The sequence below is a fragment of the Janthinobacterium sp. GW456P genome, assembly GCF_002127655.1.
Classification (GTDB): domain Bacteria; phylum Pseudomonadota; class Gammaproteobacteria; order Burkholderiales; family Burkholderiaceae_D; genus Janthinobacterium.
Map to the genome: position 1 here is coordinate 56503 of NZ_NEHB01000019.1, position 50026 is coordinate 106528.

Annotated in this window: 40 protein-coding genes (1 of these 40 cut by a window edge); 17 read left to right on the forward strand and 23 right to left on the reverse strand. The window is 65.7% G+C overall.

Annotated features, from left to right (window positions below):
- The 9 genes from CBW66_RS18100 to ppnN all read right to left on the reverse strand — a co-directional run.
- Positions 1 to 237 carry the start of a D-glycerate dehydrogenase gene (locus CBW66_RS18100; RefSeq protein WP_086139696.1) on the reverse strand. The gene continues 723 nt to the left of window position 1, outside the view, so 237 of the gene's 960 nt are visible here — the first part of the coding sequence; it begins with the start codon at positions 235 to 237; the stop codon falls past the left edge of the window.
- Positions 238 to 256: 19 nt separating this feature from the next.
- Complete coding sequence (locus CBW66_RS18105; RefSeq protein ID WP_276206278.1) at positions 257 to 1231, reverse strand: sugar kinase; 975 nt, start codon at positions 1229 to 1231, stop codon at positions 257 to 259.
- A complete protein-coding gene (locus CBW66_RS18110) occupies positions 1228 to 1974 on the reverse strand; it encodes a sugar phosphate isomerase/epimerase (RefSeq protein WP_086139697.1) in 747 nt (248 codons plus the stop codon). The genes CBW66_RS18105 and CBW66_RS18110 overlap by 4 nt, the downstream gene beginning before the upstream one ends.
- Positions 1971 to 2705 carry an amino acid ABC transporter ATP-binding protein gene (locus tag CBW66_RS18115; RefSeq protein ID WP_086139698.1) on the reverse strand — a complete coding sequence of 245 codons (735 nt, stop codon included), beginning with the start codon at positions 2703 to 2705 and terminating at the stop codon, positions 1971 to 1973. Before CBW66_RS18115 ends, CBW66_RS18110 begins: the two co-directional genes overlap by 4 nt.
- On the reverse strand, positions 2692 to 3342 hold the full coding sequence (locus CBW66_RS18120; protein ID WP_086139699.1) for an amino acid ABC transporter permease: 651 nt from the start codon (positions 3340 to 3342) through the stop codon (positions 2692 to 2694). The genes CBW66_RS18115 and CBW66_RS18120 overlap by 14 nt, the downstream gene beginning before the upstream one ends.
- Before the next feature lies 1 nt (position 3343).
- Positions 3344 to 4036: an amino acid ABC transporter permease gene (locus tag CBW66_RS18125; RefSeq protein ID WP_086139700.1), complete on the reverse strand. Its 693-nt coding sequence runs from the start codon at positions 4034 to 4036 to the stop codon at positions 3344 to 3346.
- 91 nt (positions 4037 to 4127) lie between these two features.
- Complete coding sequence (locus tag CBW66_RS18130; protein ID WP_086139701.1) at positions 4128 to 4934, reverse strand: transporter substrate-binding domain-containing protein; 807 nt, start codon at positions 4932 to 4934, stop codon at positions 4128 to 4130.
- A 215-nt stretch (positions 4935 to 5149) separates the two neighbouring features.
- On the reverse strand, positions 5150 to 6220 hold the full coding sequence (locus CBW66_RS18135) for a LacI family DNA-binding transcriptional regulator (protein ID WP_205701211.1): 1071 nt from the start codon (positions 6218 to 6220) through the stop codon (positions 5150 to 5152).
- Between the two features lie 191 nt (positions 6221 to 6411).
- On the reverse strand, positions 6412 to 7782 hold the full coding sequence (ppnN, locus tag CBW66_RS18140; protein WP_086139702.1) for a nucleotide 5'-monophosphate nucleosidase PpnN: 1371 nt from the start codon (positions 7780 to 7782) through the stop codon (positions 6412 to 6414).
- Between the two features lie 310 nt (positions 7783 to 8092).
- Here ppnN and CBW66_RS18145 point away from each other — a divergent pair, with 310 nt between their 5' ends.
- The 4 genes from CBW66_RS18145 (at position 8093) to CBW66_RS18160 (ending at position 12514) form a co-directional block, all read left to right on the forward strand.
- Positions 8093 to 9598, forward strand: a complete 1506-nt coding sequence (locus CBW66_RS18145) for a peptide MFS transporter (protein WP_086139703.1) — start codon at positions 8093 to 8095, stop codon at positions 9596 to 9598.
- A 130-nt stretch (positions 9599 to 9728) separates the two neighbouring features.
- Positions 9729 to 10406, forward strand: a complete 678-nt coding sequence (locus CBW66_RS18150) for a UPF0149 family protein (protein ID WP_086139704.1) — start codon at positions 9729 to 9731, stop codon at positions 10404 to 10406.
- 12 nt (positions 10407 to 10418) lie between these two features.
- Entirely contained in the window at positions 10419 to 12113 is a 1695-nt protein-coding gene (locus tag CBW66_RS18155; protein WP_086142966.1) for a hypothetical protein, read from the forward strand.
- Positions 12114 to 12127: 14 nt separating this feature from the next.
- Positions 12128 to 12514 carry a hypothetical protein gene (locus CBW66_RS18160; RefSeq protein ID WP_086139706.1) on the forward strand — a complete coding sequence of 129 codons (387 nt, stop codon included), beginning with the start codon at positions 12128 to 12130 and terminating at the stop codon, positions 12512 to 12514.
- 9 nt (positions 12515 to 12523) lie between these two features.
- Here CBW66_RS18160 and CBW66_RS18165 read toward each other — a convergent pair whose 3' ends face one another.
- From CBW66_RS18165 to CBW66_RS18180, 4 genes are all read right to left on the reverse strand, one after another.
- Positions 12524 to 15028, reverse strand: coding sequence for a TonB-dependent siderophore receptor (locus tag CBW66_RS18165; RefSeq protein ID WP_230492290.1), 2505 nt, complete (start codon positions 15026 to 15028; stop codon positions 12524 to 12526).
- A gap of 94 nt (positions 15029 to 15122) precedes the next feature.
- Positions 15123 to 16124, reverse strand: coding sequence for a FecR domain-containing protein (locus CBW66_RS18170; RefSeq protein ID WP_230492289.1), 1002 nt, complete (start codon positions 16122 to 16124; stop codon positions 15123 to 15125).
- Positions 16117 to 16638, reverse strand: coding sequence for a sigma-70 family RNA polymerase sigma factor (locus tag CBW66_RS18175; protein ID WP_086140776.1), 522 nt, complete (start codon positions 16636 to 16638; stop codon positions 16117 to 16119). Before CBW66_RS18175 ends, CBW66_RS18170 begins: the two co-directional genes overlap by 8 nt.
- Positions 16639 to 16735: 97 nt before the next feature.
- Positions 16736 to 16963, reverse strand: coding sequence for a hypothetical protein (locus CBW66_RS18180; protein WP_086140777.1), 228 nt, complete (start codon positions 16961 to 16963; stop codon positions 16736 to 16738).
- A gap of 144 nt (positions 16964 to 17107) precedes the next feature.
- Between CBW66_RS18180 and CBW66_RS18185 the strand changes: the two genes are divergently transcribed.
- Entirely contained in the window at positions 17108 to 18289 is a 1182-nt protein-coding gene (locus CBW66_RS18185; RefSeq protein ID WP_086140778.1) for a hypothetical protein, read from the forward strand.
- Positions 18282 to 19202, forward strand: coding sequence for an AAC(3) family N-acetyltransferase (locus CBW66_RS18190; protein WP_086140779.1), 921 nt, complete (start codon positions 18282 to 18284; stop codon positions 19200 to 19202). The genes CBW66_RS18185 and CBW66_RS18190 overlap by 8 nt, the downstream gene beginning before the upstream one ends.
- 9 nt (positions 19203 to 19211) lie before the next feature.
- Here CBW66_RS18190 and hepB read toward each other — a convergent pair whose 3' ends face one another.
- Together hepB and CBW66_RS18200 are read right to left on the reverse strand one after the other, a co-directional pair.
- On the reverse strand, positions 19212 to 22100 hold the full coding sequence (hepB, locus tag CBW66_RS18195; RefSeq protein WP_086140780.1) for a heparin/heparin-sulfate lyase HepB: 2889 nt from the start codon (positions 22098 to 22100) through the stop codon (positions 19212 to 19214).
- A 170-nt stretch (positions 22101 to 22270) separates the two neighbouring features.
- Positions 22271 to 24532 carry an OPT family oligopeptide transporter gene (locus tag CBW66_RS18200; protein WP_230492288.1) on the reverse strand — a complete coding sequence of 754 codons (2262 nt, stop codon included), beginning with the start codon at positions 24530 to 24532 and terminating at the stop codon, positions 22271 to 22273.
- Positions 24533 to 24744: 212 nt separating this feature from the next.
- Between CBW66_RS18200 and CBW66_RS18205 the strand changes: the two genes are divergently transcribed.
- A complete protein-coding gene (locus CBW66_RS18205; protein WP_230492287.1) occupies positions 24745 to 27072 on the forward strand; it encodes a penicillin-binding protein 1A in 2328 nt (775 codons plus the stop codon).
- A 115-nt stretch (positions 27073 to 27187) separates the two neighbouring features.
- On the opposite strand, the gene CBW66_RS18210 is transcribed toward CBW66_RS18205, so the two are convergent.
- Positions 27188 to 27841: a TetR/AcrR family transcriptional regulator gene (locus CBW66_RS18210; RefSeq protein ID WP_230492286.1), complete on the reverse strand. Its 654-nt coding sequence runs from the start codon at positions 27839 to 27841 to the stop codon at positions 27188 to 27190.
- Between the two features lie 360 nt (positions 27842 to 28201).
- Between CBW66_RS18210 and CBW66_RS18215 the strand changes: the two genes are divergently transcribed.
- Both CBW66_RS18215 and CBW66_RS18220 read left to right on the forward strand, forming a co-directional pair.
- On the forward strand, positions 28202 to 29116 hold the full coding sequence (locus CBW66_RS18215; RefSeq protein WP_086140784.1) for a triacylglycerol lipase: 915 nt from the start codon (positions 28202 to 28204) through the stop codon (positions 29114 to 29116).
- Positions 29117 to 29126: 10 nt separating this feature from the next.
- Positions 29127 to 30047, forward strand: coding sequence for a lipase secretion chaperone (locus CBW66_RS18220; protein WP_086140785.1), 921 nt, complete (start codon positions 29127 to 29129; stop codon positions 30045 to 30047).
- A gap of 3 nt (positions 30048 to 30050) precedes the next feature.
- Here the strand turns inward: CBW66_RS18220 and CBW66_RS18225 are convergent, their stop codons facing one another.
- The 4 genes from CBW66_RS18225 to CBW66_RS18245 form a co-directional block, all read right to left on the reverse strand.
- On the reverse strand, positions 30051 to 32840 hold the full coding sequence (locus CBW66_RS18225; RefSeq protein ID WP_086140786.1) for a winged helix-turn-helix domain-containing protein: 2790 nt from the start codon (positions 32838 to 32840) through the stop codon (positions 30051 to 30053).
- Between the two features lie 50 nt (positions 32841 to 32890).
- On the reverse strand, positions 32891 to 33733 hold the full coding sequence (locus CBW66_RS18230) for a bifunctional diguanylate cyclase/phosphodiesterase (protein ID WP_086153652.1): 843 nt from the start codon (positions 33731 to 33733) through the stop codon (positions 32891 to 32893).
- Positions 33734 to 33956: 223 nt separating this feature from the next.
- Entirely contained in the window at positions 33957 to 35555 is a 1599-nt protein-coding gene (locus CBW66_RS29705) for a methyl-accepting chemotaxis protein (protein ID WP_276206285.1), read from the reverse strand.
- A 345-nt stretch (positions 35556 to 35900) separates the two neighbouring features.
- On the reverse strand, positions 35901 to 37655 hold the full coding sequence (locus CBW66_RS18245; RefSeq protein WP_086140788.1) for a methyl-accepting chemotaxis protein: 1755 nt from the start codon (positions 37653 to 37655) through the stop codon (positions 35901 to 35903).
- 340 nt (positions 37656 to 37995) lie between these two features.
- Between CBW66_RS18245 and CBW66_RS18250 the strand changes: the two genes are divergently transcribed.
- From CBW66_RS18250 to CBW66_RS18280, 7 genes are all read left to right on the forward strand, one after another.
- A complete protein-coding gene (locus CBW66_RS18250; protein WP_086140789.1) occupies positions 37996 to 38928 on the forward strand; it encodes a 5'-nucleotidase in 933 nt (310 codons plus the stop codon).
- Positions 38929 to 39149: 221 nt separating this feature from the next.
- Positions 39150 to 42593, forward strand: a complete 3444-nt coding sequence (mfd, locus tag CBW66_RS18255; RefSeq protein ID WP_086140790.1) for a transcription-repair coupling factor — start codon at positions 39150 to 39152, stop codon at positions 42591 to 42593.
- Positions 42594 to 42648: 55 nt separating this feature from the next.
- Entirely contained in the window at positions 42649 to 43491 is an 843-nt protein-coding gene (gene serB, locus CBW66_RS18260; RefSeq protein WP_086140799.1) for a phosphoserine phosphatase SerB, read from the forward strand.
- A gap of 105 nt (positions 43492 to 43596) precedes the next feature.
- Entirely contained in the window at positions 43597 to 44325 is a 729-nt protein-coding gene (locus tag CBW66_RS18265) for a nucleotidyltransferase domain-containing protein (protein WP_139841806.1), read from the forward strand.
- Positions 44322 to 45251 carry a TIGR04222 domain-containing membrane protein gene (locus CBW66_RS18270; protein ID WP_086140792.1) on the forward strand — a complete coding sequence of 310 codons (930 nt, stop codon included), beginning with the start codon at positions 44322 to 44324 and terminating at the stop codon, positions 45249 to 45251. Before CBW66_RS18265 ends, CBW66_RS18270 begins: the two co-directional genes overlap by 4 nt.
- Entirely contained in the window at positions 45241 to 46095 is an 855-nt protein-coding gene (locus CBW66_RS18275) for a DUF692 family multinuclear iron-containing protein (protein WP_170933139.1), read from the forward strand. The genes CBW66_RS18270 and CBW66_RS18275 overlap by 11 nt, the downstream gene beginning before the upstream one ends.
- Positions 46092 to 46349, forward strand: a complete 258-nt coding sequence (locus tag CBW66_RS18280) for a hypothetical protein (protein ID WP_086140794.1) — start codon at positions 46092 to 46094, stop codon at positions 46347 to 46349. Before CBW66_RS18275 ends, CBW66_RS18280 begins: the two co-directional genes overlap by 4 nt.
- A gap of 4 nt (positions 46350 to 46353) precedes the next feature.
- Here CBW66_RS18280 and CBW66_RS18285 read toward each other — a convergent pair whose 3' ends face one another.
- Positions 46354 to 48219, reverse strand: coding sequence for a serine hydrolase (locus tag CBW66_RS18285; RefSeq protein ID WP_170933140.1), 1866 nt, complete (start codon positions 48217 to 48219; stop codon positions 46354 to 46356).
- Positions 48220 to 48305: 86 nt separating this feature from the next.
- Between CBW66_RS18285 and CBW66_RS18290 the strand changes: the two genes are divergently transcribed.
- Positions 48306 to 48668 carry a hypothetical protein gene (locus tag CBW66_RS18290; RefSeq protein ID WP_086140796.1) on the forward strand — a complete coding sequence of 121 codons (363 nt, stop codon included), beginning with the start codon at positions 48306 to 48308 and terminating at the stop codon, positions 48666 to 48668.
- Positions 48669 to 48704: 36 nt separating this feature from the next.
- Here CBW66_RS18290 and CBW66_RS18295 read toward each other — a convergent pair whose 3' ends face one another.
- Complete coding sequence (locus CBW66_RS18295) at positions 48705 to 49871, reverse strand: cystathionine beta-lyase (protein WP_086140797.1); 1167 nt, start codon at positions 49869 to 49871, stop codon at positions 48705 to 48707.
- A gap of 37 nt (positions 49872 to 49908) precedes the next feature.
- Positions 49909 to 50026 (reverse strand): integrase core domain-containing protein (locus CBW66_RS18300; protein ID WP_139841733.1); only part of this gene is annotated, 118 nt, incomplete at its 5' end.

Sequence of the window (50026 nt, forward strand, 5' to 3'; positions counted from 1 at the left end):
CTGGTCGACGCCCACCGAAATGGTGGAAATGATGCGCAGGTCGACGGCCGGGCCCAGCAGTTCGCGGTCCAGGCGCACGCTGGCGCCCAGCAAGCCATGCGCGCCGCGGATGGCGGCGGCGAATGCGGCGCGGTTGCCCGCGTCGATCGCCTCGAAATATGTCACCTCGCATTCGGCGCGCAGGCGCGCCAGCAGCGGTTCGGCCACTTTTTTATATACCACCACATGTTTTTTCACGAGTTTTCCCCTGTTCGGTTCAAGATGGGTCCAGCGCGTCGAGCTGGGCACGGGTCGGCAAACCTTCCATGTCGCCGGCCACCTGGATGGCGAAGGCGCCGACCCGGTTGCCGCGACGTACAGCCTGCGCCAGCGGCAAGCCTTCCAGCAAGGCGCTGACCAGGCCGGCCGCGAAGCCGTCGCCGGCGCCTACCGTGTCGACCACCCTGGCCACGCGCTCGCCCGGCACCATGCCGCTGTCGCCCTCGGCCGTGCGGTAATAGGCGCCCTCGCCGCCCAGCTTGATGACCACCAGCCGCGCGCCCTGCCGCAGATAAAAGCCGGCGACATCGTGCGGCAGGTCGTGACCGGTGAGGATTTTCCCCTCCCCCAGGCCAGGCAGCACCCAGTCGGCCCTGGCGGCAAGGCGGTTGATCTGCTCCACCATGACGGCTTGCGACGGCCACAGCGAGGGCCGCAGGTTCGGATCGAACGACACGGTCCGGCCATGCTCGCGCATGAAGTCGATGGCCTGGCCGGCGAACGCCAGGCTGGTGGCGGATAGCGCCGCGGCCACGCCGGTGGCGTGCAGGTGGCGCGCGGACAGGAAATAGGCGGGGTCGAAGTGCTCGGGCGCCAGCCGGCTGGCGGCGGAACCCTTGCGGAAGTATTCGACCAGCGGATCGGCGCCGTTCTCGGCCTTCTCCTTGAGCAGGAAACCGCTGGACTGGCCGGCGACGGCGGCGACCCGGCTGCAATCGACGCCCTCGGCCTGCACGCTGGCGCGGATGAAGCGGCCAAAGGAATCGTCGCCCACGCGGCTGAGCCAGCCGACTTTCAAGCCCAGGCGCGCCAGGCCGATGGCGACGTTCGTCTCGGCGCCGGCCAGGCGGCGCGTAAAATGCGCCACGGCCGCCAGGTCGCCCGTTTCCTCGGCAACGAACATCGCCATCGCTTCGCCGTAGGTGACGACGTCGAGCGCATGCGCTCCGTGCAGCATGTCATGTTCCATCATGCAGCCTCCAATATTTGAATGTAGCGGCCCGTTTCGGCCACCAGGTCGGCGCCCTCGAGGGGGAATTCGATGGCCCGCTGCACGCCCGGCGCAAAGTGCGCGAAGACGGCGCGCCAGGCCGGATCGGCGTGGGAAACGGCGCAGGCGGACAGCCGGCCCCCGTCATCGCGCACCGCCTTGCAGTGCACGTAGCGCACGTACGGCGCCAGAAGGCGCGCCGCCTGCTGCGCATCCTCGCCCACCCAGCGCCAGTTGCCGATGTCGAAGGTCAGGCCCACCGGCAGCACGATCTCGCGCGCCGCCGCGAAGAAGCGCGCCATGGGCGCCAGCGCGCCGCCATGGGCCGTCTGGTCGTTTTCCACCAGCAGCGCCACGGGCGCCGCCGCCAGCTGGGCCTTCAACACCTGCAAGTCCGGCGTGGCCGGGTAGTGACCGAGCGACACCTTCAGGTAACGCGCCCCCAGGCGCGCCGCCTCGTCCAGCATCTGCCGCAGCAGGTCCTGTTGCAGCAGCCCGTCCGCGTCCCACAATTCGATGGGCGTGGAATACACGCAGTACAGGCCGCGCGCGGCCACCGCCGCACCCATGCGCGCCAGGTCCGGCCAGTCGGAAGTGAACAGTTCGCGGCGGATCTCGATGCCCGCGCCGCCCGCATCGGCCACCACGTCGATGAAATGGCTTTGCCCCAGCTGCCTTACCCTGCTTGCGCCATACGCCGACGCCGCCACCAGGACGGGGCTCATTTGATCGCTCCCGCGCCGACGAACTGGCGCGCTTCCGGCGTTTGCGGGTTGCTGAAAAACGCTTCTGACGGCCCGCTTTCCCACACCAAACCCTGGTGCATGAAGACGGTGACATCGGCCATGCGCCGCGCGAACTCCATCTCGTGCGTCACCAGCAGCATCGTCATGCCCGCCTGCGCCAGCTCTTCCATCACATTGAGCACTTCCTGCGTCAGTTCCGGGTCGAGCGCCGACGTCACTTCGTCGAACAGCATCACCTGCGGCTCCATCGCCAGCGAACGGGCGATCGCCACGCGCTGCTGCTGGCCGCCCGACAGCTGCTCGGGATAGGCTTCGCGCTTGTGGTCCAGGCCCACCTGCTTGAGCACGCGCAGCGCCGTGGCGCGGCCCTGGGCGTCGGGCACTTTCTTGACGATGCGCGGCGCCAGCATGACGTTTTCTTCCACGGTCAGGTGGGGGAACAGGTTGTAGCTCTGAAAAACCATGCCGACGTCCTTGCGCAAGTCGAGCAGGTGCTCCTGGCGCGCCGTCAGCGTATGGCCGGCGACGACGATGCTGCCGCTGTCGATGGTTTCCAGGCCGTTGATACAACGCAGCATGGTGCTCTTGCCGGAGCCGCTGCGGCCGATCACGGCGATCACCTGGCCCCGCTCGACGGCGAACGAGACGCCCTTGAGCACGTGATTGGGGCCGAAGCTCTTGCTGATATTGTCGATTTCAACGATGGGCATGGAATTTCCTTTCCAGTGTATGGCTGTAGCGCGACAGCGGATAGCACAGCGCGAAGTAGATCAGGGCGACGACGGGAAAGACGATGAAAGGCAGGAAGGTCGCATTGCTGACCAATTGCCCTGCCCGCGTCAGTTCCACCACGCCGATGATCGAGGTGATCGAGGTGTTCTTGATGATCTGCACCATGAAGCCCACCGTCGGCGGCAGCGAATGACGCAGCGCCTGCGGCAGGATGACGTAGCGCAGCTGCTGGTAGCGGTTCAGCGCCAGCGCGGCCGACGCTTCCCACTGCTGCCGCTGCACGCCTTCGATGCATCCGCGCCAGATCTCGCCCAGGTAGGCGCTGGAAAAAATCGTCATCGCCACGCCGGCCGCGATGAGCGGCGACAGCTTGTAGCCGAACAGGGCCAGGCCGTAATAGGTCAAAAACAGCACGATCAGCACGGGCGTGCCCTGTACCAGCTGAATGTACAGGGCGCTGATGCAGCGCAGGAGCGGACTGCGCGCCATGCGCAGCAGCGCCACCGCGAAGCCGGCGATGCCGCCCGTGAGGAAGACGATCAGCGACAAGCCGATGGTCCAGCGCGTGGCCTCGAGCAGGAATTGCAGGTTATCCCAGGAAAAATCACTGATCATGTCATGCTCCCATGCGCACCGCGCCCAGACGGCGGCGGCGCTTGAAGACGATCTGGCCCAGCACCCAGAAGCTGAAGCGGAACAGCAGGGCCAGCACGATGTACAGCACCATCACGACGATGTAGATCTCGAAGCTGCGGAAGGTTTCCGCGTCGAGCAGATGTGCCGCGGCGGTCAGCTCTTCGGCGGAAATGGCCGACACGACGCTCGAGGCCAGCATCATCAAGGTGAACTGGCTGGCCAGCGCCGGATAGACTTTTTCCAGCGCCGGCAGCAGCACCACGTGGCGCATCACCTGCCAGCGCGTCATGCCCAGCGCCTGCGCCGCCTCGAGCTGCGACGGATGCACGGCGCCGATGCCGGCGCGCACGATTTCGGCCGCATAGGCGCCCAGGTTCACCGTCATGGCGACGAGTGCCGCGCCGTTCGCGTCGAGCTGCAGGCCCAGCGACGGCAGGCCGAAGTAAATGATGAACAGCTGCACCAGGAACGGCGTGCTGCGGATGATCTCGACATACGCGCGCACCACGGCGCGGGCATAAACGGGACCGTTCTTCAGGATCACGGCGGCGCACACGCCCACCGCCAGGCCCAGCACCATCGCCATGGCGCTCAGGCGTATCGTCAGCGCCGCGCCCCATAGCAGGCGGTCCAGCGATTGCATGACGAGTTCGAAATGAAATTCATACGGCATACTCAACTCCTTGTCTGCGTGCGCGTCCCCGGCCGCGCCGCCATGGCGGCGCGCCGGAGGGACAAACACGATCCCTGTGCGGGTGGCGGTATCAGAAGGTCGGCAGCGCCGGCAGCGGCGCGCCGCTCCACTTGCGCGCGATGGCGTCGAGTTCGCCGTTCAGTTTCACGTAATAGATGAAATTGTTGAGCCACTGGTGCAGCTCAAAGTCGCCGCGGCGCACCGCCATCGAGTTCGGCTGCAGCGAGTAGGTGAAGCGGACCTCGATCTTGCCCGCGCCGCGCGTCTTGATGATGTCGAGCGCCATCGTGCTGGGAATCGAGACGGCGTCAACCTGCTTGCTGAGCAAGGCCTGGGTGACGGTGGCGTCATCCTCGAAACGCACGATATTGGTGCCGGCTGGGGCCAGGCGGCTCAAGGCCGTATCGTTCGTGGTGCCGCGCGTCACGCCCACTTTCTTGCCCTTCAAGTCGGCCAGGGCCTTGAATTTGCCGCCGACCGGCGCGACGATAGCCAGTTCGAACGCGCTGTAAGGCATGCTGAACATCAGGGTCTTGGCCCGTTCCGGCGTCGGCGCCAGGGTTGCCACGAGGAAATCGACCTTGCCCGATTCCAGCGACGGCACGCGCGACGGCGCCGTCAACGGGACTATTTCCACGGGCAGGTTCATGTATTTGCCGATCAGGTTGGCGACATCGACGTCATAGCCGACGGGCGCGCCCTTGGCGTCAATGCTGCCGAACGGCGGCGTGCCGCTGACCACGCCGATGGTCAGCTTGCCTTTCTTGATCAGGTCGCCAAGCGTCTGGGCGCCGGCATCGGCCGCCGCACCCAGGGCAAACGTTGCTGCGAGCGCGCAAGCCACGATCTTCGAATAAAACAGTGTCGTCATCTTCATGTTTCCGTCTCCTGTGATCCCGGTACCGGCCTCATCGAGGCACTTCCGGGAATATTGTCAAATGGACGATTCAGATCGCCTCTTGCCATGTCATTTCAACTTCATGCCAACCAATACCCTGTCTGACTATCCACACTCCTTTCAAGGTGAATACCATCTATGAAACCGGTTCCATAACTGCCTCAAAAAAAAAGGGCAACGCCCTCTTCCCCGCCTCAAGCGTCGCCGCCCTTGCGTACTTCGCTGCCTTGGGTGGAATGACGCACAATCAACTTACCCGGCAACAGCACCTCGCGCGGCGGGCACTGCTCGCCCTGCAGACGCGACAGCATGCACGTCATCGCCGAAAAGCCGATCTCATAGGTCTGCTGCTCAATCGTGCTCAGGCCCGCCAGCGGCGACCACGGCAATTCGTCAAAGCCCAGCAAGCCCACGTCCTGCGGCATGCGCAAGGCCAGGCGCTGCAGCATCAGCGCCAGCTCCAGCGCCACCATGCCGTTCGAAGCCAGCAGCGCCACGCGGCGGCCGCGCCATTGCGCCAGGCATTGCCGCACCTGCGCGTCGATGGAGGGCCGGTCGTCCAGGTCCACGGCCAGCACCTCGCCCACACAGCCGGGATGCTCGGCCATCACGGCCTGGAAACCGTCGGCGCGCATCAGCCGCGAACTGACGCCCGTCAAGGGCGGCGCGATGAAGGCGATGGCGTCGAATCCCTGCTCGATCAGGTGCGCGGTGGCCAAGCGCCCCGCCTGCACATTGTCCAGGCCCACCAGGTCGAAATCGGCGCCCTCGATGCGGCGGTCGACCAGCACGATGGGCATCTCCGCCTGCTGCAAGTCGGACGACTGGATATTGCGTCCCTGCGTGTTGACGATCAGCCCTTCCACGCTGTACGAGCGCAGCGCGGCCAGCGACTGCCGTTCGCGCTGTTCATCATTGCCGGTATTACACAAGATCAAGGTATAGCCATGCTGCTGGCACGCCGCCTCCACGCCTTGCAGCACGGCCACCGTGTAGGGATTGAGCATGTCGGCCACCACCATGCCGATCAGGCGCGTGCGTCCGCGCTTGAGGCCGCGCGCCATCTGGTTCGGCTGGTAGCCGAGGCGCGCGATGGTGCTGGCGATCTGCTGGCGGATGTTTTCGGACAAGGCATCGAGTTCGCCACCGAGAAAGCGCGACACGCTCGTTTTCGACACGCCCGCCTCGCGCGCCACCTGGGCGATGGTCACGGGCCGTGCCGGCTCGCCGGAGGCTGTTTTTTTACTGCCGCGTACTGAATCCAAACTTGCTCTCCACTAGCTGTTGATCTGCATATTTTTATTTTGGAACCGGTTCCAAAGATAGCACCCGCGAATCGATGACGCAAGCGATTTGATTGCCTGTGGCGGCGAAGGAACACATGGTATCGAGCTATGCAAAAGCGCCGCCCGCCCCCGGCAAACGCGGGGTCAGGCGGCGCAGCTTGGAAGACGCGTTACTGGACCACGGTATAGCACGGCACGTAGGCCGTACCTGCCAGCTTCATGCGGTGCTGCGCCACGAAGGACGCCAGCAGCGCATCCATGGGGCCGGCGATGGATTTGTCGCCGTGGATCTCGAAGTTGCCATGCTTTTCGATCGAGCGGATGCCGTCGTCCTTGACGTTGCCCGCCACCACGCCCGAGAACGCACGGCGCAGCTGGGCCGCCAGCAAGTGCGTGGGCTGGTTCTTGTGCAGGCTCAGGTTGCGCATGTTGTCATGCGTGGGCTGGAACGGCTTCTGGAACTCGTGGTCGATCTTCAACAGCCAGTTGAAGTAATACGCGTCGCTGTGCGCCTTGCGGAATTCGCGCACCTGGCGTATGCCTTCGAGCATTTCGCGCGCCACCAGTTCCGGGTCGTCGATGATGATCTTGTAGCGCTGCTGCGCTTCCGGCCCCAGCGTGTCGTGGATGAACTGGTTGATCTGCACGAAATATTCGCGCGAGGTTTCCGGGCCCGTGAAGATCAGCGGGAACGGAATCTCGGCGTTGTCCGGGTGCAGCAGGATGCCGAGGATGTACAGAATCTCTTCGGCCGTGCCCGCGCCGCCGGGGAAGACGACGATGCCGTGGCCCGCGCGCACGAACGCTTCCAGGCGCTTTTCGATGTCCGGCATGATGACCAGGTCATTGACGATGGGGTTCGGCGACTCGGCCGCGATGATGCCCGGCTCGGTGATGCCCAGGTAGCGGCCATTGTGCAAACGCTGCTTGGCGTGGCCGATGGTGGCGCCCTTCATGGGGCCCTTCATGGCGCCCGGGCCGCAGCCGGTGCAGATGTCGAGGCCGCGCAAGCCCAGCTGGTAGCCCACTTCCTTCGAATAATTGTATTCGGCGCGGTTGATCGAATGGCCGCCCCAGCAGACGACCAGGTTCGGATTGAGCTGGGTTTGCAGCACGTTGGCGTTGCGCAGGATGTGGAAGACGGCGTCCGTCACGCCTTCCGTGCTCTGCAAGTCGAATTTCGGGTTGCCCGTCACTTCGTCGCTGACGAAAATGATGTCGCGCAGCACGGCAAACAGGTGCTCGTGGATGCCCTTGATCATCTTGCCGTCGACGAAGGCGATGGCTGGCGCGCCCTTGATGTCGAGCTTGATGCCGCGCTCGCGCTGGATGATGGAGATTTCAAACGACTGGTAGCGCTCCAGCAGGGCGCGGCCATCGTCGATGGTGCTGCCGCAATTCAAGACCGCCAGCGCGCAGCGGCGGAAAGTGTTGTACAGGCCGCCCTGGCTGGTGTCGAGCAGTTTGTTGACTTCAGTCTTGGAGAGCACGTCCAGGCGGCCTTCCGGTGAAACCAGAGTATCGATAACGTCGTGTTCCATAATGCGAAAAATCCTTTAAAAATCGATGCTCGAAGGTCTTGCAGCCTCAATATACGACAAGTCAGGCAAGTTGTGCTGTGCCGCCGCAAAATCGTCCGGGGCGCCCTTGCCTGCAAACCGGTTTGAACAATATGAAACAGTCATTCTTGCTAATGCGAATCGAAATCTTCGCTCAGCGCAATTTGTAGATTAGAATGCCAGCCTATTGGAATTCCCGTGCGTGAGGTTCTTCATGAGAGTCCCCGCCGCCCGCAGGCTTCCATAAGTTCGTTGTATCGATTGACTATAATAATTTTTCAGGAGGAACCGCATGAGCGGTGCGACTACGCCCAACAAGGAAGCCGTTATTCCCGAGTTCAAGCAGATTATGGGCCATCCAAGCCCATTGTGGATGTTGTTCATGACTGAATTCTGGGAACGCTTCGCGTTCTACGGAGTTCGCTGGGCGCTGGTACTGTACATCGTGGCCCAGTTCCACGGCGGCGACGGTTCGGGACAGGCAGCGGCCAACCTGACCTACGGTTCCTTCCTCGCGCTGGTGTACGCCGGCGCCCTGTTCGGCGGCTACATCGCCGACCGCGTCATCGGTTACCAGCGCTCGATTCTGCTGGGCGCCATCTTCATGGCCGCCGGCCTGTTCTGTATCTCCGTGCCGAACCAGGACATCTTCAACCTGGGCCTGGCCACCATGATCGTCGGTAACGGCATGTTCAAGCCGAACATCTCGACCATGGTCGGCAAGCTGTACACGACCGCCGATCCGCGCCGCGACAGTGGCTTCACGATCTTCTACATGGGTATCAACATGGGCGCCATGGTTGCGCCCGTCTTCACCCAGTGGCTGGCCGGGTCGATCTTCGGCACCAGCGACATGCCTGCGTACAAGATGGTCTTCATGGCCTCCGGTTTCGGCATGCTGATCAGCCTGGTATGGTTCTTCATCGGCCGCCGCGCCCTGAAGGGCATCGGCGCGCCGGAAGCCGGTGCCGGCAGCCCGATGCGCGTCGTCTGGGTGGCCGTCGGCTCGCTGTGCGTGATCCCGCTGATGTACTTCCTGCTGACCGTCGGCGCTGAAAAGCTGCAAATCGTCCTGACCGTTCTGTTCGTCGGCCTGGCCGTGATGCTGATGATTGAAGGCATCCGCAACGGCAAGGTGGCGCGCGACCGCGTCATCGCCATGCTGCTGATCTTCGTCTTCAACATCCTGTTCTGGATGTTCTTCGAACAGGCGGGCAGCTCGTTTACCTTCCTGGCCGACAAGATCGTCAACCGCGACCTGGGCTTCGCCATCTTCCCGACCGCCTACTTCCAGACCGTCAACTCGGTCGCCATCATCGTCTTCGCACCGATCATCGCCGCCGTCTGGGTCTTCCTGGCGCGCCACAACGTCAACCCTTCGATCCCGCGCAAGTTCGGCCTGGGCTTGCTGGGCAATGCGCTGGCCTTCGGCCTGCTGATCTTCGCTCTGTCGAGCCTCGTTGGCGCCGACAACAAGATACCGTTCTGGACCCTGGCCACCGTCTACATGCTGCAATCGATCGGCGAGCTGTGCCTGTCGCCTATCGGCCTGTCGATGGTCACCAAGCTGGCCCCGGTACGCCTGGTCGGCATGGGCATGGGCGGCTGGTTCCTGTCGACCGGTATCGGCAACAACCTGTCGGGCATCTTCGCCAGCTACGTCAGCGGCGAAAGCGGCATGTCGGTGCAATCGGCCCTGTCCGGCTACACCTTCGGCTTCTGGTCCCTGCTGGGCGCCGGCGTCGTGCTGTTCCTGATCGCACCGCTGATCAACAAGCTGATGCACGGCGTGAAGTAATCGCCTTGTCGTGAATCGGAACGGCGGCCCGCGGGCCGCCGTTTTTCATTCCCGCAGCAGGTTTCTCCTTGGCGGGCGGTACAATACCGCCAGGGCCAGCGGCCATCCTCCTCCACTACTGAAAAAGTCCATGTCCAGCATTTCCACCACCACGCCCCTCTCCGACGACGAATACGCCGAACTCGACACCCTGCTGGCCGCGCCCGCCCTGGCCGGAGCCGCCATGGACGTGTCGATGCTCGAAGGTTTTCTGACCGCCGTCGCCCTGAACCCGAAACAGATCGCAGTTGAGCGATGGCTGCCATGGGTGTGGGACAAGGCGGCCGGCAGCGCCGCGCCCGCACCCGGCGCGGACAGCGAACGGGCGGCCGGCCTGGCGCAACGCCACCACGCTTACATGGTCGAATGGCTGGCGAAGGACCCGGACAGCTTCGAACCCATCTATGTCTGCGGCCCCGAATGGAGCGTGCCCGCCTGGTGCGCCGGTTTTGTGCTGGGCACGAGCCTGGACAAGCCCCAGTGGGCGGCCCTGGCCGTCAGCCATCCTGAGTACCTGGCGCCGTTCCAGCACCTGGCCACGGCCAGCGAACTCGATGACGAGGCGGCCGAAACGGCCATGGATGGCGTGATTCCCGCCGTCATCGCCATCAACGCCGCCTGGGCGCGCCAGCGCCATCTGAAACAAAGCCAGCCCGGCGCCACCGTGCTGCGCGAACTGCCGAAAACGGGCCGCAACGACCCGTGCCACTGCGGCAGCGGCAAGAAGTACAAGAAATGCTGTGCCGACGCCGATAGCGCGGCCGGCTAAGGACGCCGCTCCTTGCGCCAGTTGCTGACGGCCATCCTGCGCTTCCTGCTGCGCCACGCGCTGCAGTTCGCGCTGTTCATCGTCATCCTGCTGGCCGGCCGATCGCTGCTGGCCGAATGGCGCAGCTACAGCGCCGGCAGCGAGGCCGTCGCCGCGCTCAGGCTGGCCGCCGACGGCGCCGATAGGCATGGCGCCAGTCTGGCCGAGACGGCCACGCTGCGCGTCTACGCCCTGCGGCACGCCTCGCACGCGGCCATCGCCGCCCGCCTGACGCAAGTGCAGGCGCAAATGACGGCCTTGCGCGCGCGGCAGCAGCCATCGCTGTTCACCCTTCCCCTGTCCGACCCGAGCACCCTGGCCTTGCATGCGCAGGACGAAGCGGCGCGCCGCGTGGAGATCGAAGTGCTGGCGCAGGAAGCCCGTTACTTGAGCGCCCTGCAGGCGGCAATCGGCGGCGAGGATGCGCGGCAGACGCTGGCGCGCCTGCATGCGCAGCACGTGCAGGCGTATGCGGCACTGCAAGAGAATGTCCGCCAGCGCCAGCTGCTCGAAACGCAGCGTCCCGTGGCGACGCGCCTGCCCGGCAGCGACGCTTACGCGCAGCTGTCGCGTCTCGAAGCCGAGGGCCGGCGCTTGCGCGAGATCAACCTGCAAGCCTACCAGGCCTGGCTGGCGCAGCGCGCCCGCACCGGCAACGCCGCCCGTCCGGGGCCGTTTGCCATCGATGCCACCGCGCTGGCCGGCGCGCTGGCGCCCGTGCAGGCGGCGATTGCGGCCGGAGAAACCCGGCTGGCGCGCAACTGGATCGCCCGCTGGCGCGCTCCCGTCATGGACGTCGTGCCCACGGCCGCCTTGCTGGTGCTGTCGGCCATCCTGCTGCCCGTCGCCATCAAGGCCTTCTTTTACTTCGTGCTGGCGCCCCTGGCCTCGCGCTTGCCGCCGCTGTCCATCGCGCGCGAACTGCAGGTGGCGGGCAGCTCCCTGCCCCTGCCGCCCGATGGCGAATCGCGCATTTCCGCCGTCTCGCAGGCATTGCGGCTCAAACCGGGCCAGCGCATGCTGATCCACCCCGCATACCTGCAATCGTCGCCCGTCGGCACGCGCAAGCGCACGCAGTGGTTGCTGGACTGGCGCTTCCCGCTCACCAGCCTGGCCGCCGGCATGGTGGCGCTGACCCGGCTGGAAGACGACGAGGCGGCCTCCGTGACGATATCGGCCAGCGACGACCCGCTGCTGGAAGTGGCCGTCGTCCACCTGCCCGCCGGCAGCGCCCTCGTGTTCCAGCCACGGGGCCTGGTCGGCCTGGTCTGCGATGAGGGCCAGCCCCTGGCGATAGCTAGCCACTGGCGCCTGGCCAGCCTGCATGCCTGGCTTACCCTGCAGCTGCGCTTCATCGTCTTTCGCGGCCCCGTCACCCTGATCGTGCGCGGCTGCCGCGGCGTGCGCCTGGAACGCGCCGGCCAGGGCCGTTCCATCAGCCAGTCCGCCACCCTGGGTTTCAGCACCGACGTGCTGTACTCGACGCTGCGCAGCGAAACCTTCATCCCGTATTTGCGCGGCCAGCAAGCGTTGCTCAACGACCGCTTCGACGGCGACAAGGGCATCTACCTGTACGAAGAAACCCCGCGCCACGGCAAGCAGCCGGGCAAGGCGGGCAGCTGGTTCGAGGGTTTTACGGACGCCTTATTGAAAGTGTTCGGCATCTAGCCGGAGAAAAAAATATGATGGACGACTTCCTGTTTGCCGATTTTCTCGAGGACCATGCCGCATATGCGGCGGCTGAGGCCTGGTGGCAGGCCCGCCTGGCCTTCCTCGACGGCCTGTGCGCGCCGTATCTGCGCACCGCATTTGCCAACGGCCAGCCATTTTATGATGGCAATCCCATCGTCAACCTGGCGGACCGCCGCGCCGGCAAGGCGGCGCGCATCGTGCAGCAATGCCCGCAGGAGTTCGGCCCCTGCTACACGAGCTTCGGGCAAGCCATCGAGCTGGCCGACGGCGATGGAGGCCATCGCCCGGCGCAGGAAAAGATCATCGTGCTCACGTTGACCGCAGACTCGGCGCAGCGCGCCGAGGATGAACTGCGCGCCTGGTTTACGCCAGCGTAAGGCTGCGCGCTACCACAGATAGCTCACGCGCACGCCGACATTGCGCTGCTCGCCGTAATTGCACGCACGCGCCGAGAAACACGAAGCGACATGGTATTTGTCGAACAGGTTCTTGACCGTCATGCCCACGCTCAGGCCGCGCCAGTCGCTGCGCGCCTGGCCCAGGTCATAGCGCAGCGACAAATCGGCCAGGGTAAAGCCCGGCACCTGGAAGGTATTCTCCCCATCGCCCCAGCTAGCGCCGATGTGGCGCACGCCGGCGCCGGCCGACAGGCCGCGCAGGCTGCCGGCGAAGGCGTAGTCGGCCCAGGCGGACGCCATCTGCCGCGGCACTTCATACGGCGACTTTCCCTGCACGTTCGTGCCCCACATGTCCGGATTCGCCTTCGTCACTTTCAGGGGATTGTAGGTGAAAGACGCCAGCAGTTTCAGCTGGCTGCTGGGCTGCGCCGCCACTTCCAGTTCGATGCCGCGCGAGCGCACTTCGCCCTGCTGGATGGAATAATTCGGGTCGTCCGGATCCGTCGTCAGCACGTTCTGGCGGCGCAGTTCGAATGCGGCGGCGGTCACGGACAGGTGCGCGCCAGGCGCATATTTCACGCCGACCTCCACTTGCCGCGCCGTTTCGGGCTCGAACGGACGGTCGAGACGGTCGGCGCCAGAGACGGGCGAGAACGATTCGCTATAGCTGGCGTAAGGCGCCAGACCATTCTGCGCCAGGTAAGTGATGCCGGCGCGGCCAGTGAAGGCCTTCGGCTTGCGCACGCTCGTCGTCGATGGCGATGCCAGCAGGTTGCGCTGCTCCTGGCGCGTCCAGTCCTGGCGCCCGCCCACGGTGAAAACCCACTGGCGGTAAGCGATGCGGTCTTGCAGGTACAGTCCCAGCTGCCGGTTATGCTCGCGGCGCAGGGCATCGGGCGCCAGCGCCGCCAGGTCCAGCGCGCTGCCATACACGGGGCGGTAGATGTCGATCTGCGGACCGTCGGCGATATACGAGCTGAACGAGGTATCGCTGCGGCTGTAGTCGATGCCGGCTATCACCTCGTGGCGCAGCGCGCCCGTCGTCACGTGGCCCGTCACGCTGGTGTCGAGCGAGTACACGCCGCCCTTGCCGTCGCGCGTATCGATTTCGCGGTTGCTGATCGCATGGTCGATTAAATCGCCATAACGAAACATATACTGTTCATGGTTGTCCGCGTGCAGGTAGCGGAAGTTCTGCCTGATGGTCCAGTCATTATCGAAGGTGTGGCGCGCCGCGTAGCCGACCGAGGCAACCGTGGTTTCCTCATGGTCGAAGCCCGGCTCGCCCAGGAAGCGCGTGAGCGGCAGGCGGCCGTCGGGATTGCTGCCGTTCAGGGCCTCCCATTGCACGTTCGACGACTGCATGGCACGGTTCTTCTGGAAAAAGCCCAGCAAGGTGATGCTGCTGCGCGCGTTCGGCGCCCACGTCAGGCTGGGCGCCAGATAATAGCGGTCGTCCCGCATGTAATCGATCTGCTGGTCCGCCTGGCGCGCCAACCCCACCAGGCGGTACCGCAGGCTGCCATCGCCTGGCAGCGTGCCGCCCACGTCGAGGGCCAGTTGCCGGCGCGCGTAGCTGCCGAGCGACAGTTCGACCTGGTTCAGCTGATCCGCCGTGGGCCGTTTTGCGACGAAATTAACGATGCCGCCCGGCGCATTCTGGCCGTACAGCACCGACGAAGGCCCCTTCAGCACTTCCACGCGCTCGGCGCCATACGGTTCGACGCCGAAGAAGCCCAGGGTCCCCATCGGCATCAGGCGCATGCCATCGAGATAAAACGCGCCCGAAAACTGGCTGAAGCCGCGCACCGCCATGCTGTCGTCGGCTGGATTGGCGCCAGCCGTGTTGCTGCGCAAGCCCGCCGTGTACTGGATGGCGTCGTTCAGGGTGCGCACGCCCTGGTCATCCATGCGGTCGCGCGTGATGACGGACACCGATTGCGGCACTTCCAGCAGGGAAGCGTCGGTCTTGGTGGCGGTACTGGCGCGCCGCGCCACATAGCCGCTGACCTTGCCCCACGGATTTTCCTCTTGCGCCTGCGCGCTGACGGTCACGGGCGCCATCGTCTGCACGCCGTCGTCCGCCGCGCCGGTAGCGGAAGCGGTGGCGGCGCGCAGCGCATAGCCGCCACCGGCCGTGCGCACTGCGGCGAGCCCCGTGCCGGCCAGCGCCCGCGCCAGCGCCTCGTCCACCGTATAACTGCCGCTGACGCCGCCGCTGCGCAGCCCTTGCGTCGCGGCCGAGCCAAAGGCGATCAGCAAGCCCGCTTCACGCCCCAGCCGGTTCAAGGTCGCTTCCAGCGGCCCGGCCGGGATGGCATAGCGACGCAGGGCCTCGGCCTGTCCGGCTGTTTGCGCCAGCGCTGGCGCGCCGGCCAGGCTGGCCAGCGCGCCCAGGCACAGCGCATGCACCAGGTGGGCAAGCGGTGTCATGGCCAGCAGGCCGGCTGTGCGCAAGCGCGTGGAGGGAGGGAATGTGCTGCGATCGTTCATGGCATGCCTTCGTATCATGGATGGGTGGAACGGGCCAAAAACTGGGCCCTCACCTCCCTTGACAAGGCGATGTGCAGAAACAGTCCATGTATTTTCAATCTATTGCCGCGCGCGGCCGCAAGGTGACCCAGTAGCGCGTCAGGTAATGCAGCTCGACGGGCAGGGCGGCGGTCAGTGCCAGCAGCACCTTGTCGGTGTCGGCCAGCGGATAGGCGCCCGATAGCAGCAGATGCGCGAGCGCCGGGTCGCAGCCCAGGTGGCCGCGCCGGTGGCGCGACAGCTCCAGCAAAAAGGCATCAAGGCGCATGTGCGCGGCCACCAGCATGCCGTCCGCCCAGGCACCCGCACCCGCGTCGAGCGCCTGCGCCACGCCCACGCCGTCGCGCGTAAAACTGCCCTCCTCGCCCGCCTGCAGCACGCGTGCCTGGCCCTGCCCCGCCGCTGGCCGCAATTCGACGGCCCCTTCCAGCACGCCGACGTGCACGAAGCCGTCGTGCTGGCGCACGGTGAACTGCGTACCGAGCGCCCGCGCCGTGCCATCGGCAGTTTGCACGAGAAAGGGCCGCCGCTGCGCATCGGGCGCCGTGCGCAGCAGTATCTCGCCGCGCAGCAGCCGCACCGCGCGCAGGCTGGCGTCATAACGGAGTTTGACGGCGCTATCGGTATTGAGCACCAGCGTGCCGCCATCGGGCAGGCGCAAGGTACGCCGCTCGCCCGTGGCCGTGCTGGCGTCGGCATTCCACGCCTGCCAGGCGGGCGACTGGCGCAGCATGGCGGCGCCGCCGCCCGCCACCACCAGCGCCGTCAGCAGGTGCACGGCGCGGCGGCGCGGCGCCGATGCTGGCGCCGCCAGGGCGGCAGCTGCCAGCGGCGACGGAATGCCGGCCAGTTGGCCGCTGACGGCCTCGATGCGCTGCCAGGCCCGTTCGTGCTCGGCATCCTCGGCGCGCCAGCGCTGCCACGCATTGCGCTGTGCGGCAGTGGCGCCGCCACCGTGCAACGCCAGCCACCACTGCACGGCTTGGCGCGCCACGGCGGGCGCCACGCGTGCGGCAGCCTCAGCACCGCCCAGAGGAAGCGGCATCTGTTCATCCATCGTGCTGCTCCGGGAAAAAGCAGCGCAGGGCCGCCCTGGCCAAGTGGCGCTTGACGGTGGAGAGGGAAATGCCCAGTTCGGCGGCCACCTCCTGCTGCCCCATGCCGTCGAGCTGCACCAGCAGGAACGCTTGCCGCGCCAGCGCAGGCAACGCGGCCAGGCGCCGGTCCAGCTCCACCAGCCGTTCGAGAAACATCAAACGCACCTCGGGCGGCGGCGCCACCGGCTCCGGCATCAGGGCCAGGGCGTCGAGGTAGGCTTGCTCGATGGCGCGCCGGCGCACATGGTTGATCAGCAGGTTGCGGGCGATGGTCGTCAGGTACGCGCGCGGCTCCTGCACGCCCTGCATGCCCTGCGGCGCGAGCACGCGCAGGAAGGTGGCCTGTGCCAGGTCGGCCGCGTCGAAGGCGTTGCCCACCTTGCGCTGCAGCCAGCCGCGCAGCCAGCCGTGGTGCTGGCGGTACAGAATGGCGATATCATCGAATGCATGCAGGGAGAGGCGGTCGGCGGACATGGAGCGGCGAGTCTGGCGGCAAGCGCAAAATTAATGAGAATTATTCTCAATTATAGGCAGAAGTGATTACTTCGGCAAGACGCATGCAGCCCGGGCGCTACGCCGCGATCGAATGCGACACTACCAGCCATTCGCCCGGCTGCAGGTCCGCCGCCGCCTCGCGCGTGGCCAGCACGCTGTCCGGATCCAGGTCGGACCGGTTCAGCTTGTAGGAATAGGCGAAATCATCGGCATCGAAGGCCTGCCCCGCCTTGACGTAATACTTGAAGCCGACAAACGCGTCGGGATTGGTGACGACGGTATATTCAAGCGTGACAGTGTTCATGGCGGGCCTCGGCGGCGATAGTGATACGGCCATTATGCGTCAATTCCGGCGGCGGCGACGCGAGGGCCAATCCTTGCGGTAAGTCAATAACCCTGCCGATGGCCGGCGCTACAGTAGTCTGAGCCAACCACCGGATCGACTGCCATGCGCGCCTTGCTCGTGAAAATCAGGAACACACTGACGCCGCAGGCGGGCCTGCCGGCGGCGGCGCGCATGGAGCGGCTGTCGGACCGGCGCGGCCTGCCCGCTTTTGACCCCGGGCCGCAAGCCGTCGTCAAGGCCTGCACGGCCTGGCTATGCGCGGCGCAAGACCATTCCAGCTCCAACGACGGCGGCGTGGCGCGCGACTACAGCCTGCTGACGGGCTGGGCTGGCTCCTACCCGGAGACCACCGGCTACATCATCCCCACCATGATCGCCCTGGCGCAGCGCGCGGAGGACGCGGCACTGCATGCGCGCGCGCGCCGCATGCTCGATTGGTGCGTGGCCATCCAGTTCCCGGAAGGCGGTTTCCAGGGCGGGAAAATCGATTCCACGCCGCGCGTGCCCGTCACCTTCAACACGGGCCAGATCCTGCTTGGCCTGGCGGCCGGCGTGGCGGCCTACGGCGGGGTCTACCAGGACGCCATGCACCGCGCCGCACGGTGGCTGCGCGACAGCCAGGATGCCGACGGCTGCTGGCGCCGCCATCCGACGCCATTTGCCAGCGCCGGCGACAAGGCCTATGAAACGCACGTGGCATGGGGCCTGTTCGAAGCGGACCGCATCGCGCCTGGCCACGGGTATGGCGCGGCCGGCCTGCGCCAGGTCGACTGGGCGTTGACGAAACAGCGTCCCAACGGCTGGTTCGCGTCGAACTGCCTGGATAACCCGCTGCTGCCCCTGACCCACACCATCGGCTACGCCTTGCGCGGCGTGCTCGAAGCGCACCGCTATGCGGCGCGCGACGACCTGCTCGATGCCGCCGCGCGCACCGGCACGAGCGTCGCCAGGGCCGTGGCGGCCGACGGCCATCTGGCGGGGCGCCTCGGTCCCGACTTCCAGCCGGGGGCCGGCTACGCCTGCCTGACAGGATCCGCGCAAAATGCGCACTGCCTGTTCCTGTTGTACCAGCTGACGGGCGAGCGGCACTACCTCGACGCGGCGCGCCGCCTGAACCGCTACGTGCGGCGCGCGGTCAGCATCGACGGTCCCGCGCACGCGCGCGGCGGCGTCAAGGGCTCGTTTCCCGTCGATGGCGACTACGGCACCTGGGCTTACCTGAATTGGGCCGCCAAGTTCTGCATCGATGCCAACCTGCTGGAACTGGAGTTAGGCCATGCTTGACGGGGCCAGGCGCGCCGCCAGGGCCGCGCTGGAAGCATGGCGCCGCGCCGCCGGCGCCCGCAACATACGCCACGGCTCGCGCCACGTGACGCGCGCGGGATTGGCCGCCGATCTGGCGCGGCTCGGCATCGCCCACGGCGATACGCTGTTCGTGCATTCTTCGCTGAAAAGCCTGGGTTATGTGGAAGGCGGCGCGGCGGCCGTGATCGGTGCCTTGCAGGACGCCGTCGGTCCGCACGGCACCTTGCTGCTGCCCACCTACTATCTGCCCGGCGGGACCGTGCGCGCCACCTGCGACATGAAAGACTATGTGTTCGACCCGCGCCGCCATGGCACGCACATGGGGCGCCTGCCGGAAGCCTTCCTCGCCAGCGCCGGTGTCCGGCGCAGCATCCATCCCACCCACTCGGTGTCCGCGTGGGGCCGCCATGCCGATACTCTCACCGAGGCGCATCACCGCGCGCCGTCGATCTTCGGCATGGATTCGCCCTGGCAGCGCTTCATCGTCTGCGAGCAGGCCAAGGTGCTGGGCCTGGGCATTTCCATGGGGCCGGTGACGTTCTATCACGCGCTGGAAGACGCCATGGGCGACGCCTTTCCCGTCCCCGTGTGGGAAAAGACGACGACACTGCTGGCTTGCCTGGACCACGCGGGCCGGCGCTGGGACGTGCCCGTGCGCCCCTTCGACCAGGCAGTGGCGCAGCGCCGCATCGACCATCCCGGCCGCGGCGACCTGCGCGCGTACTTTCAGCGGGAATTCGACGCCGCCGGCCTGCGCGTCAACGGGCACGTGGGCGATGCGGCGTCGTGGTGCATACCGGCGCAGGCATTTTATGACCACCTGCGCCGGCTGGCGTCGGAAAACGTGACGATCTACGCCAGCGCTGCGCAACTGGCGGCGCGGCCCGTCTAGCCTTGCCTTTTACGGCACGGCCGGTGACGCTGGCAATGCCGCCGCCGCGCGCCCGGTGCCACTTGCGCTGCGCTGCAGGTCGTACACACCGCCGCCATTGGCGACAAAATACAAGGCACCGCCGTCGTCACTCACCTCATCCTCGATGGGGCCGCCCGTACCGCGCTTGCGGACAGTCCAGCTTCCCGCCTGCAAATCCGTCACCAGCACCTGCATGGACGCGCTTTGTGCCGGCAACTCGATGGTGACGGTCCCGCCTAGTGGCAAGCCGCTCCTGGAAAACAGCACCACGCGGTCCTTGATTTTCACGCCGGCCAGCAGCGGCGAAGCGATGGCCGTCGTTTGCAGCGCAGGCAGCGCGCTGCTGGCATCCATCACCTGCATCACATTCAGGAACAAATCCGTTTCGTTCCCCGTCGGCGGCGACACTTCCAGCCGCCAGGCGCCCGCTTCCTCGGTCGAATAGTCCGCTTCAGGCTGGATAGGATAGTTGATGCCGCCGACGCTGAATTCATTGCCACTGCCGCCCACCTTGGCCAGCAAGGCATTCGTTGGCAACACGGTGCGGTTGATCAGCTTGCCGTTGTACTGCAAGGTACTGTTGTAGTCCCAGTCCGTACGCTGGATGACCACCGTGTCGCCGCTGATTTCCGGCTCGGACTGGCTGTGCAACAGCCAGGTCTTCTTGAACCCCGCGTCGCTGGCGCTGACCTTGTCGAACACGATCAGGGCGGCCGGGTAATTCGCATCCTTGAGGTTCAAGAACACGAACGAGCGCTGAAACTGGCGTACCTTGCTGCTGTAGGCCGCCGTCAGGTCGCCCTTGATGTAGCTGAAGTCCGGCGCCTGCACCTGGGGGCCGGACTGGTGCCGGAGGACAGTGGCCACCTTGTAGCCGTTGGCCAGTTCCGCCAGACTGCGCGGCTCCTCGCCCGGGAAACGCTGGCCGCCGTCATTGGCATAGCCGTCAAAATTCTCGCCCGGGTCATACACCAGCATGGTGTTGTGCGCGATGCTGCGCTTGTGATAATTCATGTCGTGCGCGCTGCCGTATTCCAACGGAATGGCGGGATCGGTCACATCCCTGCCGCTGTAAATACCCGAATCGATGGCCAGCCCGCCCTTGTAGTAAATCTGGAAATGCCCGGCGTCATAATGCTCGTGGTTGCCGAACCAGTCGCCGCCGAGCTTCATCGTCGCCACGACATTGCCCGACTCGACATGTATGCCATCGGTCCAGCCCGTGCGGGCGATCATCAAGCCGGCGGGATCAGGGAAATATTTACTCAAGGGCAACGCCACCGGGCTGGGCGTGCTGTCCATGCCTGTATTGCCAAGCAAAATAGGCCAGATGCTGTCCTTGGGATGGATAAAACTGGTCGACTGCTGCAGCGACTGCTTCAAATACTCATGCTTCAAGGTGGGATTGTTATAGTAGGTCGCGGGCAACATGAAGGCCAGCGGTTCGCTCCAGTACTGCCTGCTGTTGGTGTAGGAGGAATGATAGACGTCGCCATCACGCATCCATTGCCCGTCGGGGCGCCGCGTGTAGAGCCAATGATACGGCGTCATCTGCTGCACGGAATCGAACACGGGGGCGGCGCCCATGCGCCGGAACAGCCAGGCGGCGTACATGTCCGACAGAAAACGCACCGTGCCGTAGGACGCGCCCTGGTGATAGGCTTGCGCCGCGTAGGCGTAGTTACGCGGCGCGATATAGTCGGCAAAGAAGCGGCCGGCAACGATGTTGTAGACCAGCGGCGCCTCGTCATAAAAGGCGATCGCGGCGGACAATTGGTCGCGCAACAGCTGGTTGTCGCTGCCATGGCCCACGACGGCGCCTTGCCGCGAGGGCGGAAAGCCGATCTCCATCGTGGCCGCAATCTGCGTAAAGCGCGTGACCACATAGGCGCGCTGCTGCGTGCTCATCAGAGGAAAGCACCAGTCATACACCATGGCGCTGGCCAGGATGATATCGCCCTTTTCGTTTGGATAGTGATAGCCAGGCGAAAAGCGCACGGCCTCCAGGTAATCGAGCAGCATCTGCACGGCTTCCCTGCCCCGCTGCGCCGACGCCGGCGCGCCACTGCGTTCGTACAGGAGAAAGGACAGCGCCTTCGCCTTGATGCTGCTCACCACATCGGTCTGGTGGTTCGTCATGGCGGGGCCGCCGGGCACGAACGGGGGCAGCGCCTGCAGCGCGACCACGGCCGGCCTCTGGATAAAGCCATTCAGGACGGCGCGGTGCGGCGCCATCTCGGCCGCATTCGACTCGAAACGGCTGCGTATCGCAGGCAGATCGCCCGCCCGGGCAAACAGACGCGGATGCTCGCCTGGCGGCGGCAGCACGGTGGGCAGCGGGTACGCGCCATAGCCCGGAGGGACGAAATCGGCGAGCGCCGTCACCAGCAGGCAATCGATGCCCACGCCGCCCTCGCGGTACTTGAGCTTCAGTTCGCGTTCGCCGGCGGCCAGCCAGCGGGTGACGGGTACCCAGGTCCACTGCGCGGCCTGGCCGGTGATGAACGGCACGGAGACGCTGGCATAGGCGCCATTGTCGAGCGCCAGGTACAGCGATGCGACGTCCGCCGCCGGCGCCAGCACGCGCAACCAGACCGTATAGCTGCCGTCGCGGGGCACGGCCACCGTGTACGACAACTCGGCCGCCGCACCCGGCGTATCGGCGCGCGCCAGGTCCGACGGCGTGGACAGGTAGCTGCCGCCGGAAATGACATTGCTGCCAAGATACTCTTGCGTCCAGGGACCGCCCGGCACCCCGGCTTCCGCCTCGAACATGGCTTCGACGGGAAATGACGCCGCATGCAGGGCGGAACTGGTCGCCAGCAAGGCGACATGGATAAAACCTTGTAACTTGTGACGGCATCGCAGCTTGAACATGGATGGAACTCCTGTTTATTGCATTTTAAATATCATCAACAATACACCATCCTGAGCCCGCTTGATTTCATTTTTATAACAAATACTGGCTGCAGCAGCCTGCACGGCGCAAAAAAAACCGCCAGGTATCACCCGGGCGGTTTTGGCTGGCAATGCAGGCCGGTCGCGCGCTAGGCTTGCGGCACCTTCTTCTCGCGCGCCACGACGTACAGCAGCACGATGATGGCCGCATACGGCAGCAGCGACAGCGCGTCCGAATGCAGGCCCGCGTAGAACGGGTTGCCGTGCTCGGCCCAGTCGGCCATCATCTGGTCGAAGTGCGTCAGCACGCCGGCCGTGATGGCGATGATGATGCCGGCCAGCGCGCCGCCGGCGATGTAGCCGGACGCCAGCAGCACGCCCGAGCTGCGGTCGCCCGCCAGCTGGCGCTCTTCTTCATTGAGCTTGGCGTTGTGTTCCAGCTGGTTGTTGCGGCGGTCTGCCAGCCAACGCACCAGGCCGCCGACGAAGATCGGCAAGGTGGACGACAGCGGCAGGTACACGCCCACCGAAAACGCCAGCGACGGGATGCCGGCCATTTCCAGCACCACGGCGATCATCACGCCGAACAGCACCAGGGTCCACGGCAGCTGCTGGTCGAGGATGCCCTTGATGATGTAGGACATCAGCACGGCCTTCGGCGCATCGTATTTCTTCACTTCCGAACCGTCCGGACGCTTGTTGTACTGGCCATTGATGCCCGGATCGACCAGGTAGGCGAGTTGCCCATCTTCCTTCACAAAATATTTGCCGGCCGGGCCGCCCACGGTATCGATCTTTTGCCAGACTTTATACGTATTGTGGTCGGTGTCGGCTTGCGGGCCATGCAGCTCGCCCGTCACCGTCAGCTTCGACGCATCGACCGTCAGGCCCGGCGCCACTTGCGCGGCCGGCACGTAGACGGTGCTCGCCTCGTTCAGTTTCAGCAAAATCGGGCCGAGGATCAGCGCGGACGACAGCGCGCCCGCCAAAATCGCGTACTGCTGCAGACGCGGCGTGGCGCCCACCAGGTAGCCGGTTTTCAAGTCTTGCGAGGTGGTGCCCGCATTGCTGGCGGCGATGCAGACGATGGCGCCCACCGACAGGGCCGTCACATAGTAACGCCCGCCCGTCCAGCCCATGATCAGGAAGATCAGGCAGGTAAACAGCAAGGTGGCCACGGCCATGCCGGAGATCGGGTTCGACGAGGAACCGATTTCGCCCGTCAGGCGCGACGAGACGGTGGCGAACAGGAAGCCGAAGACGAGGATCAGCAGCGCGCCAAGGAAATTCATGTGCAGCGGCGTGGCGAAGGTGATCACGGCGATGATGGACAGGCAGCCGATGACGACCCATTTCAGGGGGATATCCTGGTCCGTGCGCAGGGTGGAATCGGTCTTGACGCCCTTGCCGATGCCTTTCAGGCCGGCCGACAGGCTGCGCCAGATCATCGGCATGGCGCGCACCAGCGAAATCAGGCCGCCGGCGGCCACGGCGCCCGCGCCGATGTACAGCACGTAGGCGCTGCGCACGTCGTCCGCGCCCATTTCGCTGATCAACTTGGTGCCCGGAGACAGCACGGTGGTCAGGCTGTCGCCGAAGAACTTGATCATCGGGATCAGCAGCAAATACGACAGCACGCCGCCGGCCGCCATGGTGGCGGCGATGCGCGGGCCGATGATGTAGCCCACGCCCAGCAATTCAGGCGAAATCTCGGCGCCAATGGAGCCGCCCTTGAGCGGCGCGGCAAATTCCACGCCCGGCGTATCCTTCCAGCCCTTGAACGAGATATTGAATACCTTGTACAGCAAGCCGACGGCGAAACCGCCGAAGATGATCTTGGCGCGGCGCTTGGCGTCCAGCGCGGCAGCCGAATCCTTCTCGATGCTTTCGCCGGCGGCGATGCGCGATTCTTCCGTGGCGGCCGCCTTGAGCACTTCCGCGCAGGCCGTGCCTTCGGGGAATTTGAGTTCCTTGTGCTGGTCGACGATCATGGTGCGGCGCATGGGGATCATCATCAGGATGCCCAGCAGGCCGCCGAGGATACCGACCAGCATGACTCTAGAGATTTCCAGGTCGAAGCCGAGGATCAAAATGGCCGGCATGGTCACGCCCAGGCCGAAGGCCAGCGATTCGCCGGCCGAACCGGCCGTCTGCGTGATGCTGTTTTCCAGGATCGACGAATCCTTGCCGCCCACCTTCTTGGCCAGGCCGAACAGGGTGATGGCGATCACGGCGACGGGAATCGAGGCGCTGACGGTCAGGCCCACCTTCAGCACCAGGTACAGCGAGGAGGCGCCAAAGACCATTCCCAGGATGACGCCCATGAACAGCGCGCGGAAGGTCATCTCGGGCAGTTTCGCATCGGCCGGAATATACGGCTTCACGGCGCCCGGCATTGCATCTTTTGCCATAAATAAATCCTTAATCTTTTAAAATAAACAGCCCGGATTGACGCCCGGGCTATTTGCTTGAAGCCGAGACTATCGCACAGCCGCGTTTCGATGAAAAGGTTTTTTGCTCCCGCTGCCGGAGGCCGACCCCGCCGCCCTGCCCGCACGGGAAGCGCCGCAGCATTGGTCTATAATCGCTGCCACCGTGCCTTGCACGCTCACGCGAGACTGCCTTGACTGCCAAACGATCCGGATTCCCCTGGCCTTCCCGCCGCGCCACCGTGCGCGGCTTCATCATCGCCGGCTGCGCCGCGCTGGCCGCCGCCATCCTGCTGGCCGCCTACCTGTTCCTGGTCGTGCGCCCCCGCCTGCCCGAACTGGGCGTCATCACGGACTACCAGCCGAAGATCCCGCTGCGCGTGTACACGGCCGACAATGTGCTGATCGGCGAATTCGGCGAGGAGCACCGCGACTTCGTGCCGATTGCGCAAGTGCCGGAAATGATGAAGAAAGCCTTGCTGGCCATCGAGGACAGCCGCTTCTACGAACACCACGGCATCGACTTCGTGCGCGCCGGCGGCGCCGTGCTGTCGAACCTGCGCCATGGCTTCGGCCACGGCGGCGGCTCCACCATCACCATGCAGGTGGCGCGCAACTTCTTCCTGACGCGCGAAAAAGTCGCCTCGCGCAAGCTCAATGAAATCATGCTGGCCCTGAAGATCGAGGCAGCCCTGTCGAAAGAGCAGATTCTCGAGCTGTACATGAACCAGATGTACCTGGGCCAGCGCTCGTTCGGCTTCGCCAGCGCGGCGCAGACGTATTTCGGCAAGCCGCTGAACGAATTGTCGATCGCGGAAATGGCCATGCTGGCCGGCCTGCCGCAAAATCCCTCGCGCCACAACCCGATCAGCAATCCGAAAAAGGCGCACGCGCGCCAGCAGCTGGTCTTGAAACGCATGCGCGAACTCGATTACATCAGCGAAGGCCAGTACCGGCAGGCGCTGGCGCAGCCGCTGCATATCAATACGCGCGGCAAGCAGGGTTTCGACACGCACGCCGAATACGTGGCCGAACTGGCGCGCCAGGCCGTGTATGCGCAATTCAAGGAAGACAGCTACACCAAGGGCATCAGCGTCTATACGACGATCCTGAAAGCGGACCAGGACGCGGCCTACGCCTCGACGCGCCGCAATGTCATCGCCTACGACCAGCGCCACGGCTACCGCGGCCCGGAAACCTTCATCGACATGCCGGCCGACCCCGAGCAGCGCGACGACGCCATCGATGCTGCGCTGCAAAAACGCCCGGACAGCGACGGCCTGGTCGCCGCCGTCGTCACGGAAGTAGCCAGCGGCAAGGTGGTGGCCGACACGGGCGACGGCGACGCCAAGGCCATCACGGGCGAGGGCTTGCGCTTTGCCGCCCCGGCCCTGTCCGCCAAGGCCAGCGCCGGCATCAGGCTGCGCCCGGGCGCCGTGATCCGCATCAGCCAGGATGCCAAGGGCAACTGGGCCATCACGCAAGTGCCGCTGGTCGCCGCCGCCTTCGTCTCGCTCGACGCGGACACGGGCGCCTACCACGCCATGGTGGGCGGCTTCGACTACAACCTGCAAAAGTTCAACCACGTCACGCAGGCCTGGCGCCAGCCCGGTTCGGCCATGAAACCCTTCGTGTATTCGGCGGCGCTGGAAAAAGGCTTTTCGCCGGCCACCCTGATCAACGACGTGCCACTGGAAATGCAGGCGGGCGGCAAGGTGTGGGCGCCGCAGAATGACGACTTCAAGTTCGACGGCCCCATCACCATGCGCTATGCGCTGGCGCAGTCGAAGAACGTGGCCTCGGTGCGCATCCTGCGCGCGCTGGGCGTGTCGTACACGCACGACTTCCTGGAGAAATTCGGTTTCGATCCAAAGCGCCAGCCCAGCAATCTGACCATGGCGCTGGGCACGGGTTCCGTCACGCCCGTGCAGATGGCGGGCGCCTACGCCCTGTTCGCCAATGGCGGCCACCAGGTGGAACCATACCTGATCGACCGCATCGTCGACGCCAGGGGCACTGTACTGATGCAAACCAGGCCGCCCGCACCGAACGACGACAAGACCCTGGCGCTGGACCCGCGCAATGCCTTCGTGATGGACAGCATGCTGCGCGAAGTGGCCCGCACGGGCACGGGCGCGGCGGCGACGAAAAAACTGGGCCGCAGCGACATCGCCGGCAAGACCGGTACCACCAGCGACGCCGTCGACGGCTGGTTCGCCGGCTACAGCGGCGGCATCGTGGCGGTGGCGTGGATGGGCTACGACGAACCCAAATCGCTGGGCGGACGCGAATTCGGTTCGACCCTGGCCATGCCGATCTGGATCGACTACATGCGCACGGCGCTCTCCACGCGCCCGCAAATCACGCGCGCCGTGCCGGCGGGTCTGAGCCAGGTCGATGGCGAATGGCTGTACGATGAATTCATCGACATGAATGGCATCCGGACGCTGGACATGGAGGCGGAGACGCCGACGGATCCGGCAGCGCTGCCGGAGACGCTGCCGTTGGAAACGACGAACTGACGCAGGTAGCTTGTCGGATTACGCTACGCTAATCCGACCTACCTCTTACCGCATCAATCACCAGTCGCAGGTCGGGTCAGGCGGGACGGCATAAGCCGACAAGTGCCGCCGAGGTTTACACAGCGGTCATGCTCAAATACCCGCGCACCGTACTGACCACGCTGTCGGCGAAATCGTCGACATGGACCTTCGCCGCGCGGTACTTCCAGCGTTTCACGTACCAGTCCTGGAACAGGGCCAGGCAGTGGGCGGCCAGCAAGGTGGGATCGCCCTGCGGCTTCGGTTCGATTTCGGCGATGGTGGCGGCGATCAGGGTCTGCACATACAGTTCCGAATTCTTCGCCATGCTGCGCTGCTCCACCTGCAGGACGCGCGAATCCATGAAGACGAAATAAAACCACGGCTGCAGCACTTCGGACAGGTAGATCGACGAGCGTATCATCGCCTCCAGGCGGTCCAGCGGCGACTTCACGTCAACGAACAGCAGCGGCAAGGCTTGCGTGGCGTGGCGCACCACGTCCTCGATCATTTCGGCCAGTTGATCCTTGCTGGTGATGTAGCCATACAGGCCCCCCATCGACAGCCCCGTTTCGCGGCACAGGTCGCGCAAGCTCATGGCGCGGAAACCCACGTCATTGGCCAGGCGGAAGGTGGCGACAAAGATGCGTTCGAGATTTTCCAGCGCCGGCTTGCGGCGTTTGACGCCGATGCGCTCCGCGTGGCGGTCAAGAATATATTCCCAGATGTTTTCGCCATTCAAAGGCGTCATCTGCTGAAACTGTTCAAAATTAAAATGGGTCGACAAGTGCATTCCCAAGTAACGGTGTATGAGCAATGTAAGACAGCACCTGGGCGGCGCTGCAAGACGGCGGGACGGCGGATGCGGGGCCGATTATAGCTCAGGAAAACAACTATTTGACTTTTCAACTATGCAATGGGCCATACGCAACGCCAAATGCGCACAGTTATTGCGCTGCATCATGTAATTCAAATGCAATTTCAATCCAGCGGTGCTACATTCAAAAAACCGAGCGCTCGCTATATTTAATGCATCGATAGAATGTAAAGGAGCTTCCGGTTCATCGCTACAGCATCGACATTTCCATCTTATTCAAATAACGGAGACAAAATGAAGACTCGCTTCTGGCAACTGCTATCCACCCTGCTGCTTACCCTCGCCATCCTGCCCGGCAGCGCCGGCGCCGCCGGCTACACGCAAACGAAGTACCCGATCGTGCTCGTGCACGGCCTGTTCGGCTTCGACAAACTGGGCCCCGTCGACTATTTTTATGGCGTGTCCGACGCCCTGCGCAGCGGCGGCGCGCAAGTGTATGTGACCACCGTCTCGGCCGCCAACAGCACCGAAGTGCGCGGCGAGCAGCTGCTGTCGCAGGTGCGGCAAATCCTCGCCGCCACGGGGGCCGCGAAGGTCAATTTGATCGGCCACAGCCACGGCGGCCCCACGGCCCGCTATGTCGCTTCCGTGCGGCCCGACCTGGTGGCCTCCGTCACCAGCGTGGCCGGCGTCAACAAGGGTTCCAAGGTGGCCGATATCCTCAGCGGCGCCATTCCCAACACCAGCGGCGCGCTGGGCAATGCGCTCGCCTCGCTGATCGGCATTTTGTCGGGCAACAAGGGTTTGCCGCAAAACGCGGGCGCCTCGCTCGCCTCGCTGTCCACGGCCGGTTCGCTGGCCTTCAACAGCCGCCACCCGCAAGGCGTACCGACCTCGGCCTGCGGCGAAGGCGCCTATCAGGTGCAGGGCGTGCACTACTTTTCGTGGAGCGGCGCGCAGCCGTACACGAATGTGCTCGACGTGGGCGATCCGGCGCTGGCGGCCATCAGCCTGGCCTTCGGCGGCGCGAAGAACGATGGCCTGGTCAGCAGCTGCTCCAGCCACCTGGGCAAGGTGATCCGCGACGACTACGCCATGAACCACCTCGATGAAGTCAACCAGTTCGTCGGCATCGTCAACCTGTTCGAGACCAACCCCGTCACCGTCTTCCGCCAGCAGGCCAACCGCCTGCAAGGCCTGGGACTGTAAGGAGAAGCGCATGCACGCGAGATGGCTCATCGGCGGCAGCCTGGCGGTCCTGATCCTGTACCTGGCATTGCGGCCGGGCGAACCGCCCGCCCCGCCGCCGGAGAAGGCGGAACCGGACCTGTTCGCGTTCGTGCGCTCGATGGAAGGCACGCGGCCCGACGGCAACGTAACGGCGGCCGCCGGCGACAAGCTGGTGGTCGATGCGGAACTGGGCCACCTGTTCGACTACTACCTGGCGGGCCTCGGTGAAAAGCCGCTGGCCGCCATCCGCAGCCAGATCGAGGCGGAACTGGACCGGCTCCTGGCGCCCGTCCCCGCCCGCGAAGCGAAGCGCCTGCTGGGTGCCTATCTGGCCTACAAGCAGGCGCTGGCCGGTGCGGAACAAGCCTTGCCGGCGCAAGCCGATCCCGCCGTGGCGGCGCGCGCGCGCCTGCAAGCGATGCGCGCCCTGCGCGGCAATTATTTTACGCCCGAGGAAAGCGCGGGCCTGTTCGGCGCCAGCGATGCGTATGACGACGATGCCGTGGCGCGCATGGCGATCCTCGGCGACACCACGCTCGACGAGGCCCAGCGCCAGGCGCAACTGACGGCGCTGGACCGGAAAATGTCACCGGCCCAGCGCGCCGCGCGCGACGCGCCGCTGCAGGTGGCCAGGCTGGATGAATCGGTGAAGGCGTTGCGGGCCAAGGGCGGCGGCGAAAATGAAGTCTACCGCCTGCGCGCGGGCACCTTCACGCCGGCGGCGGCGGCGCGCCTGGCGGAACTGGACCGCGAGGAATCGCAGTGGCAGCAGCGCATCATCGCGTATCGGGCGCAGAAGGCGCAGCAGGCCAGCCTGCCCGGCGGCGCGCAGGATGCGGCAGCCCTGCAGCAGTTGCGCGACGCCAGTTTCACGCCGGATGAACAGCGCCGGCTGGGTGCCTACGAATAGCCATCAAGCCAGCTGCGCCAGCAACCGGGCCAGCAAAGCTGCTGCCGCCATCACATCCGTGGTGTCGCGCCCCTGCCGGTAGCCGGCATGGACCGGGGCCAGCACGGCATGCGCGGCGGCGCCGTAGCCTTGCGCCTGCAGCACGGCCGCCAGGCTGGTGGCGCAGCGCAGCTCCCAGCCCGGCGCCTGCTGGCCCCGGGCCAGTTGCAGCGCTTCTTCGAGCTGCACGCGCACCGCTTCCAGGCCGGCCGCATCGTCTTGCGCCAGCGCCCGCCAGCGATGGTGCGCGTCGCGGCGCAGCACTTCCGGCGCGCTCCATGGCGCCAGGCCCGTGCGCGCGCGCCGCAGCGCCTGGCTATCGGCGGCCGCGTCGTGCAGAGTGGCCATCAAATCGATCTGTATCGGCCAGCTGCGCACGGAAGGCCAGGGAAATTCCGTCAGCGTATCGCCCGCGTCGAGCAGGCGCTGGTAGGCGGCGCCCCAGGCGCTCCAGTACAGCAAGCCATAGCGGGCCGCATGCTCGCACAGCAGGCAAGTCCATACATGCGCCAGTCCCCGCTGCCCGCACCACAGGGCGACGGGAATGGCATTGATGGCCAGCGCCACGCACAGCGTGACGCCATTGTGCTCGAAGCCCACCGTCACCGCCTCGCGCGCCAGCACCAGCGCGTCGTCGGGGCGGCCCTGCATCCACAGGCAGCGCGCCAGCGTGCCGCGCAGGCAAACCTTGTGATCGGCCAGCAAGGCATTGTTGAAGCCAAGCTGCCCGGCGCCCTCGGGATGCGCGAGCACCATGCGCGCCAGCGCCGCCGACTCAGCGTAGCGTCCGCGCAAATACTCGCCCGCCGAGCGCATGCGCGCCAGCACCAGTCGCATCGCCGTGTCGTCGCGCGCCTCGCACAGGAGGGCCAGCTGGGCCACGTAACTGTCGGCGCGCTGGAAATCGGCGAGCTGCAGGCTGCAGATCCACATGCCGCAAATCGCATCAAAGCGGCGGCTGCCGTCGTCCGTGCGCATGGCCAGCGCATAGCCGCGCTGGAACGAACGCAGCATGGTGCCGGTGACGCCCTGCGTATGCAGCAGCAGGTGCGCCTGCGAAGCATGCAGCTGCATCTCGCTGTCGGGGTCATCCACTGCCTGCGCGGCCATGCACTCGAGCGCCCGCTCGACGCGCACGCGGTATTCATCCATCAGCGACAGCTGATAGAACAGGGGTTGCGCGGCCAGGGTCAGAGCCACGCCCAGCGCCACGTCGCCCTCCTCGCCGAAGGCCCAGTCGATGGCGGCGCGCAGGTCATCCACATGGCGGCCGTAGCGCGCGCTCCAGTGGGCCGGCGGCATGCCCTCCCAGTCGGCGGCGATGCGTCCGGCCAGGCCCAGGCAATGGCGCGCATGGCGCCGCAGCACGGCGCTGGCGTCCCCGCCCGCGGCCAGCTGCGCGGCGGCATAGGCGCGCGTGGTGTCGAGCAGCCGGTAATACACGTGCTGGCAGCAAAATTCGATGCTGACGAGGGACTTGGCCGCCAGATCGGCCAGCGTGTCGAACACGTCGCAACCCGCCACGGCGCTGGCCGACTCCAGGCGGAAGCGGCTCTTGAACACGCTCAACGCCTGCAGCACCTTGCGCTCTTGCGCGTCGAGCAGGCAGTAGCTCCAGTCCAGGGTGGCGCGCAGGGTCTGGTGCCGCAAGGGCATGTTGCGCGCCCCGCGCGTGAGCAAGCGAAAGCGGTCGTCGAGCTGGCGGCGCAATTCATGCAAGCCGAAATGGCCGATGCGCCCGGCCGCCAGCTCCAGCGCCAGCGGGATGCCGTCGAGCCGCCGGCAAATATCCACCACCACGGGCACATCGGCGTCGGCCAGCACGAAAGCATCGTCGACGGCCGCGCAGCGTTCGCAAAACAGCTGCACCGCGGCGAAATGCCGGGCTGCCGCCGCATCGGGCGCGGCATCGGCCGGAGGCAATTCCAGCGCGGGCAGGCGCTGCAGCTGCTCGCTGGTGATGCGCAGCGGCTCGCGGCTGGTGGCCAGCACGTGCAGCAAGGGCGCGCCCTTGAGCAAGGCGTCGGCCAGCATGGCGGCCGCGCCGATCACGTGCTCGCAGTTATCGAGCACGATCAGCATGTGGCGCGGGCGCAGGTAGGCCAACAGGACCGGCATGGCGTCGCCGGCCGGCACCGCCACCCCCAGCGCCGTGGCCAGCGCCAGCGGCACCAGGCGGGCCTCGTCCAGCGGCGCCAGATCGACGAAACACACGCCATCGGCATAGCGGCGCAGCACGCGCGTGGCCAGGACGACAGCCAGCGTGGTCTTGCCGATGCCACCTGGACCGGCAATGCACAGCAGGCGCAATTGCAGCAGCTGGTTGGCCATCGTTTGCAGCGCCTCGGCGCGGCCCAGCATGCGCGTCAGCATGACGGGCAGGTTGTGCCGCGGCTCGACGCCCGCCGTTCCGGGCGCCGGCTGGCCCGTGTGCGCCAGCGGCGCCAGGAAGCCATAGCCGCGCCCGGGAATGGTGGTGATGTAGCGCTGGCCATCGCGGCCATCGCCGAGCGCCTTGCGCAGCGCCGCCAGGTGCACGCGCAAGGTCGCGTCGTCGACCACGGCATTGGGCCAGACGATGGCTACCAGTTCATGCTTGTCGACGATGTCGCCGGCGCGCTCCAGCAGGGCCAGCAGCAAGTCCATGGCCCGGCTGCCCAGGCGCAGCGCGCGATCGCCCTCGAACAGCACGCGTTCTAGCGGCAAAAGGCGAAACGGGCCGAAGACATAGGCCGGGACGGGACTGTTTATCATTCTTGCGTGGGGGAGAAGTGTTAAAGCATGCGGCTTGCAGTGGCCATATTTTACTGAGCATCCACGCCAGGCCGCATGGCGCCATGTTTCGGCACTGTTACAAGGCCGGCCGGCGCGCCGTCGGCCAGCAGTGCGGCCACGTCGGCCGCGGACGCCGGGCGGTGCAGGTAAAAGCCCTGCACCTGGGGACAGCCCAGCCGCCGCAGCCGCGCCAGCTGCTCGCCGTTTTCCACGCCTTCGGCCAGCACCTGCAAGCCCAGGCCGCGCGCCAGCGCAATGGTCGAGGCGACGATCACAGTGTCACTATCTGCGCTGCCCAGGTCGCGGATGAAGCAGCGGTCGATCTTGATGGTGTGAATCGGCAGCATCCTGACATGGCTGAGCCCCGCATGGCCGGTGCCATAGTCATCGAGCGAAATGGCCAGGCCCAGCGCGCGCAGCCGGCGCAAGACCTGCGTCGCCTGCGCCATGTCGTCGATGCAGCAGCTTTCCGTCACTTCCAGCTCCAGCAGGCCAGGCGCGATGGCGTGCCGCCGCAGGCAGCGCAGCACGAAGTCCGGCAAGTGCGCCTGGCACAGCTGGCGCGCCGAGACATTCACCGCGACAGGCACCAAGGGCAGGCCCGCCGCGCGCCACTGCGCCAGCTGGCGGCAGGCGGCATCGATCCCCCAGTTGCCCAGCGCGACGATGGCGTCAGTCTGCTCGGCCATGCCGATGAATGCATTCGGGTAGATCAGGCCGTGGCGCGGGTGGTCCCAGCGCAGCAGCGCTTCCAGGCCCACCAGACGCAGTTGCGCCGTATCAAACTTGCCCTGGTAGTGAAAACAGAATTCGCCATCGCCGATGGCGCTGTCCAGGCGCGCCCGCAGCTCCCGGCTGCGCGCCGACGCCATGCGCGTGCCGCCGCGCGCATTCAGCGNAGGCGCGTCCCCCCCCCCCCTTTCACCCCCCGCCACAGCATGGCGCAGCCCGGCGCCAGCGCCGCCAGTCCCGCCAGCGCCACGTGACGCGGCTGCGCATCGTCCAGCCAGATGCCCAACGGCAGGCAGACGGCCAGCGCAGCGCACAGCAGCGCCCGCGCGCGCGGGCCGTGCCAGAACCTTGCCAGGCGCGCCACTAGGCCAGCAGGCGCGGCACGGCCGGCGCGCTCCGGCGCGGCAAGGCGTGCGCCGGCCCCTGCTGCAGGCGAAACACGCTGACCACCTGCAGCAGGTTCGCCGCCTCGCCTTCCAGCGATTGCGACGCGGCCGCAGCCTCCTCCACCAGGGCGGCGTTCTGCTGCGTCACTTCGTCCATCTGCACGACGGCCTGGCTGACCTGGCCGATGCCCGTGCTTTGCTCGGCGCTGGCAGCCGTGATGTCGGCCACCATCTGGCTCACGCGCCCCACGGCCGCCACCACTTCCCGCATGGTGGCGCCGGCCTGTGCGACCAGGGCCGCGCCCGCGTCGACCTGCTGGGTGGAATTGGCGATCAGGGCGCGGATATCGCGCGCCGCCGCCGCGCTGCGCTGCGCCAGGCTGCGCACTTCCGTTGCCACGACGGCAAAGCCGCGCCCCTGCTCGCCCGCGCGCGCCGCTTCCACGGCCGCGTTCAGGGCCAGGATATTCGTCTGGAAGGCCAGCATGTCGATCACGCCGATGATGTCGGCAATCTGCGCCGACGACGCGCTGATGGCGTCCATGGTGTGGATCACCTGGCCCACGGCTTGCCCGCCGGCGCCGGCGATGTTCGCCGCCTCGACAGCCAGGATGCTGGCATGGCGGGCATTGTCCGCGTTCTGCTGCACGGTGGAGCTGAGCTCCTCCATGGCCGACGCGGTCTGTTCGAGCGAACTGGCCTGCTCCTCGGTGCGCGACGACAGGTCGCTATTGCCGGCCGCGATCTGCGACGAGGCCGTGGCGATGGTGTCGGTGCCGCTGCGTACCCGCTGCACGATCTCGAGCAGGTTGCCGTTCATGATGCACAGCGCGTCGAGCAGCTTGCCCGTTTCATCGCCGCCGTGGCGGCCGAAGGTCGATGTCAGGTCGCCGGCGGCCACGGTCTGCGCCACGGTCAATGCATGGCGCAACGGATGGACGATGCTGCGCGTGACCAGCCATGCCGTCACCAGCGAGAAGCCGATGGCCAGGGCGCTCAGCGCCAGCATCATGGTGCGCGCCGACAGATATTCTGCGTGCACCTGGGCGCCCGCCTCTTCCATGCGGTCGTGCTGGTATGTGATCAAGGTTTCCAGCGCCGCCATGTAGCGCAGCTGGTCGTTGCGCACGATACCCAGCATCAGCTCCGCCGCCTCGTCGCGCGCATCGGCCTCGAGCAGGGCCAGCACCCTGTCGCGGCCCTCGTTGAAGGTGGTGCGCGCCTGCGTCACGGCCGCCATCAGCGCGCGTCCCTGCTGCGACAGCACGATGCGTTCGAGCTGCGCCAGGCGCTGCTCCGTCTCCGCGCCCGCCTTGGCGATGCTCGCGCGCTCCTGCGCCAGTTGCTGCGGCTCCGTCATCAGCAGCAGGTTGCGCGAGGAGCGCGCGATGATGTTGACATTCTTGATGATGTCGTTGGCCAGCACGGTTTTCGGATATTTGTCATCGATCACGTCGCGCATGCGCAGCTCCAGGCTGGACAGGCGCAACATGCCCAGCGCGGCAGTCGCCAGCAGCAGCAAGGTCAACAACGCAAAGGAGCAGCGCAGGCGCGTGCCGATTTTCATATTTGCCATCTTTATTCGCATCCTTCAATGTGGTGCATCGGTCACCGCGCCGGGCTCGCATGCAAGGCTGACGGCAATGGCTGCCGCCTGCCACGAATGGCTGGACGCAGCAGGCGGAGGGGTCAGCCGGGATGTGGCCGAGGCGGGAACAAGGGTGGTACGGCAGGCAGTGTGAGTTATCTCACAAGCAATGTCGCGTTAAGTTTTGAAAAGATTTGCTTAGATGACAAAACAGCTATTTTTATAACGCTGTTTTTTTGGTAAGTAGTAACCGCAGTGCGCGCTTGTGCGCACATGCAAAAACGGCCGCACAGGGCGGCCGTCCGGTCAGCGCATCGTGGCGCCGTCAATCCGTCAGAACACTTCCCACTCGTCGTCGCGCGGTGCGCTCTGGCGCTGGGACGGCACGGCGCGCAAGGCCGGGCGGCCCGGGTTGGGGCGTGATGCGGGAGGCGATGCCGGCGCCGGTGCGGGACGCTTGGGCGCGGCGCTGGCCACCGCGGCGCGCGCGACCGGCGCCTGTACGCCATCGAGCTTGAAGACGCTGACCACCTCGGCCAGCTGGCCAGATTGCTCCTGCAGCGATTCGGCCGCGGCGGCCGCCTCTTCCACCAGGGCCGCGTTTTGCTGCGTCACCTGGTCCATCTGGCCGATGGCCTGGTTGATCTGGTCGATGCCCGAGCTTTGCTCCTGCGTCGCCAGGCTGATCTCCGCCATGATGTCCGTGACGCGCTGCACGCTGGAGACGATTTCGGCCATCGTGCTGCCCGCCTCGGCCACCAGCTTGCTGCCCGTGTCGACGGCCACGACGGAGTCGCCGATCAGGGTCTTGATTTCCTTGGCCGCCGCCGCCGAACGTTGCGCCAGGTTGCGTACTTCCGTGGCGACGACGGCGAAACCGCGGCCCTGCTCGCCCGCGCGCGCCGCTTCCACGGCCGCATTCAGGGCCAGGATATTCGTCTGGAAGGCGATGCCGTCGATGACGGAAATGATGTCGACGATCTTGCGCGACGAGTCGTTGATGGCGTCCATGGTTTCGACCACCTTGCCCACCACGGCGCCGCCCTTCACCGCCACGCCCGAGGCGCTCAGCGCCAGCTGATTCGCTTGCTGGGCATTGTCGGCGTTCTGCCGCACGGTCGACGTCAGCTCTTCCATCGATGACGCCGTCTCTTCCAGCGAACTGGCCTGCTCTTCCGTGCGCGAGGACAGGTCCAGGTTGCCGCTGGCAATTTCCGACGACGCCGTGGCAATCGTCTCCGTGCCGCTGCGCACCTGGCCGACGATGCTGACCAGGCTGGAATTCATATCTTTGAGCGCCTGCAGCAGCTGGCCCGTTTCTTCTGTCGTGCGCACCTCGATATGGCTGGTCAGGTCGCCTGAGGCCACCGTTTGCGCCACTTTCACGGCCGAATTGATCGGCTGCGTGATGGCCCGCGTGATGTAGGCGGCGCAGCCGATGCCCAGCGCGGAAGCCAGCAAGCCGAGGATGACCATCAGGCTTTCCGAGCGGATCACGGCGGCGCTGCCTTCCTTGACGCTGGCATCGGCCACGCCGTTATTGAGCTTGATGATCTCGTTGAGCGTGCCTTCGGCCTTGCCGAACAGCGCGCGCGAATCCTGATACTGCTTGTAGAACGCCACGAACAGCTCTTTCTGCCGCGGCTCGTCGCGGTTGTCGGCCAGCTGGCGCAGGATGGCGCGCACCTTGTCGTCATCGCCCTTCCAGGCGGCCCATTCCTCCAGGAAGCGCTTCCACAGTACCGCTTCCTCGGGGGTTTGCGGCAGCGGCTCGTACAGCTTGCGGCCTGCCTCGATATTGCTCCAGGCCTTGGTGCGCAGCTGCAGCGCTTCCGCGAACTTGTCCTGTGCCTGGTAATTGTTTTCATAGATGGCGGCCGTCAGGGTGGCGGCGGCAACGGCCGTCTGGCCTTCGCTGATCATCATCAGGCCCTGGATCGACGGCAGGCGCACCACGCCGATCTCATTGACGGCACCGCCCACGGTGGCGATGCCCGTGTAGCCGCAGACGCCGACCACCAGCAGGGCCGCCATCATCACGGCGACAAGGGTCGCCAACTTCCATTTGATCAGTAAATTCTTAAACATGGCTAGGTCCTTTATTAGTCAAAACTGCTGCTGGCAAGGTTGAGGCTGGCATGTTCGGGTAGAACGGCTGACGCTTGTATAAAGGTGGCGGGGTTGGGGCGTACGCTTCGTTACAATTGGCGAGAATTCATAAGTGCAAGCATAGTGGAAAATACGCTCACTGGCTGCTGCATACTTGATACAAGACAATATTTCTTTCTTTACTGTGGCGTGCCTTGTACAGAAGTCGCCCGAATTGCCGCAATGTCATGCTTTAAGAGGGAAAAATCCTCGCGCGCCCCTATTGGCTACGCAGTTGATAGTCGTTTAAGATGAGTAACAAGCAAACAACAGGCAGACCATGGCTTATCCTATCGAACACAAACTGGTGATCGGGGTCGCTTCCAGCGCCCTGTTCGACCTGGCCGAATCGCACCAGGTCTACCTCGACAGCGGCCCCGAGGAATACCGCAAATACCAGGAAGCCCATATCGACACGGTCCTGCCGCGCGGCGTGGCCTTCCCCTTCATTCGCCGCTTCCTGAACATCAACAAGCACTATCCGCGCCAGTCGCCCGTGGAAGTGGTGCTGTTTTCGCGCAATTCGCCGGAAACGGGCTTGCGCGTCATGCATTCCATCGCCCACTACGGCCTGGATATCTCGCGCGCCGCCTTCATGACGGGCAAGTCGCCCTATCCTTACCTGCCCGCCTTCAACGCCTCGCTCTTCCTCAGCGCGAACGAGGACGACGTGCGCAGCGCGCTGGCCTGCGACTATCCGGCCGGTCTGGTGCTGCCGTCGCGCACGGAAGACGATGAAAATGACGAGGAACTGCGCGTGGCCTTCGATTTCGACGGCGTGATCGCCGACGACGAAGCGGAAACCGTGTTCAAGCGCAACAATGACGTCGATGAATTCCACGCCCATGAAACCCTGAACGTGGGCACGCCGCACCGTCCCGGCCCGCTGGCCGACCTGTTCCAGAAGCTGGCCACCATGCAGCGCCTGGAGGAAAAGGCGCAGCGGCGCGACCCCGGTTATAAAAAGATCCTGCGCATCGCCATCATCACGGCGCGCAACGCGCCTTCGCACGAACGGGTCGTGACGACCCTGAAAAGCTGGGGCGTGGCGGCCGACGAGACGTTTTTCCTCGGCGGCATGGACAAATCGCGCGTGCTGTCCGTGTTCAAGCCGCATATCTTCTTCGACGACCAGTTGAGCCACCTGAAATCGGCGGGCGGCACCATCCCGATGGTGCATGTCCCGTTCGGTATCGCGAATGTGCGCGCATGATAAAACCTGCTGCGCGTCGTGCTTTGCGGCCTGCGATGCTCACCGTACTAAAGTACGGTTGCGCTTCTTAGCCACAAATCACTGCCGCTCGCGACGGTTTTCTCAAGCGCGGAGATGAGGGCGATAGTCTATAATTCTGCCTGTCGGCGCCGTCACTGGCGGCGCTGTCCGCATCACAGCTGTTCCACTCAACTGCCTCTGCCACTAGTGTCATCGCCTGCATGTCCTTAGACTTAACGAAAGCCCTCCCCAAGCCCGGCAACCGCTACGCGCTGCCCGCCCTGTATGGTTCATCCGACGCCTATGCCCTGGCGCTGGCCGCGCTGGCATTGAAAGCGCGGGGCCAGATGCTGGCCGTGGTGGTGGCGCAGGCCAGCGACGGCCAGCGCCTGCTCGATGAAATTCCGTGGTTTGGCGGCAAGGAACTGCGCTGCCATCTGCTGCCGGACTGGGAAACCCTGCCCTACGACGCCTTTTCGCCGCACCAGGACCTGGTCTCCGAGCGCCTGGCCACCCTGCACGAAATCCAGACGCGCCAGTGCGACGTGCTGATCGTGCCGGCCACCACGGCGCTGGTGCGCCTGGCGCCGCCGTCGTTCCTGGCCGCCTACACCTTCTTCTTCAAGAAAGGCGAAAAGCTCGACGAGGCACGCCTGAAATCGCAGCTGACCCTGGCCGGCTACAGCCATGTGTCGCAAGTGATGTCGCCGGGCGAATACTCGGTGCGCGGCGGCCTGCTCGACCTGTTCCCCATGGGATCAAGCCTGCCCTACCGGCTCGACCTGTTCGGCGACACCATCGAGACCATCCGCACGTTTGACGCCGACACCCAGCGCTCGCTGTATCCGGTGCATGAAGTGCGCTTGCTGCCGGGCCGCGAATTTCCCATGGACGAAGCGGCACGCACCACCTTCCGCAACCGCTGGCGCGAACAGTTCGAGGGCGACCCGTCGCGCTCCGTCGTCTACAAGGACATCAGCAGCGGCATCGCCTCGGCCGGCATCGAATACTATCTGCCCCTGTTCTTCGAGCAGACGGCGACCCTGTTCGACTACCTGCCGCCCGACGCCTCGCTGGCCCTGGTGGGCGAGATCGACGCCGCCATCGGCCGCTTCTGGACCGACACGCAGTCGCGCTACCGCTTCCTGAAAGCGGACCGCGAGCGGCCGATTTTGCCGCCGGAATCGCTGTTTTTGTCCGACGAGCAGTTCTTCGGCCTGGCCAAGCCGTATGCGCGCCTGGCGCTCGCCAAAGCGAACGATGCGCTGGCCTCCGAACTGTCGGCGCCGATTCCCAACATTGCCGTCAACCGCCGCGCCGACGACCCGCTGGCCAACCTGCGCAGCTATTTGCTGCAAGCGGGCCGCCGCGTGATGATCTGCGCCGAATCGAACGGCCGCCGCGAAACCCTGCAGCAGTACTTCACTGAATACGACCTGCACCTGACACCGGTGGAAGGCAGCGACGGCTTTTTGCAGTCCGACGCCAAGCTGATGCTGGGCGTGGCGCCGCTGCACGCGGGTTTTGAACTGTTCACGCCGGACGGCAATGTCGCTTTCATCACGGAGACGGAACTGTATGCCGGTTCCGGCCGCCGCGTCGGCAGCAAGAAACAGGAAGGCGTGACGCAGGTCGAGTCGATGGTGCGCGACCTGTCCGAGCTGAAAATCGGCGACCCCGTCGTGCACATCAACCACGGCATCGGGCGCTACATGGGCCTGACCAGCATGGACCTGGGCGAAGGCGAGACGGAATTTTTGCACCTCGAGTACGCGAAGGATACCAAGCTGTATGTGCCCGTGTCGCAGCTGCATGTGATCTCGCGCTATTCGGGCGCCTCGCCGGAAGACGCGCCGCTGCACTCGCTCGGCTCGGGGCAGTGGGAAAAGGCCAAGAAACGCGCGGCCGAGCAGGTGCGCGACACGGCCGCCGAGCTGCTCAACCTGTACGCCCGCCGCGCGCTGCGCCAGGGTCACTCGTTCGAATTCTCGTCGCACGACTACCAGCGCTTCGCCGACAGCTTCGGCTTCGACGAGACGCCGGACCAGGCCGAGGCCATCCACAACGTCATCAAGGACATGACGTCCGGTAAGCCGATGGACCGCCTCGTCTGCGGCGACGTCGGCTTCGGCAAGACGGAAGTGGCGCTGCGCGCCGCCTTCATCGCCGTCATGGGCGGCAAGCAGGTGGCCATCCTGGCACCCACCACCCTGCTGGCCGAGCAGCATGCGCAAACCTTCGCTGACCGCTTCGCCGACTGGCCCGTGCGCATCGCGGAATTGTCGCGCTTCCGCACCGGCAAGGAGATCACGCAAGCGTTCAAGGGCATGGCCGACGGCACCATCGACATCGTCATCGGCACGCACAAGCTGCTGTCGGACGACGTCAAATTCACGCGCCTGGGCCTCGTCATCATCGACGAGGAACACCGGTTCGGCGTGCGCCAGAAGGAAGCCTTGAAAGCCTTGCGCGCGGAAGTGGACGTGCTGACCCTGACGGCCACGCCGATCCCGCGCACCCTGGGCATGGCGCTGGAAGGCTTGCGCGACTTTTCCATCATCGCCACGGCGCCGCAAAAGCGCCTGGCCATCAAGACTTTTGTCCGCAGCGAGGGCGAGGCCATCATCCGCGAAGCGTGCCTGCGCGAACTCAAGCGGGGCGGCCAGATCTACTTCCTGCACAACGAGGTGGAAACCATCGAGAACCGCCTGGCCATGCTGACGGAACTGCTGCCCGAGGCGCGCATCGCCGTGGCGCACGGCCAGATGCACGAACGCGACCTGGAAAAGGTCATGCGCGACTTCGTCGCCCAGCGCTTCAATATTTTGCTGTGCACGACGATCATCGAGACGGGCATCGACGTGCCGACGGCGAACACCATCATCATGCACCGCGCCGACAAGTTCGGCCTGGCGCAGCTGCACCAGCTGCGCGGCCGCGTGGGCCGTTCGCATCACCAGGCCTACGCCTACCTGCTGGTGCACGACGTGCAGGGCCTGACGAAACTGGCGCAGCGCCGGCTGGACGCCATCCAGCAGATGGAAGAACTGGGCAGCGGCTTTTACCTGGCCATGCACGACCTGGAAATCCGCGGCGCCGGCGAGGTGCTGGGCGAGAGCCAGTCGGGCGAGATGACGGAAATCGGCTTCCAGCTGTATTCGGACATGCTCAACGAAGCCGTGCGCTCGCTCAAAGCCGGCAAGGAGCCGGACCTGGCCGCGCCGCTGGCCTCGACCACCGAGATCAACCTGCACGTGCCGGCCTTGCTGCCCGCGGACTTCTGCGGCGACGTGCACGAACGCCTGTCGATCTACAAGCGCCTGGCCAATTGCGCCACGCAAGAGAAAATCGACGATATCCAGGAAGAGCTGATCGACCGCTTCGGCAAACTGCCCGACGCCGTCAAAGCCCTGGTCGAGACGCACCGCCTGCGCATCGCGGCGAAAACCGTGGGCATCGTCAAGATCGACGTGCATGGCGAGGCGGCCACGCTGCAATTCATGGCCAAGCCGCCCATCGACCCGATGCGCATCATCGGCTTGATCCAGAAGAACCGCCATATCAAGCTGCATGGCCAGGACAAGCTGAAAATCACGGCCGCCATGCCGGACCTGGCCGCGCGCGTGACACAGATCAAGACCACCATCAAGCAATTGACGGTGTAGACCATTTCGACCATTTATGCAGGCCTGACCCATGACCAATACCAAGACCATCACCATGAATCTTATCCTGCAGGGACTCGAAGGCGATAGCGCGCGCCTCGAACGCATCGCCGCGCTGGCCGCGCCCACGTCCGTCACGCGCCTCGGTCCGAATGCCGTGCGCTGCGAACAGATCGCCTATTCGCCCGCGCTGCGCCCCACCATCGAAGTGGCGGCCCATGCGGCGCAGCTGGACGCCACCTACATGATGGGCCAGCGTGAGCTCAGCGAATTCAAGCTCGTGGCGATGGACATGGATTCGACCCTGATCACCATCGAGTGCATCGATGAAATCGCCGACATGCAGGGCCTGAAACCGCAAGTGGCGGCCATCACGGAAGCGGCCATGCGCGGCGAACTCGATTTTGCCGCCAGCCTGAAGCAGCGCGTGGCCCTGCTCGAAGGCCTCGATGCGTCGGCCCTGCAGCGCGTCTACGACGAGCGCCTGAAGCTGTCGCTGGGTGCCGAGAAGATGCTGGCGGCCGTGCAGGCGGCCGGCCTGAAGACGCTGCTGGTGTCGGGTGGCTTTACCTTCTTCACGCAGCGCCTCAAGGAACGCCTGGGCCTCGACTACACGCACGCGAACGAACTGGAAATCGTCGACGGCAAGCTGACAGGCAAAGTCATAGGCGGTATCGTCGACGCGGAGGAAAAACAGCGCACGGTGGAACGCGTGTGCGCGGAGATGGGGATTGCGCCATCGCAGGCCATCGTCATGGGCGACGGCGCCAACGACTTGAAAATGATGGGCATCGCCGGCTTGTCCGTGGCCTTCCGCGCCAAGCCCGTGGTGCGCTCGCAGGCCGACGTGGCGCTGAACTTTGTGGGACTCGATGGCTTGCTCAACGTCTTGAGCTGAGTCGGGGCCAAGTTCGCGGCGCCAGACGGTGCGCGCACGATGGTATAAGTTTGCTATATTGCAAACTTATATTCACCCCGCCAGCCCACCGTGAAAGAACACCGCATGCCGCCACCGCTGCCAGAAGAAATACAACGCCACCTGGAGGTGTTTGTCGCCGCCGCGCAAACCACGTTTGGCACCGACCTGGCCGCCGCCGTGCTGTTTGGCTCGGCCGCCGACGGCCAGTTGCGCGCCACCTCCGACGTCAACCTGCTGTTGCTGCTCAAGCACTTCACGCCGCAGGCGGCCGACGCGCTGCGCGCTCCCTTGCGCCTGGCGCACGCCGCCATCGATTTGCAGGTGATGTTCCTGCTCGAAAGCGAATTGACGCAGGCCGCCGACGCCTTCGCCGTCAAGTTCGCCGACATCATCGCGCGCCACCGGGTCTTGCTGGGCAATGATCCTTTCGCCAGCCTGCACACCAGCCGCGACGCCGTGCTGCGCCGGCTGCGGCAAGTGCTGCTGAACCAGCAGCTGCGCATGCGCGAACGCTATATGCTCGTCAGCCTGAATGAAGAACAGCTGGCCGGCGCCATCGCCGACGCCGCCGGTCCCTTGCGCTCGGCCGCCGCCTCGCTGGCGCAGCTGGAGGGCAAGTCTGCGCTGTCCGGCAAGCAGGCGCTCGAAGCGTTTGTCGACCAGCTGGGCGAACCATCGCTGCACACCGCCCTGCAAGCCATGTCGGCGGCGCGCGAAACGGCGCGCCTGGCGCCGGGGCAAGCGCTGCCCGCCTTCGCAGGCCTGATGACGATTACCGAACGCCTGCGCGAACACGCGGAGCAGATGCGGTGAACGGCGCGAATCCGTTTGACTGGACCGGGCCGTGGTTCCTGCTGGCCTACCTGATCTTCGCCCTGCTCGTGTACTACGGCGTGCGCGAGCTGCTGATCCGCCAGGAAGTGCGCAATCCGCACGCCCAGCTGTCGCTCGCCGACGATCCCTACCGCATCGCCTTCCTGCGCGGCGGCGCGCTCGAAGCCGTGAAGATCGCCGCCATCGTGCTGGTCGACCGCGGCTTGCTGCGCGCCGACGGCCCGCTGCTCGAAACGGCCAGCGCCGACAGCCTGCGCTTCGCCAGCCACGACATCGAACGCGACGTGCTGCGGCTGTACCTGGGCCGCCAGGGCCACAGCAGGGAACTGGCCGTGCAGGCCGAGATGCTGCCATCGTGCCGCGCCTACCAGGAGACCTTGACGCAGCAGGAATTGCTGGTCGGCCCGCCGCTGCTGCGCCGGCGCGAACGCCTCACCTGGGCCGCGCACTGGCTGCTGGTGACGGTGGCGGGCGCCAAGGCCGTCATCGCCATCAGCCGCCAGCACTACAACCTGCTGTTCCTGGCAATCCTGCTGGCGATTTTTCTCCTCATGCTGCGCGGCCTGCGCACCCAGGCGACCAGCTGGAGCGCGCAGCGGCTGCTGACCGACTTGCGCATGCTGTTTGGCCGCCTGAACATGCGCTCGGCGCGCCTGCAGGCGGGCAGCAGCAGCGCCGACATGGCACTGCTGGCCGCCATCTTCGGCATAGGCGCCCTGCCCTTGTCCGTGTACGCGTATGTCGCCGGGCTGTACCCTGCGCCTCGGCACAGCACCGGCGGCGACTCGTCGTCCGGCGGCACGGGTGACTCGGGCGGCTCTTCATCGGGCGGCGACGGCGGCGGCGGTGACGGCGGCGGCAGCGGCTGTGGCGGTTGCGGCGGTGGCGGCGGCTGTGGCAGTTAGGCAGGAAAGCGCGCGCGACCGTGTCGGCCTGGGCTGGCGCGGCGAACTGGCGGCCGGCATCCTGTCCCATCTGGCGCGGATCGACGTGCTGGAAGTGATCGCCGACGATTATTACCATGCCTCGCGCGCCGGCATCGCCGCCCTGCGGCGCCTGGCGCGCCAGGTGCCCGTCAGCCTGCACGGCGTGGGCATGGGGCTGGCCTCGACGATACCCGCCGAGCCGCGCCGCCTGCAGGCGATGGCGCGCCTGATGAAGGCGGTGCAGGCGGAATCGTGGTCCGAGCACCTGAGCTTTGTGCGTGCCGGCGGCGTGGAAATCGGCCACCTGGCGGCGCCGCCGCGCACGCCGCGCAGCGCCGCCGGCGCCATCGCCAATATCGCGCTGGCCACGCGCATCGTCGGCAGCGCGCCGCTGATGGAAAACATCGCCACCCTGGTGCTGCCGCCGGCCAGCACGCTGGACGAAGCCGAGTGGCTGGCGCAGATTATCCATGGCGCGCACGTGCCGCTGCTGCTGGACCTGCACAACCTGTATGCGAATGCCGTCAATGCGGGCGAGGTGCCGGAGGCTCTGCTGCTGCGCCTGCCCCTGGACAAGGTCGGCGCCGTGCACCTGAGCGGCGGCCACTGGATCGCTGCGCCGGGCGGCGGCCGGCGCCTGCTCGATGACCATCTGCACGACGTGCCGCCCGAAGTGTTCGCTTTATTGGCCGTGCTGGCGCGCCACGCGCCGCAACCGTTGACGGTGATCGTCGAACGCGACGGCAATTACCCGTCGTTCGAGCATGTGCTGGGCCAGCTGGAGCTGGCGCGCGCGGCCTTGCGCGCGGGGCGCAGGGCATGAGTTCCCCCGCGCTGGAAACCTACCTGGCCAGGCTGTACACGGACGACGCCGTGCGTGCCGCCTTCCTGCTCGCGCCCCGCGCGCAAGCCTTGCTGCACGGCTTGTCGCCGCAGGAAGCGGACGCGATGGCGGAGATGGACCGCGTCGGCCTGCAGATGGCGGCGGCCAGCTATCGCGCCAAGCGCCAGGCGCACGGCCGCGCCGCCAAGCCCGCGCAACGCTGGTGGCGCCGGCTGCTGCCGGGCTGGATCTGACGCCTTACAGCTGCCACAAGCGCAGCGGCAGCAGTCCCCACCAGGCCAGCACCAGCAGCAGTTGCAGGGCCGCCAGCAAGGCGACCCAATCCCATTTCGCCCACGAGCCCGCCTCGGCTGGCGTGCCGTGGCTACGCCAGCAGCGCGCCAGCCCGAATGCCGTTGCCAGCGGCAGCGCGCCCGTCGCCAGCGCCAGCAGCACGCTGGCGATGGTGACGTCGCCCAGGCGCAGATAGGACTGGAAATAGAAAAACGGCAGCGGCAAGAGCAGCGCCAGCAGCGACAGCAGGGGCACGAACAGATGGTCGCCCCGTCCCAGGCTGCGCAGCGCCGCGCGCCAGATGCCCACCACCAGCACGTACAGCAAGCCGCCAGCCCCCAGGGCCAGGCTGCCCCACAGCACCAGCATGCGCAGCATCGACGCGCGCTCATAGCTGCGCAAGCCGTCGCTGAGGACATGCTTGCCATCTTCCTGCATCAGCACATGCGACGCGGTGCTGCGGTCGCTGGCACGGAACAGCAAGCCGCCCACCGGTTCCAGCTCCTTCGGCTCGCCCTGGAACGGGATCAGGAACAGCGATTCGCCATCCCATTTGACGCGCGTAAATCCGAAGACGGCATCGACCCAGGCCATGCTGGCCATGGCGCTGGGCGACGGCACGTAGACGCCCTGCCAGTTTTCCACCGTGGGCGCGGGCGTGCCCTGCGGGGCCGGCGCGCGCAGGGGCAGTTCCAGGTCGCGCAGCAGCAGGCGGTTGAAGCGTTCATAGTCGGCTGCTTCCGCATCCGTGTTGAAGGCCACGAAGAAGGCGCTGTCCTGCTCCGGATAGATGCACAGCATGGCGCGAAAACCCACGGCCGTGCCAGGGTGGCAGGCGCCCACGACATTGTGGCGGTCGCGCACGGCCAGCGCCAGGCCGTGGCCCGTCGCCAGGCCCGCCTGCGCCGCATCCGTGCCGGCCGGTTCGGACAAGGCGCCCATCAGGGCCAGGTCGATGAACTGCGCGCCCTGCAGCTTGCCGTCCCCCATCAGGAACTGCGCCAGCTTGCCCATGTCGGCCGCCGTGGTGGTAAATTGCGCGGCCGGACGCAGGTACTGGGGCACGGCCGGCTGCGCCACGCCATGCTCGAAATAGCCCATGGCCAGGCGCGGGTCCGCATGCGGGCCTGTCTGGCTGACAAAGGCAAACGTGCTGTCCGCCAAGCCCAGCGGCTGCAGCAGCTGCGCATCGAGGTAGCGTTCATACGGCTGGCCCGTGACTCGTTCGATCACCATGCCCAGCAAGCCATAGCCCATGTTCGAGTAAGCGTAGCGGCTGCCGGGCCGCGTGCGCACGCGCAGCAGATTGCCGCCGCCGTCAAACGCCTCGGCCAGCGGCGTGTCCGGCGCCGGTTTCAGGCTGAATGCTTGCCAGAAGCGCACATTATCGAGGCCGGACGTATGCGCCAGCAGGTGGCGGATGCGCACGGGATCGCTGGCCAGCCACGGGTTTCGCACTGCCAGTTCCGGCAGCACCTGCTGCAGGGGCGTGTCGAGCGTGAGCCGGTCTTCGCTGATCAGGCGCAAGACGCCCAGCGCCAGCGCCACCTTGCCCACGGAGCCCACCTGCATGCGCGTATCGGCCTGCATGGGTACTTGCCTGGCGGCGTCGCGCAAGCCCGATGCACCGACTTTGACTGTGCCATCGGGCAAGACTTCGCTCCAGACGGCACCCGCCAGGCCCTCTTCCTTCAGGCCGGCGGCAAACTCCGCCTCGAGGGTAGGAGCGGCGGCATGGGCGGCAGTGGCGCATAGCAGCAAGGCCGGCACGGCGCGCCGCAGCCAGGACCTGGCGCGCGCGGCCAGGGTGGAATATCGATTTCGTTTCAACAATGTATTCTGCCTTTTTCCATGGACTGCGCTGCCTCGCCGCTTTGCTTGTTACAATTAAAAATTGCGCAACGACGGGAGCCTTCATGTCACAAGATATTATTTTGGATACCCAACTCCAGCAGACCAAGAACCTGGCCTGGTGGTTATACCTGATACATGGCGCCAGCTTCGTGTTTTCGCTGGGCGCGTTTTCCTTCATTCCGCTCATCATCAATTATGTGAAGCGGGACGAGGCGGCCGGAACCTTCGTGTACAGCCATCACAGCTGGATGATCCGTTCCTTCTGGTGGTATGCGGCCTGGATCGTCGTCGGCGCCCTCCTGTGGGTCACGCTGATCGGCATTCCGCTGGCCATCATCGTGTGGGGCGTGGCCTGGCTGTGGAAAGCCTACCGCCTGCTGCGCGGCTTCCTCGACCTGAACAACAACAAACCCGTGCCCATGTAGGCACTTGCGGGCAAGCCGACATGCTTGCCCCTACCGCTACATCGCCGCGAACGCCCGTTCGATATCGGCGATCAGATCCTGCGGATCTTCCAGCCCCACATTCAGGCGCACCAGCTGGCCCGGCAACTGCCAGCCCTTGCGCATGGCGGCGATGCGGTACGGCATCACCAGGCTGTTCGCGCCGCCCCAGCTATAACCAATCTTGAACAACTGCAAGGCATCGACGAAGCGGTCCGTCTGCGCCTCCGTGTAGCGGGCATCGAAGAGCACGGAAAACAGGCCGCCCGCCCCCGTGAAATCGCGCTGCCAGGTGGCGTGCCCGGGACAATCGGCGAAGGCCGGGTGCAGCACCGTGGCGATCTCGCTGCGTCCCTTGAGCCAGGCAGCGACCGCGCGCGCGCCCGCATCGTGGGCGTCGAAGCGCAGCTTCATGGTGGGCAAGCCGCGCAGCACCAGATAGGCATCGTCCGCTCCCACGCCCATGCCCAGTCGCATGTGCGCCTGCGCCAGACGCTCGTGCAGCGCCCGCTCGCGCGTGATCAGCGCGCCCATCAGCACGTCCGAGCCGCCCGACTGGTATTTCGTCAGCGCCTGCATGATGATGTCCACGCCCAGGTCGAAGCCGCGCAGGGCCAGGCCGGCCGACCAGGTGTTGTCCAGGGCGACGAGCACGCCACGCGCGTGGGCGGCCGCGCAGATGGCGGGCAAGTCCGGCACTTCCATCGTCACGGAACCCGGCGCTTCCGTCCAGATGAGTTTGGTGTTTGGCTGGATCAGCGCGGCGATCCCGGCGCCGATGAGCGGATCGTAATAGCGGGCCGTGATGCCGAAATCCTGTGCCAGCCAGCGTCCCAGTTCGCGGTTCGGGTTGTAGATATTTTCCGGCAATAACACGTCGTCGCCCGTCTTCAGCAAGGCAAAGTCCGCCATGGCGATGGCCGCCAGTCCCGACGGCGCCAGCAGGCAATATTTGCCCCCTTCGATCCCGGCCAGCCGCGCTTCCAGGGTGAACGTGGTGGGCGTGCCGTGCAAGCCGTAGGTATAGGCGTTCTTGTCTTTCCAGTCGCCCGAGCGCATGGCCGCCACGTCCTTGAACAGCACGGTCGACGCGTGATGGATGGCGTTGGGAAACGCGGCAAAGCCTTGCGGCGCCTGGTAATCGCTGTGGATCAGCGCGGTTTGCGGAGATTTGGGTGTGGTCATGGCGTCAGTGTCCAGTCCTAAAATAGGTTGACAGTATTTATTGCTGTAAAAACGCCCGATGCACCGCATCGGGCGTTTTGTATTTCAGCGCCGTATGCGGCCGTTCCTGGTTATAGATCCGCACCGATTGCGCCACCATTTTGCTCGCCTGTTTC

Coding starts and splice junctions, on each gene's coding strand:
- CBW66_RS18105 (WP_276206278.1), bottom strand. CDS start 1,231: ATGATGGAACATGACATGCTGCACGGAGCGCATGCGCTCGACGTCGTC.
- CBW66_RS18110 (WP_086139697.1), bottom strand. CDS start 1,974: ATGAGCCCCGTCCTGGTGGCGGCGTCGGCGTATGGCGCAAGCAGGGTA.
- CBW66_RS18115 (WP_086139698.1), bottom strand. CDS start 2,705: ATGCCCATCGTTGAAATCGACAATATCAGCAAGAGCTTCGGCCCCAAT.
- CBW66_RS18120 (WP_086139699.1), bottom strand. CDS start 3,342: ATGATCAGTGATTTTTCCTGGGATAACCTGCAATTCCTGCTCGAGGCC.
- CBW66_RS18125 (WP_086139700.1), bottom strand. CDS start 4,036: ATGCCGTATGAATTTCATTTCGAACTCGTCATGCAATCGCTGGACCGC.
- CBW66_RS18130 (WP_086139701.1), bottom strand. CDS start 4,934: ATGAAGATGACGACACTGTTTTATTCGAAGATCGTGGCTTGCGCGCTC.
- ppnN (WP_086139702.1), bottom strand. CDS start 7,782: ATGGAACACGACGTTATCGATACTCTGGTTTCACCGGAAGGCCGCCTG.
- CBW66_RS18145 (WP_086139703.1), top strand. CDS start 8,093: ATGAGCGGTGCGACTACGCCCAACAAGGAAGCCGTTATTCCCGAGTTC.
- CBW66_RS18150 (WP_086139704.1), top strand. CDS start 9,729: ATGTCCAGCATTTCCACCACCACGCCCCTCTCCGACGACGAATACGCC.
- CBW66_RS18160 (WP_086139706.1), top strand. CDS start 12,128: ATGATGGACGACTTCCTGTTTGCCGATTTTCTCGAGGACCATGCCGCA.
- CBW66_RS18165 (WP_230492290.1), bottom strand. CDS start 15,028: ATGAACGATCGCAGCACATTCCCTCCCTCCACGCGCTTGCGCACAGCC.
- CBW66_RS18170 (WP_230492289.1), bottom strand. CDS start 16,124: ATGGATGAACAGATGCCGCTTCCTCTGGGCGGTGCTGAGGCTGCCGCA.
- CBW66_RS18175 (WP_086140776.1), bottom strand. CDS start 16,638: ATGTCCGCCGACCGCCTCTCCCTGCATGCATTCGATGATATCGCCATT.
- CBW66_RS18180 (WP_086140777.1), bottom strand. CDS start 16,963: ATGAACACTGTCACGCTTGAATATACCGTCGTCACCAATCCCGACGCG.
- CBW66_RS18185 (WP_086140778.1), top strand. CDS start 17,108: ATGCGCGCCTTGCTCGTGAAAATCAGGAACACACTGACGCCGCAGGCG.
- CBW66_RS18190 (WP_086140779.1), top strand. CDS start 18,282: ATGCTTGACGGGGCCAGGCGCGCCGCCAGGGCCGCGCTGGAAGCATGG.
- hepB (WP_086140780.1), bottom strand. CDS start 22,100: ATGTTCAAGCTGCGATGCCGTCACAAGTTACAAGGTTTTATCCATGTC.
- CBW66_RS18200 (WP_230492288.1), bottom strand. CDS start 24,532: ATGGCAAAAGATGCAATGCCGGGCGCCGTGAAGCCGTATATTCCGGCC.
- CBW66_RS18210 (WP_230492286.1), bottom strand. CDS start 27,841: ATGACGCCTTTGAATGGCGAAAACATCTGGGAATATATTCTTGACCGC.
- CBW66_RS18215 (WP_086140784.1), top strand. CDS start 28,202: ATGAAGACTCGCTTCTGGCAACTGCTATCCACCCTGCTGCTTACCCTC.
- CBW66_RS18220 (WP_086140785.1), top strand. CDS start 29,127: ATGCACGCGAGATGGCTCATCGGCGGCAGCCTGGCGGTCCTGATCCTG.
- CBW66_RS18225 (WP_086140786.1), bottom strand. CDS start 32,840: ATGATAAACAGTCCCGTCCCGGCCTATGTCTTCGGCCCGTTTCGCCTT.
- CBW66_RS18230 (WP_086153652.1), bottom strand. CDS start 33,733: ATGGCGTCGGCGCGCAGCCGGGAGCTGCGGGCGCGCCTGGACAGCGCC.
- CBW66_RS29705 (WP_276206285.1), bottom strand. CDS start 35,555: ATGGCAAATATGAAAATCGGCACGCGCCTGCGCTGCTCCTTTGCGTTG.
- CBW66_RS18245 (WP_086140788.1), bottom strand. CDS start 37,655: ATGTTTAAGAATTTACTGATCAAATGGAAGTTGGCGACCCTTGTCGCC.
- CBW66_RS18250 (WP_086140789.1), top strand. CDS start 37,996: ATGGCTTATCCTATCGAACACAAACTGGTGATCGGGGTCGCTTCCAGC.
- mfd (WP_086140790.1), top strand. CDS start 39,150: ATGTCCTTAGACTTAACGAAAGCCCTCCCCAAGCCCGGCAACCGCTAC.
- serB (WP_086140799.1), top strand. CDS start 42,649: ATGAATCTTATCCTGCAGGGACTCGAAGGCGATAGCGCGCGCCTCGAA.
- CBW66_RS18265 (WP_139841806.1), top strand. CDS start 43,597: ATGCCGCCACCGCTGCCAGAAGAAATACAACGCCACCTGGAGGTGTTT.
- CBW66_RS18280 (WP_086140794.1), top strand. CDS start 46,092: ATGAGTTCCCCCGCGCTGGAAACCTACCTGGCCAGGCTGTACACGGAC.
- CBW66_RS18290 (WP_086140796.1), top strand. CDS start 48,306: ATGTCACAAGATATTATTTTGGATACCCAACTCCAGCAGACCAAGAAC.
- CBW66_RS18295 (WP_086140797.1), bottom strand. CDS start 49,871: ATGACCACACCCAAATCTCCGCAAACCGCGCTGATCCACAGCGATTAC.